Origin of the sequence: Mucilaginibacter sp. 22184, assembly GCF_052045695.1 — a bacterium.
Taxonomy (GTDB): domain Bacteria; phylum Bacteroidota; class Bacteroidia; order Sphingobacteriales; family Sphingobacteriaceae; genus Mucilaginibacter.
This window is the reverse complement of record NZ_JBQEPI010000002.1, coordinates 461371-519041: the sequence shown is the minus strand read 5'-3', so window position 1 is coordinate 519041 and position 57671 is coordinate 461371. Positions and strand designations below refer to the sequence as shown.

The window sequence follows — 57671 nt, the reverse complement described above, 5'->3', positions numbered from 1 at the left end:
GAGCAATCTGGATGTATTGCCAACGCTGGCACAATGGGTAAATGCGCCTTTGCCAAAAGGGAGGGTGCTCGATGGTCAATCTATTTCGGATGTATTGTTGGGCAAAGGCGGTCGCCATCCTAAACACCGGGAGATCTATTATGTAAACAACGGTATTTGCGAAGCGGTACGCCAGGGCGATTGGAAATACCGGGAGGTAAAATCGGCCAATACCAATACGGGAATATCAAGTCAGGCACAGGAATCCAAGATAGAATTGTTTAACTTGTCATATGATCCGAGCGAACGAACCAATGTTATCCAGGAATATCCCGAAAAAGCAAAGGAACTGAAAGCTTTGTTCGATAAGTTCCCCGGTAAAACTGAAAATTAATTGCCTGTAAATGCGTAAACTCTTCTGTTTAATATTATTCTTGCCTTTATCAGGCACGGTAATGGCGCAATCGCCAGCCAATAATGATGTTGGTCAAAAGGAACGGGAATACCTGATTAAATCACTGGTGAAAATAGCCGATCCGGTATTGATCACCCTGAGTAAAAATGAGCTTAAACAGAAAATGCCGGTGGAAGCCAAAACCGGTGATCGTAAAAATTATACCTATCTGGAAGCATTCGGGCGTTTACTGGCAGGTATGGCACCCTGGTTAGAATTAGGTCCTGCTCAAACCCCGGAAGGCATACTACGCAAAAAGTATATCACCCTGGCGCGTTTGGCTCTTCATAACGCTACCGACCCCAACAGTGCCGATTTTATGAACTTTAACAAAGGCGCTCAACCCGTGGTTGATGCCGCCTTTTTGGCCCAGGCTTTACTGCGTGCGCCGCATCAATTGTGGGATCCGCTGGATGCCGCAACCAAAGCCAATATTATTACCGCGTTTAAATCGTCGCGGGTTATTACGCCGGGTTATAATAATTGGCTGCTGTTTAGCGCTACCATTGAAGCCGCTTTACTGAAATTTGATAATTATGGAGACAGGATGCGGATGGATTACGCTATCAAACAGCATCAATTGTGGTACAAGGGTGATGGCCTGTATGGCGATGGTGCCGATTTTCATTGGGATTATTACAACAGTTTTGTAATACAGCCCATGCTGCTGGAGGTTCTGCAAACACTTCAGGACGCCGGCGTTGACCAAAAAACAACTTACGATACCGCGTTGAAACGTGCCCGAAGGTATGCGGCAATTCAGGAACGATTGATATCTCCCGAAGGTACCTATCCACCCATTGGCCGCTCGTTGGCTTATCGTTTTGGCGCTTTTCAATTGTTGTCAAAAATGGCTTTAATGCACGCTTTACCTGATGCTGTGAAACCGCAGCAGGTAAGGGCGGCTTTGTATACGCTGATCAAACGGCAACTGGAGGCCCCCGGGACTTTTGATGATAAGGGCTGGCTGCGGGTTGGTTTGTACGGACATCAGCCCGATATTGGCGAAGGGTACATATCGACGGGAAGCCTTTACCTTTGTTCCGAAGCTTTTCTGGTACTGGGTTTACCGCCATCTGATGAGTTTTGGCAAAAAGCCGATGAGGATTGGACCGCCAAAAAAGTGTGGAAAGGGGAGGATATCGAAACCGATCATGCTATTGATTGATTCCATGGCTAATTTACCATTCTGGACTATTTTGTCTGTCATGTCTGGACTAGCTGAATAGTCCAATAATGTCTGAAATTAGATCATAATTAATCTAAGCAGACATGAAACGCAGAATGAATATTAACGAGGCTGAGCCCCGTATTTACAAGGCCATGGCTGTGGCCGATAACTATCTGCCACAGTTTGACCTCGAGCGCCGCTTACAGGAACTGATCAGGATACGGGTATCCCAGATCAACGGCTGTGGTTATTGTATCGACTATCATACCAAGGATGCCCTCGCCCTTGGCGAAACTACCCAACGACTTTTTGCACTGGCCGCCTGGTGGGAAACTCCATTTTTTACCGAAGAAGAGCAAGCCATTCTACAATTGGCTACCGAAGTAACCCGTATTGCCGATCACGGTGTATCCGATCAAACTTATCAAAATGCATTGCGATTGTTGGGTGAGAAAAAACTGGCTCAAGTGATTTTTGTAACCACAACCATCAACAGCTGGAACCGGATAGCTATTGCTATGCACCTGGTTGCAGGAGAGGACTAAATAATATAAAAGCATTAAAACTTATGGAACCAATAAAAAACACTTGCTGCACCTGTGGTACACAATATAAAGCAGAACTATCATCGCCCGAATTTTGCCCGATATGTAATGATGACCGGCAATACCTGACCGAAGATGGCCAAACCTGGACTAATTCAAACGAAATAGCAGCTAATCACCGGGTATTGATCAGTGAGCTTAGTCCCTCGCTTTTCTCTTTACAGGTAACGCCATTATTTGCGCTGGGGAACAGGGCTTTGTTAACACTTTCGCCAGGTGGCAATATTCTGTGGGACTGCATTCCGTTGCTTAACCAGGAGATCATTGATTTTATCAGGTCAAAAGGTGGTATAAAGGCCATAGCTTTTTCGCACCCTCACTTTTACAGCAATGTGAACGAATGGGCAGAGGTATTCGACTGCCCGGTTTATATCCATGCTGCTGATGACCAATGGATGTTTAACAAAGGTCCACACATCAGGTTTTGGCAGGGAACCGAACGGCAGCTATGGGATGGCATTTCTATCATCAATACCGGTGGGCATTTCCCTGGTAGCAGCGTGTTACGGGTACCCGGCCTATCAGCAGAAGGGACATTACTCACCGGCGATAGCATTTATGTAGCCAAAAGCAAAAAACATCTGGCTTTTATGTACAGCTATCCCAATGTTATTCCTTTACCAGAGAATGAGTTGGCAAGGGTGATCAGGCGGGTTGAACAAATATCATTTGATAGTATTTATGGTGGTTTTGAATGGCAGAATCTAACGCAGGTAGCTAAAGAGATCTTCAGGTCGTCTGTAAAGCGATATGGTATAAGTATAGGAGAACCTGTATATTGATAAAAATGATAAGTGATTGTATCGAAATGTTTTAGTGTGCCGTAATGGCTATAAAACCTGTATTTTATGAAATCACTTAAACCAAATTTTATCGGCGCGTTCCATGGCGTTTTGATTTGCACTATACTAATTATCGGAGCATGCAAAAAGGATAAGAAGTCGCCGGTGCCGGAGCCTGCTAAAACGCTTTTTGGAAGCTGGTCTGTCACGATACCCGATGCTAATTTTTCACGCAGTTTAAATTTTGGTAGTGATGGCACATTTAGCACAACATTGTCCTATTATGATAAAGGACAAATTTCTTATACGGTTTATACTGGGACTTATCTTACTAAAGGTGATAGTTTAAAGGTTACGATCAAAGAAATGACTCAACAAGATCCAAATAAGCCATCGGTTAAAACGGCAAGTAATATTAAACTTTATGATAATAGCACATTTAAGCTTGACGGAAACCTATTAACATTAAAATATATTACCTATCCTGCCGACTCACCGGTAGTAACCGAAACTAAGTTCTACCGGCAATTGCCAGATTGATAATATACCATGTAGTACACAAAAAAGGCCGATTCTATTGAATCGGCCTTTTTTGTGGTTTTAATTAAGCCAGATAAGCGGGTGCCTTACCGGTAAATTTCTGATGATCTCTTCGTCCATGGGAGCATGATCCAGTTTTTTCCAGGTATTGAGCCAATTGGCATTACCATAGGCTGCGGCGCCGAATATCAGGGACGGTTGGGCTACCGGCCAACTTTCCCAGTGCATTACATCATGCGCGTAGGGCCAGGTATTTTTATCCTTTAAAAAGGGATATAAAAACTCGATCCCTTTTTTGATAGTGCGACCATCGGGTGTTTGATAGGTCCATAAGTTATCGTTTTTGTCGCTGAGTATCTGGCATAAGGTGGTCATGGCATCCAGGTTAAATATAGAATAACCATAGGGTTTAGTTCGCTTTAACTCTAAGGGGAAACTACCATCAGCTGCTATCTGGCTCGGTAACAATACTTCTTTAAACCGGTTACGGCAAAAATCCAGCACCTCCTTATTGCCCGTAAATTTGGCAAAACAGGCTGTTTGCATGGCCCAACAGGTACCATGATTGTTTTTGGCGTTCATTTCGTCTTTACCATAAGGATGGGTGGTAAGCCAGGTAATATATTGGGTAAACCAACCTTTGATACCCGCCAACGTTTGCTGATCAATCAAGGCTGAGTTTTGCAGCGCTTCCAGACCCTGAACCACCTCCATTAATTGTATGGTATCAATAATACCTATACCGCGACCTGTGGCTACTCCTTTGATAGCTTGCGCATATTGCAGATCGGGGTTCATCATGGTTTCGGAGTTAATGAACCAGGCTTTTAGGTGCCAGAGCGCTTGTTTTACATACTTTTTATCACCGGTGATCTGATAAGCCGATGCCAGGGCGCCAATGATACGGCCGAAGCGGATCATGGCCAGGCGATGTGCCACAAAATTCTGCGGATTGGTCAATCCGTCCTTTTGTATGTAAGGGCCATTAGGATCCTGCGGGTTTGGCCACCAGTAATCCCCTTCGGAATAAAAATCATGCTTGCCGCCTGAGCTGCGTGGACAAGTTTCGGCGGTAACGGTTACCGGATTTTGTTTAAGCGCCCAGGCGGCTTCTTTTAGTATATCGGCCTTTAATGTGGCTGTTACCTGTTGTTTAACAGGCAACCCTGTGTCTGTTTGCCAGCTTAACAAAAGCAGGGGCAAACAAAGAAGTAATAGATACCGTATTTTAAACATAGCTTATAAATTAATGAATGCTGTCGGTAAGCCCGGCGATTGTACACCCACCACGCTTTTACCGTTATTTGTTTTTATACTGATCAAAGCGCGCCCATTATAGGCTTGTACTTTACGCGAACCTCTTGAAGTGCCCAGATCATCTATCAAGGTACCATCGCCGGTTAACGAAAACACGATCCAGTTTACGGAGTCAAGGCATTGTACGCCTTTACTGTCCTGTAGTTTTACCTGTATGGTGGTCTCGCCATTTTCATCTTTCACTTTTTCGATCACTATTTTGGCTGGTTTGCCCCATTTTTCGGTTTGGTATTGCTGACTGATCTGGTCGGTAACGGTTTGTTTGCCTTTGTGAGCCACTACTTTGATATCGTTATTGCCTGTTTGTAAAGGCACCATCCAACGTAAACCTGCCGCCGGGAAATCCTGGCTGTTGCGTTTTTTTACACCATAGCTTTTACCGTTTACAAAAAGCTCGGCATTATCGCAATTGGAGTATACTTTTATCATCTTTTCTTCACCTGCATCACCCCAGCGTACCGGCCAGCTGTGCCCGTAAATATGTGCCATAGGTTTTTCCGTCCAATAGGATTGGAATACGTAGTAAGATTCTTTTGGTGTGAGATCACGTTCAACCACACCCTTTTGGTTCATATAGGGGATGGGGTTATCCGGGCGGATAGGAGTAGAGAAATCTTTAAAGATCCAGAACGCCGAACCCGTAAGCCATGACATAGTTTCCTGTTCTTTTAAGTGCCAGTCGAACAGGTTGCAGATATAGCTTTCGCTCCAGTCACCGTCTTTTGATGCACGGGCTGCACCACCGTATAAAGAAGCGTCGCCCAGGCGTTCGTCTGTTCCTGTTCCGGCCTTGATATTGCTTAATGCTTTATCCGGATTTTCAGAATGGCGCAGGGCATGACTGTCGCCACCCCATTCGGCATGAAAAAAGTGTTTTACTTTTTTAAATTCTTCTTCGGAGGTTGCTTTGTATTCGGTAAATAACCCGCGATACCAGCCCGCCCAGATAGAAGGAGAGTACACATCGGGGATATCCTTACAAAAATCGCAGCGCCTGATGGTTGTTTTGCGCGAAGGATCAAGGCGATGTGCCAGGTCATTCTGCGCTTTCATAAACTCACGGATCTTTTCTTTGTCGAACACCGGGAAATCACCTTCCCAATCATTCTCATTACCCAAGCCCCACAAAATAATGGCCGGGTGATTAAAATGCTGTTCGATCATGTTGGTCATCATTTGTTTGGCCTGGTTCTGATAGCCCTCGCCGCCAAGACCACCACGGCACCAGGGCTCTTCTTCCCAAACGAGGATGCCCAGGCTATCGCATAAATTCAATATGGTACGGGATTGCTGATAGTGGCCAAGCCTGATGAAATTGACACCCATATCTTTCATCATCTGCATTTCGTGTCGCATCATGTCGTCGGTCATGGCCCCGGCAACACCAGCCTGATCTTCATGGCGATGCGTACCGCGGAGCAGCAGTCGTTTTCCATTCAGGTAAAACGGCCCGTTATCGGCAAATTCAAAATTGCGGAAACCTATTTTTTCGGTTTGTACATCAACATGCTCGCCCGTTTTTACAGATACTTCAACCGTATACAGAGCAGGATCAGCAGGCGACCATAACTTTGGTTTTTTTATCTGAAATGAACCAATCGAAACATCACCGGTTAAACTGTTAAGCTGAAAAGTTTTGCTGGTAACAACTTTGCCCTGCGGATCCATCAATTTGATCAAACAATCAGCAGCAGAGCTATTGCCTGGGTTATAAAACCGTGCTTTAATCTGTAGCTCACCCATTTTACCTTCTTTATTGGTTTGTGCCGAAGCGAATATCTTATCCAATGAAACAGCAGGAGCGTAAACCAGGTTCAGGTAACGGTACAATCCTCCATAAACATTAAAGTCGGACAATTGTGAAGGAATAGTTTCCAGGTTACGAGAGTTGTCACACCTGATCTCCACCGGGATACGGCCTTTAAATCTTTTTTGATAGACATCTGTTTTCTTAAAATCTTCTATGGCCTGGGTTATATCTACGGTCCACTCATCGTAGCCGCCTAAGTGAGCGCCTACTTTGGTGGTGTATACATATACCTCGGTTTTTTGCCCGGCACCTTCAAAATGGAGTAGAGTGCGGCCGTTGGTATATGGATTTTTGATATCCAACTGGGTGCGGTACCAACCCGGGCCCTGGTAATAATTTACATCCGGATCAACTGCGTCGCGGGCATTGAAGCAATGAGGCAGAGTCACCTTTTGCCAAACCGGGACACTTTCGGGGTTACTGGGAGTAACTGGTCGCACAGCTTCCCATACGCCGCCGATGTCCTGCTTTAAAAATTCCCAATTGCCGGTAAGCCTTGTTTTTTGCTGGGCATAACTCAACTGGCTAAACGCTGAAAGAAGGGTTAGGAAGAATAATACGGATCTTTTCATAAGTATATAAAACCTGCTAATTGATATCGTTTAAGCGACTTTTTAGCGGATGCTCTTTTAAGTATTGTTTGAGGTTATCGTCTGGATAAACAGCGGCTGCGGCATGAACAATGCGTGTAAACATACCGTAGGTAAAAGGTTCAATTTGCTCATGAGTCCATGCTTTTTGCTTCAACGCGTACGGCATGAGCCAATTGATAGCCGTTTTAATGCCTTTGCCATCGATGGTTTGCTCATGCCAGAGATCAACATTCACTAATGTTGCCATTTTAGCCAGGCGGCACCAGCCCCAAAGGTTCATATTGGCATAACCCCATGATTTGGTGCGGATAAGTTCCAGCGGCATAGCGCCATCAGGTGTAAATTGCTGATCGATCCTGGCGATGGTGGTTTGTTGCAGGGTTTGTTTGGCTAAAGCCGGGTTACCGGTAAATAAAGCAAAATCAACCACCTGTAGGTCGTAATAGGTACCATGGTTATTGATCTGGCTATGTTCCGATTTACCGTTTTTGCTGGTTACCAGCCAGTTCAGGTATTGCTTATACCATTGTTTGATACCACTGATCAAACTGTTGTCGATATTTTTACTTGATTGCAGCAAAGTGAGCATATCAGGTATAACGGTTAAACCCGTAGTTTCAATAATGCCAATACCCCGGCCGTCATTAAGCCCTGGAATATATTGCGCGTAGTTTAAATTAGGGTTCACCCGGGTAGCCGGATCGATGAACCAAACCTGCAGTAAAGTTTTAACTTTCTGTGTATATTTTTCGTTGCCTGTAAAGTACCAGGCCAGCGTGAGTTGTTCTACGCTATTGCATAAGTTGCCCATCTGACTTCCATCATGCAATAAATAAATTTCGGGATTTCGCCGGCCATCTCTGCGGATGTAGGGCTTGCTATCTTTTTTAGTAGAGTCGGGCCACCAGTAGGGCGCCTGACTTACATAGTCGTGCTTATCGTTACTTGGAGCGAGTTTTGTTTTGTGAAATGTTACTGAATAGGGGGCTGCACTCAGCAGGGTATCGGCACGGGCGATCAGGTTGTTTACCTGTGCCGCCATGGCTGTGTCTTTATTTTGGTACTGTTGTTTACATTGCTCAATGGCTTGTTCATCAAGCAGTATAAAAACAGTTTTACCGGCCTTGCGTTGTGCAAAGCCGGTAAAATATAGGGGTATTAACAGAAATAGGGTAATATATCTGTATGTCATGATGGGTTAATAACCAGGATTTTGTTTCAGGTTTTTGTTTACGTCGAGTTCAGGTTGAGGTAAGGGTAACAGTAATTGGAAGTCCTGGGCCGTAAATCCGTTTACTTGTTGCTCTATTTGTTTAAACCTGCCTAAGCGAATCAAATCCCAGCGACGATGGCCTTCAATACATAATTCACGGGCACGGTCTTTAACCAATGTATCTATAAAAGCAGATGGCGTTGGGGTGTTGGTGAGATCTAAATGAGAGGCGGTTAAGCCGGCTCTGTCACGTACGGTATTCATACCATTAAACTTGGCAGGATCACTTGGATTAAGGTTATTCATCGCTTCAGATTGCATCAACAATACATCAGCATAGCGTAATACAAGCCAGTTTACGCGCGAGTTATTGGAGTTTAATACCCATTGCGGATCACGGAACTTGCTGATATAGAAAGGTACAGAGGAAACTACACCTTTGGCATCAACAACGGAATTGGATATATTCCATGCTTTTCTTTTATCGGCGCCAAAATAAATCTGGTTGGCCATATATGGATTGGCAAGGAATGATCCTGATCCATTTTTAGGTGTAAACATACGTACTATGATGTTTTGAGTGGTCGTATTATTATTGCCAAACTGCACATCAAAAATATGTTCGGTTTGCTGCGGGAAATATTTAAGATCGCAATTAAATACATCGCTGTAATTAGGCATCAGTTTATAGATACCGGAGTTAATCACTTTATTGCAGGCATTAAGGGCGTTTTGGTTATCGGCCGGATCTGCAAATGCGGTGCTGGCCCTTTGTAAATAAGCTCTGGCTAACATAGCCGAGGCGGCACCTGATGATACCATACCTTTATTGGCCGCTGCTATCTTATCCTCTGTTAAACAATTAGTCTCTGCAAATTGTAAATCGGATATTACCTGCGCGTATATTTTATTGGCAGCGGTTCTTGATGGAGAAAAATCAGGGTCATCTTTACTGGTAATAGGATGAGTGATCAATGGAACGTCGCCAAAGCTCCGCACCAGGTCAAAATAGGCAAGGCCACGTAAAAAATAAGCGTTTCCTAATAAATTGTTCTTGGCTGCGGCATCCATGCTGATCTTGGGTACGTTTGCAATAATATCGTTAGCCCTGCTAATCAGTTTATAACTATTTACCCACCAGTTATTGATCTCAATATTTTGAGCCGTATAGGTTAGTTTATACATATCAATACGTTCCTGGTTTTGAGTAAGCAGGGGCACAAGGCCATCGCCTGATAGCTCGCCCATGATATAAACCGTACGCTGATAATATGCCTGAGGTTGTAGTTGGCTCAGGGCCCCAACAACTGCTGATTGTGCATCGGCGGCATTAAGGTAAAAGTTTTGATCAGTTAAAATGCCAACAGGTTTTTCTTCCAGGAGCTTTTTGCAGGAAGATAATCCTAAACCTGCCAAAGCACATAGTATATATATCTTTTTCATCGTTATCGTTATTTAGAGTTATGGTTTATAAACCTAATTTTAATCCCATAGTGTATGTTTTAACATTTGGATACGGATTATAATCGGTACCCAAAGAAGTATAGTTGCCACTTGCAGTATCATAAGTATTTACCTCAGGATCATACCCGGTATACTTGGTAATGGTGAACAAGTTTTGACCGGTTACATATATAGATGCCGATTTAAATACTTTGCTCCATTTTGGTAATGGCAGATTATAAGTAAGGGTAATGGTTTTAAACCGCAGGTAGCTGCCGCTTTCCAATATATCGCTGGTAGGGCCAAGGCTGCGGCGTAAGGTACTGCCCACGCTTGGTAACGTATTGTCAGAACCTGGCATGCCAAAGCTGCGGGTTAATACATGTGCCAGCTTATTATCGTTAAGCGTACCGTTTTCGCCCTCGATCAGGTTTTCATTCATGATCAGGTTACCATAAACGCCTTGTATCAATACAAACAGGTTAAATGGACCTACCGTTAAATTACTGTTAAAGCCATAGGTGAATTTTGGCAGGGCCTGGCCGATAATGGTACGGTCAGACGCGTTGATCACGTGATCGCCATTGAGGTCTTTATAACGTGGATCGCCCGGATTAACTGCATTGGTGATGCCGCTTGCTGCAATTTGTTGTTGCGATTGCCATATACCATCATACACATAGCCATAAAATGATCCGATAGGTTTGCCAACCTGTAATATGGCTGAGTTTTGACCACCAGGGTATAAGCTTGAACTTACGTTACCGGTTAACACATTTTGAGATCCGCCCAGGTCTAGTATTTTGTTAATATTTCTGGAAAAATTTAACCCTGTTGACCATTTTACAAGTGGACTGCTGATGTTGATGGTATTTACAGCCAGCTCAATACCGCGGTTGCTTATACCGCCAAGATTGTCTTGTATTGTTGAAAATCCGGTTGTTGAAGGGGCAGGACGGGCAAATAACAATTTGGTTGTTTTTTTATCATAAACATCGGCGTTAAAGGTGATACGGTTGTTGAATAAACCGAGATCAAGCCCCAGGTTGTATGAGCGGGTTTGTTCCCATTGTAAGTTAGCATTAGGTATATTACCCGGTGAAAAGCCTACAATACGAGCCCCATTAAGCATATATGTATTTAATGAGTACTGCTTATTGGGCGAATAAACAGGTATATTGGCATTACCCACTATACCGTACCCTAAACGAAGTTTCAGATCGCTGATTTCCTTTATATTTTTTATAAAGTCTTCACTTCCAGCTCTCCATGCCAGTGCAGCTGACGGGAATGTACCCCACTGATTATTTGCACCCAATGCCGAAGAACCGTCTCTGCGAACAGAAACTGTTAATAAATATTTATCCATCAGGCTATAGTTAATACGGCCGATAAAGGAGGCTAATTTGCGCCCGTTACCGCTTGATGAAACAGTTGCACTTGAACCGGCACCCAGGCCATCAGTTCCCAGGTTATTGGTGGTTAATCCGGTTGCTGTAGCCGAATTTGTTCTGAAATAAAACTTTTGATAGGTGAAGCCTGCTAAAGCGGTAATACTATGTATTTTATTTATGGTGGTATTGTAAGTAACGGTGTTTTCATTTAACCAGTTAAGGTTAGTTGGCGTGATGATCTGCGCATAGCCACCGCCAAGGTTTGTGCCAAGGTAAGTAGTGCTCGGCCGGAATATCTTTTCCTTCTCAAAGCGGTCGTCAGTACCAAAGCTTGTCCTGAACTTTAAGTTTTTTAATATATCATACTCCGCATAAGTATTAACAAATAAGCGTAGCGCATTATCAATATCTGTGTTTAAAGTAGCCGCGGCTATGGGGTTACCTACCGGATTGGTATAGCCGAGAGGCCCGTTTTGGAAGGTAAACTGTCCTTGAGCATCATAAACCGGAATGGTAGGGCTTATACGCAAGGCATCAAGCAGCGTACCGCCATTGGAGCCACCGCTGGTGTTTACGTTGGCCAGGTTTTGCTGATCAAAGGAGGTTTGGGAGTTTATACCAAACCGTACTTTTTTACTGATATCATGTGTGAAGTTAAAACGTAGTGTACCGCGTTTATAGCCCGAATTTATAATGATACCCTGTTGGTTGAAATAGCTAAAACTAACCAGGTATTTGGTTAAATCAGTACCGCCATTGATAGATACGTTGGCGTTGGTGATTGGGGCTGTTCTGAATAATTCCTTCTGCCAGTTAGTACCTTCACCTAAAGCATTTATTTGGCCGGTAGTAAAGGGTAGCGGTGTTGGTGTTTTTGAACTTCTGTTCAGGAAAGAGGTTACAGAATCAAGATAGGTGGCAAACTGAGTGGCGTTCATCATATCCAGCATTTTTCCTACTCTTTGTACCCCTGAGTACACATCGGCCGAAACATTGCTTTGGCCGGCTTTACCTGTTTTTGTAGTAATGATAACAACACCATTTGAACCACGGTTACCGTAAATTGCAGCGGCCGATGCATCTTTTAATACATCCATGGTGGCAATGTCATTGGGGTTAAGAGCTGTTATATCGGCACCAGCGTAACCATCAACTACATATAGTGGTTCGCTGCTGTTACTAATGGAGTTTGTACCCCTGATACGTATACTGAAGCTTGCACCTGGTTGTGAATTAGTTTGTGTAACCTGAACCCCGCTAACCTGGCCTTGCAATAACTGAGCTGTACCAAATACGGGTGTTTTGTCGACATTACCTAAGTTTGCCGATGATACAGAACCTGTAACATCGCGTTTCTTTTGGCTTCCATAGCCCACTACAACCACCTCATTGAGATCTTTGGAGCCGTTTACCAATTTTACATCTATGGTAGTACGGTCGCTAACCGCAATCTCCTGGGTAGCATAACCAATCGTTGTAAATATCAAAACAGCATTATTATCTGGTACTGTTATAGCGTATTTACCATTAATATCTGTAGTAGTACCTGCTTTGGTGCCTTTTACGCGTATGCTTGCACCTGGAAGCGGCTGTCCTTTCTCGTCTACAACACGACCGGTTATTTTTATGTCAGCCGTGTTTTTTAAGCTACCGGCTGATTTATTAGTTTTTATTGGCGCAGCACCAGGTTTAGCGCCAACGCTTGCAAAAGCACTGGTTAGCAAAAAACAAGTAAATGCTAATTGCAGTAATGTGCTTCTGAATACGCTAAAAAATAAAGCTTTTCTCTTCATATTCTTTGTTTATTGTATTAACTAGGTTTAAAAAATTGGCAATAGGATCCCTGTACAACTTTCGTTGCTTAATTTTTTTAAGGAAACCTTGATGAGGGGGATAGGGTGTCTGTTTCCAGACGGGTTTTGTCTGTTATTCTTCCATATTCACTTTTATTTTAGTAAGCACTGGTTTTATTGGTTTTTAGGTGGTTTTTAATACGTTTTATTACACTGTCAATAAATTTCATGACCGTACGCAGCTGTTCTGTCATTAACGCAAATGAGCATTGGTTACACTTACTATGTTTGATGATTGATCAATAGCATTTACAAAATATGAAGGTACAACCAAATACATACAGCAAACTTTAATAATTAATACAGGGGTTTATAAATGGGTGACAGCCTTATTCAGGCAGATGGCACATATCAAAAGTACCTACATTTGATACGGTGTTTTACACTTTGCCTCAATTTTATTTACGCAATCGTTTTCGAAAAAACAGGTAATGTAAAATTATCCTTACACTAAGGTGTATTTCAGCAAGGTGAATTGCTGTTTAAAATAGCCTGGCCGCTTTTGGAAATTACAAAACAGGTTATTTGTGTTTGCTTGCAGATGAGCTTCTTATGAATAGCTCGGTAGGCAATATCACATTTTCAAATTCGGTAACAGGGCGTTTGCTGTTGATGATACTCAGTAACATTTCGGTTGCCTTTCGGCCAATTTCAAAAGCTGGCTGATGCACCGATGTAAGTGAAGGGTTTAATACATCGGCCAGCACGGTATTAGAAAAACCAACTAACGCCACATCTTGTGGTATCCTGATGTTTTTTCTGTGCAACAAGGTCATGGTAGATGTAGTGATGCGATCGGAGGCCGTCAGGATGGCGTCGGGACGCGGTTCTGACGCTAATAATTCATCAACAGCTTGTTCTAACTCATCCAGGTTAAGGCCGCCATGAAGACAGTATTTAATGTATCGTTCCTTTACTTCGATACCTCTTTCTACAAGGGCGTTTACATAGCCTTCCAATCGCTGTTTGGTAACGGACGAAGTAACAGAACTGGTGATATGCGCAATATTTTTATAACCCGAATCGAGCAGATGTGTAGTAGCCTGATAGGCGCCGCCCAAATTATCAACTATTACTTTGTGTGTTTCTATTTCGGTGCTAACCCGGTCAAAAAAAACAATCGGCAAGCCTTGCTGCTGTAGCCTCCGGAGATGTTCAACATCGGCAGTTTCGGTAGCAATGGAAATTAGCAGGCCGTCAATTGCCCTATGGATAAGGTGCCCAACATTTTGTACTTCCAGGTCATAGGATTCATGACTTTGGGTAATGATCACATTATAACCCTGGCTGTAAGCTTCGGATTCCATGCCATTAATAACCTGTGAAAAAAACTGGTTGTCGATACTGGAAACTACGATACCGATGGATTTGCTATGCCCTTTTTTAAGACTCTGGGCCATAGGATTGGGACGGTAATTGTGTTTTTGAGCAAACTCCATGACGAGTTTTTTGGTTTTCTCGCTGATCTCGTAGCTGTCTCTCAGTGCTTTAGAAACCGTAGACACAGATAGGTGTAATTCCCTAGCAATATCCCTTATAGTAATAGCGTCAAAATTCATAATTGGCTCTCTCCCGGCGACTCAACAAGTATATGAGTATTTTCTTAAAATTAGATAAAAACATCGACTAAACAGCATTTTTACACTCGCTTTCTCTAAAAAAATGTGATCAAAAATGAGTTGAAGCTCTGCTTGCATAGCGTCAACTCAAACGTTTGCGTAAAAATTAACCAGCCATGCTTTTATTTTGGCGGGAATACGTCGTAATATTGGCCTCATCATCAGTGTCTTTTACCCCCTGAATTGAGGACGAACCAAGCTGATCATAAACTTTTATAAAACCCATGAGAACCAAAAACTTGATCGTATTTTTTGTGCTTTCCCTTTTAACCACAAAGGCATTTTCACAAACCGATGTAGCCAAAGCTTTATCATTCGCGCAAAACCAAACCGTTTTACTGCTGAAGGAAGTTGACACCGTAAAATCAGATGCTACAAACTCTGCTCTGGTATCACCACGTAGTTTAAGTACCGATGGGAAATTGGTTATGGTGGCTTCAAAAGATTGGTGTAGCGGCTTTTTTCCTGGCGAATTGTGGTTTTTGTATGAGTATACCCATAACGAGAAGTGGGCAGATCTGGCCAGAAAATTTACTGCCAATATTGAGGTCGAGAAAACAAACGGCATTACGCATGACATGGGTTTCAAGGTATATAACAGCGTGGGTAATGGCTATCGTTTAACCAAAGACGCGCACTATAAAGAAGTACTTATTGAAGCTGCCAAAACACTATCCACCCGGTTTAACCCGGTTGTGGGTTCTATTAAATCATGGGATAACCGCAAGCAATGGAAATTTCCGGTTATTATTGATAATATGCTTAACCTGGAGCTGCTGTTTGAAGCCACCCGCTTAACCGGTGATTCGTCTTTTTATAAAATCGCGGTAACACATGCCAATACTGCTATGAAAAATCATTTCCGGTCCGATTATAGCTCATATCACGTTATTGATTACGATCCTGAAACCGGCAAAGTACTGCACAAACAAACTCACCAGGGCTATGCCGACGAATCGGCCTGGGCACGCGGGCAGGCATGGGGTTTATACGGTTACACCATGTGTTACCGCGAGACGAACAACCCAGCCTATCTGAAACAAGCTGAGAATATTGCCAAATTCATCTTCAGTAACCCCAATTTACCAGGCGATCTGGTACCTTACTGGGATTATAACGATCCGGCCATACCCAATGTTCCGCGAGATGTATCGGCTGCGGCAGTAGCTGCTTCGGCATTGTATGAGTTAAGTACTTATAGCAGAAATGCAAAGGAATACCGCTCAATTGCCGATAAGATCGTTAAAACCCTAAGCGGAAAATACCAGGCAAAAGCAGGTGGCAGCAAGGGGTTTTTATTGATCCACAGTACAGGTCATAAACCCGCCGGTACCGAGATTGATGTGCCTATAATTTACGCGGATTACTATTATCTGGAAGCTTTACTGCGCAAACAACATTTATACAAGGGGCTACCTGTAATTAACCGTAACTGATCCATGAAAAAAGTAGTTTTATTAATAAGCTTTCTTGTTGCCGGGGTATATGCCAGGGCGCAGTATGTGAGTTTAAATGATGCTGAAATCAAGGCATTGAAAAGGGATATAGAAAGTAAGGGTGACGTTAAAAAAGCATTTACGCCTTACAAACAAACTGCCGAACAAGCCCTGAATGAGCAGCCAAACCCTATAGAAACAATCGTGTCTCAAGGGGTGCTGGCAGGTAACCCTGCGAAAACGGCCAGCCTTAAATCATTGCAAGATGGTAATAAAATTTATGCCCTGGCTTTGTGTTACAGATTGTATCAGCAAAAAAACTATTTACAAAAAGCGCAGGATTTTCTGTTGGCCTGGGCAAATACTAATAAACCCAACGGCGACCCGATCAATGAAACCAAGCTGGAAGATATAATAACCGGCTATGACCTGATCAGGAACGATATTTCGGCAGAATCAAAACAGCAGATTGATGCCTGGGTAGTCAAAGTTGGCGAAGCGGAACTCAACAGCGCATCTGCCAAACCAGGCAGAACAACCAGCTTTAATAACTGGAACTCGCATCGTATCAAAACCCTTACCCTGGTTGCATTTACACTGCATAATACAGGCTATGAATCGCGCATTTACCAGGAACTTGAAAAGCAGATCAATGTTAATCTGAACGCCGATGGCAGCGGCTTTGATTTTTTGGAAAGAGATGCCCTGCATTATCATACGTATACATTGGAACCATTACTGCGGGCCAGCATGGTTATTTACCGTGCCACAGGTAAAAACTATTTTACCTATCAGTCAGAAAAAGGAGCATCTATCCAAAAGTCGGTTGATTTTTTGGTGCCATTTGTAACAGGCGCTAAAACCCATGGCGAGTTTGTAAACAGCAAAGTTTCATTTGATAAAAAACGTGCCGAAAATCACGAAAAAGGATATGAAGCCGGCACTTTGTTTGAACCTGTAAATGGTATTTATACCCTTTCGCTGGCTGCTTATTTTAACCCGGCTTATATCAAAGATATACAGCAAGTTAATAGCGTTAAACAAAAATTTAACTGGCAGCTTGCCCTTGATCAGGTCATAAAGCCCGTCAGCAATAACTAATCAATCCATCCCGATGTCTGCGAATCTCCATAAGTTATTCTGTTTTTTTATTCTGTTTATCACTGCTGCTTCAGCGGCTTTTTCGCAGGGGCGTAATGTGATTGGCCTAAATGGTTACTGGCAATTTAGTAAAGGGACTTATACGCCAGGTTCTGCGGATACAGCATCGGCAAAATGGCAAACCGTATCACTACCGCATAGTTGGAATAAGGATGATGTAGATGATGACACCCCAGGTTATTATCGAGGACTATGTTGGTATAAAAAAGCGATAACAGTAAACAGCGATTGGCAAAATAAAAAGGTGTTTATATTTTTTGAAGGGGCCAACCAACAAACGGCAGTTTATGTGAACGGGCACAAAGCAGGTGAACACACTGGCGGGTACACCCGTTTTTGTATAGAGATCGGTCAATTTCTTGATTTTAAACCAGGTGCAAAAAACGAGATAGCGGTAAGCGTTGATAATAGTTTCAATGAAAATATACCACCACTCACAGCCGATTTTACCTTCTTTGGAGGAATTTACAGAGATGTAAATCTGGTGATCTGTAATAAAACACATTTTGATCTGAGCCATGCTTCAACCGGGGTTTATATCACCACACCCACTGTGTCGGCCACGAACGCTTTGGTGAAGATAAACGGACAAATAACCACAAAGTCGGATATCAAGCAAAAATTACAAATAGTTACCACCATTCTTGACCTGTCATCAAAAATGGTTGCCGACAAGAAGATTTTTTTAAGTGGAAATAATACGGAGCTAAACTTTGCTCAAGATTTGCCTATAATTAGCAACCCGCATTTATGGTCAACGGATGATCCTTATCTGTATACTGTTATTACCAAGATTGTCGATGCCAAAAGTGGGGACGTGATAGATGAGGTAGCCAATCCATTAGGTTTAAGATGGTTTAAGTTTGATGGAGAAAAAGGGTTTTTCCTGAATGGTAAGCCACTCAAATTGATGGGTGCCAGCCGGCATCAGGATTTTAAAGGATTGGCGAATGCATTGCCCGATAGTTATCACATCCACGATATGGAGCTGTTGAAGGCCATGGGCGCTAATTTTTTACGTGTATCCCATTATCCGCAGGATCCCATGATTTTAGAAATGTGCGATAAGCTGGGTATACTGGCGTCGGTAGAGATACCGGTAGTCAACGCGATAACCGAGTCGGCAGCGTTTACGGCGAATTGCAAAAATATGCAGGTGGAGATGATCCGCCAAAATTATAATCATCCTAGTGTGGTTATCTGGGCCTATATGAACGAGGTATTGTTACGGCCCAAGTTTAACAATGATAAGCCACGTCAACAGATTTATTTTGCCAATATCGCTAAACTGGCCGGGCAACTTGACAGCGTCACCCGTAAAGAGGATCCTAATCGTTATACCATGATCGCTAATCACGGCGATTTTAACAGATACAAACAGGTAGGCCTGATCCAGATCCCGATGTTGGTGGGATGGAACCTTTACCAGGGCTGGTACGGTGGTACAACAGCCGGCTTTGCCGAGTTTTTAGACAAGCATCATAAAGAGTTTCCGGATAAACCATTGCTGGTAACCGAATTTGGCGCCGATGCAGATCCCCGCATCCGCTCATTACAACCCGAACGCTTTGACAAAAGTTTAGAGTATGCGGTTGGCTTTCACCAGGTATATCTCAATGCGATCAAAGCACGTCCGTTTGTAGCTGCTGCAGCGGTTTGGAATCTTGTCGACTTTAATTCAGAAACCCGTGAAGAAACCATGCCGCACATCAACAACAAAGGCTTGCTTACCCAGGATCGTAAACCAAAAGATGTGTACAGCCTTTATCAGGCCTATTTACTAAATAAACCTTTTATAAAAATATCCAACTGGAACATTCGCGCTGGTATTACCGATAGTTTAAACAGCTCGGTTTGTACACAACCCATAAGCGTTTTTACCAATGAGCACACTATACAGTTAACGGTTAACGGAACCCGCTTGCCTGATCAGCAGGTAAAAGATGGCGAAGCTACCTGGCAGGTACCATTTATCAAAGGTTTAAACAGGGTAGAAGCTTTAATTACTGTTGATGGCAAAACCTACGCCGATATACAGGATGTGAATTTTAACCTTTTATCCCGCGATCTTAAAAATGATCGGGATTCTTTATTAAACATCAATGTATTGCTAGGCGCCAAACGTTTTTATGTTGACGAGGCACAACACCAGGTATGGATGCCTGATCAGCCTTATCGTACGGGTAATTTTGGCTATGTAGGAGGCCATCCCTTTAGCATGCCTGGTAACGGGCAGCAAAGCTATGGTACCAACAAAAATATCCTGAATACAGATAACGACCCCATCTACCAAACCCAACAAGTAGGTATACAACAATATCGTTTCGATGTACCCGATGGAGAGTACGAATTGGTTTTGCATTTCGCGGAGCTCACCACCAATAAAACCAAAGAAGCATTGGCTTATAATCTCACTAACAATATACAAAAAGAAAAAGCCGAAGAACGCGTTTTTAATGTGACGGTAAACAATCAAAGTATACTGAAAAACTTTAGTCCGGCAAATACTTATGGTACACTTACCGCGGGCCAGGAAAAAATACAAATGATTGTTACCGGTGGCAAAGGAATAATGATTGCGTTTGAACCACTTAAAGGCGAAGCTATCTTGAACGCTATCCAACTCCGGAAAATGTAAGTATTTTTTGCGCAAATGCGTAAAAACCGCATACTGATAGCGTGTTTGTACTGTTGCTAGTAACAGGCTATACTCAGACTTTTACGTCCAGTGTTTAAGTCGGGAATGAAAGATAATGACTAATTGAGCGAATGGTTCACATTCACTCCGACTATTTACAAATCAGAAGCAAGTAATAACAATAAGTTTCAGGGACATATCATGTCATCTGACGCTATAAGCTGGTTTTTCTGCAGGTCAGACTAAATTGGCGCCAAAGATTTTATACCTACCTTATCCCGAGAAAAGACAGGCCGACATGCACCATGGAGGCCTTCTTTTTTTTACTGATTTTTCCCTCATCATCAGTAAATTGAAATATTTCTTAAATTTCCTGTAACCATTTTTTTTACCGGGAGTCTCCAATGTAAATAAAATACTAAACCTGTTTGAATACGCTAAGTGACAATGCCATCATGCTCCAGGTTAAAACCGGGGAACTGGAAAAAATGGGACTGCTTTTTGAACGGTACCACAGGGCTTTATATGGCTTTTTATTTCACATGACTTATAACCGGGAAGGCAGTGAAGACATGGTTCAGACGGTGTTTTACAAGATGCTCAAATACCGCAACAGCTTTACCGGCGATGGCGAGTTTATGGCTTGGATGTACCAGGTAGCCCGTAACGTATTAAAAGACAGTTATAAAAAGAAATCTCAGCAGATTACTCACTATGATGTTGCCGACTTTGCCGATCAGATAGATGGAGGTACAGCTGCTGACGAGCAATTCGAACTCAGGCAAACGCGAACGCAGCTTCATGGAGCCATGAAGAATTTGAGTGATGATCACCGTGAGGTTTTGATCATGAGTCGGTTGCAGGAATTAAAATACCAGGAAATAGCGCAGATTCTTCAAATTACCGAAGGTGCTGTTAAAGTAAGGGCACATCGGGCCATGCAGGAGTTAAAACAGGTTTATTTAAAAAGAAAACGTTAAACAGAAATAAGATGAAGTGTGAGCAATACCAGGAGCTGTTTACAGATTATATGAATAAACAGTTAACCTTAACCCAACAAACAGAACTGGAACAGCATATTGCCGGTTGTGATGCTTGTGCGCAGGAGTTGACAGCTATGAAAGAGCTATGGGATGAATTGGGCGATCTGGAAACACCGGAGCCATCGGTAAATGTAAAGGTGAAGTTTTATGCTATGCTGGATACTTTCACAGCATCGGCCGAAGAGAAAAGGGGCTTTTGGGATAAGATAGCGGATAACTGGAACCGGTTATGGCAATTACAGCCCCGTTTGCCAATGGCTTATAGTATGATCGTAGTGCTGATCAGTTTTGCTTGTGGATATTGGATTTTTTCTTCCGGCCGGAGTAGTAAACAAGATGAACAGCTGCAGGCACTTTCATCGCAGGTACATGAACTAAGACAAACGATGATGTTAGCCCTATTGGAAAATCCGTCAGCATCGGAAAGGATGAGAGGAGTAAGTTATACCAGCGAGATAAAACATGCCGATAAACAGGTAATCAACGCGCTGCTGGCCACATTAAATAACGATCCTAATGTAAATGTGCGCCTGAGTACCTTAGATGCGCTGACTCATTTGTCTGATCATCCAGAAGTTAGGGAAGGGCTTATCCGTTCTATTTTAGACCAGGACTCGCCTTTAATGCAGTCGGCTATAGCCGATGTGATGCTTAAGCTGCAGGAGAAACGATCGATAGGTTCATTTAAAGAATTATTAAAACAAAAAGACCTGGATCGCGGTGTGCGTGAAAAGATCAAGGAAACAATAACACAACTTATTTAAAACCAATTTATGAAAAAATTATGGATCCCCGTTTTGGCGGGAGCAGGGCTCTGTTTTGCCCAATTTTCGGCCTCGGCCCAGGAATTTAAGCAGCATGTGAGCAAGCAGTTTACACAGCAAAAAGGGGTAGTGGCTATTTACAATATCTTCGGCTCCATTAATGTAGAGGGCTACTCGGGCGATAAGGTGATCATGGAGATTGATGAAACTATTTCGGCCGATGACCAGACGACATTGGAGCAGGGAAAAAAAGAGTTTAAGCTCGGGTTCGATCAGAAACAGGATACGGTAATGGCCTACATAGCCGAACCCCATGATTCAAGGCCACATCGCTGGTATAACAGGGATGAATACCGACATATTGAGTATAAATATACTCTTGAGTTTACCGTAAAAGTACCATATAACTCCGATTTGCGCATATCCACCGTAAATGACGGGCATATTACTGTTAAGGATGTGTACGGGGTACTAAAAGTAAGTAATGTAAACGGACCGATTGATATTGCAAACGCAAAAGGTCCAACGGATGCGCATACAGTTAACGGTGCGGTAACGGCCAGTTATTTGAAAATTCCTGTAGATGCATCATCCTATAAAACGATAAATGGGGAGGTGAAGATCACGTACCCTGCAAATCTGGCTGCTGATTTGGAATTTAAAAGCATGAACGGGCAGTTTTATACCGACTTTCCTAATGCGGAAGTAATGCCCAGTAAGGTAATCACAACCCAGTCAAAAAATAGTAAGGGTACCACTTACAAGCTCAGCAAAAACTCCCATGTGAGGATAGGGGCAGGCGGTAAATTATTCAAGTTTGAAACCCTCAACGGGGATATCTATATTAAAAAACAATAATAAATTGAACGACATGAAAATGATAAAAGCTATAAAAATTACAGGAGTACTCTTAACCGTTTTACTATTAAACACGCGTGGTTGGGCGCAAAGCGGTTCCACGCAATTGGTTGTTCCGTTGAGCGACCCGGGTAAACCCTATAAACTAAGCGCGGGCCTGGTACGGGGATCAATTACAGTGACTGGTTATGAAGGTAAAGACATTGTAATAGATGCCCAGGGAGAGGACAGGCGTGGTCATGTTAAAGAAGAAGGTAACGGCATGAAACGCCTGATAGGCACCAATAACCTGGATATCACAGCCGAAGAAAAAAATAATGAAGTGAATGTAGGTGGAAGTGCCGGCAAGTTGGTTAATTTAACTATTAAAGTGCCCCGCAATGGCGCTAAACTAAAGTTATCTACCGTGAATGACGGTAATATAAATCTCTCCAATGTAAGCGGTGAACTGGAGGTCATTAATGTGAATGGTTATATTAAACTAACGCGTGTTTCTGGTTCTGTAGTGGCCAATACCATTAATGGTGATGTGACGGTTGCGTTCAGATCTATTGATCCTAAAGCAGCCATGGCTTTCACTACATTGAATGGCAATGTAGATGTAACATTCCCGATCACACTAAAGGCGAATGTTAAGCTCAAATCAGATCGCGGGGATATTTATACCGACTTTGATGTAGTGAATACCGTGCAGAAACCGGCGGTTACAAAAACCAATAAAAACGGTATGTACAGCCTCAAAATTGACGATTGGGTTTATGGTAAAATTGATGGTGGCGGTCCGGAAATGCTGATGAAAAATATGAACGGTAATATCTACATACGCAAAGCCAAATAAGGAGGCTGGTTGCCATAATAAAAATATAAAGTTTATCTTGGTGTTTAACTTTAGAAGTTGAACATTGGAAGATATACTGGAAAAATTTTGGCAAAGGATAAACAACTATACCAGGCTATCAGATGAAAGCCGGATAGCCTGGGAGAAGGGTTTAAAAAGAAAGGTATACAGCAAAAATGAACTTTTTTTAGCGGAGGGACAGATCCCCCGGGCTGTTGCCTTTGTTGGCGAAGGGCTGTTTGCACAAAGCTACACTTCTGAAGATGGCGATACTATCATCAAGCGATTTTTCCCCGAAGGATATTTTGTGGCCTCAACCAGCGCCTTGTTATTAAAGGGGCCAAGCATGTTTACCATTAAGGCGCTGGAACCAAGCGTGGTGCTGGAGTATAACTTTAACGAGTTTAAAGAACTAACAGAAAAATACAGCGACATAGCGGCTATGTATATCCGGTACATGGAATTGCATTGGATCATTGAAAAAGAGCCATTGGAAATAGCTTTCCGGTCTGATACGGCCAAAACCAGGTATATTCAATTTTTAAAAGATTACCCCACATTGGAGCCCAGGTTAAAGCAGCATGAAGTAGCAGCATACCTGGGTATAACTCCCACACAGTTAAGCCGTATCCGGGCCGAATTATAAATTTTTATGATGTCTCAACATTTGTAAATGTTTTTACTCAGGTGGTTATGGAAATTTGTTTTAAACAAAAGCAAATTATCATGACACAGATCAATGCCTATCTAAAATTTAATGGAAACTGTCGCGAAGCGATGGCTTTCTATAAAAATTGTTTTGACGGGGAACTAACCCTGCAAACCGTTGGCAACTCGCCAATGGCCGAGTTTATGCCCCCCGAAGCATCAGAATCCATTATGCATGCCAGCCTAATTAGCGGCGGTATCATCTTGTTGGCCTCTGAATTGACTGAACCCGAAGGTATCACCCAGGGCAATACTGTTTATTTATGTATTAACAGCGAAAACAAAGAAGAGGTTAAAACCTTTTTTGAAAGGCTTTCTGCCGAAGCTCGGTTTATTTCGCCATTACAAGATACTCCCTGGGGGGCCTTTGGCGTAATCACCGATCGCTTTGGTTTCGGTTGGTATTTGAATTATGCAGTTAAAACTCAGGCTTAATACTCCATACTATGCATGCTGAAATAACCAATCATTACACCGACGTATTAAAGAACGAAGCCGTGGTTTTTAACCCTGGCGAGGGGGAGGTGTTAGCTATTGAAAATAGCAGGATCACGCTTAAAGTAACCAGCGAATTATCGAATAACCAAATGGGGGTATATGAAATTGTGCTGGGCCCCAGTACCGTCGGTGCACAGCTGCATTATCATCGGTTTATGGACGAAACCTTTATTGTAAACAAAGGCACCCTAACCATTCAGCTATCAGACAAGATGATAGATGCCGTTGAGGGTTCGGTAGTTTACATTCCCCGATTTACGCCTCATGGTTTTCGCAATACAACCGATCTGGATGTTACAGCGACATTGATATTTAACCCGGGCCAAAGCCGGGAAGGTTTCTTTTTGGGTTTAAAAGAAATACTCACCGAACAACCTATCGACCCACATAAATTTTTAAAGCTTTATGACAAGTATGATAGTATCCCGGTAAATACCGAAAATATATTACCTGGTTAAAAACTTAAAGTCCCGAACAGGCCATTCTTATAGTCGGCAATGGCCTGTTCGTTTTCTTCGGGTGTGTTCATGACAAAGTTGTCTTTAGCGGCAACAGGTTCTTCAATTGGTTCTGCCGACAGGTATAATACCTGCGCATCGGTAGCAGCTGTTACGGCGATATCCTCATTTTCTTTACTGAATACGATAAGGTTATGAGCAGACACCGCTGTATCGTTTATCTCCACATCTCCATGGATAAGATATAGCAAGGTCCAGTAACCTGGCGTCGCGGTAAAATGGGCTGTTTTGCCCGCAGCTATTTCGCCAACTATGGAGATCACTGGTGTGAAATTTTTAATAGGTCCGGTTTTACCTTCATAGTCGCCGCTTAGCAGGCGGAAACTCAGGTCATCGTCCTCTAATACTTTTGGTTGCTGTTCTTTAGTAGCGGCCTGGTAAAAAGGTTCGTCCCATTTATTGGCTTTGGGGGCATTTATCCAGAGTTGTATAAGCTCCTGTGTGCCGCCGGTCTTTAAAAGCTCCGGGGTAGGGCCCTCACTGTGTAAAATGCCTTTACCGGCGAACATTTGCTGTACATCGCCTGCTTTGATCATTTTATCATTGCCTGCATTATCCCGGTGGTAACCTTCGCCCTGCAGCATAATGGTGTATGGGCTAAAACCGCGATGCGGGTGGGGATGTATCCTTGAAGCCTGTCCTGGTTTAATAACAAGCGGCCTCATATGGTGCAAAACAATAAAAGGGTTGGCAAAGCGGAATTGCTGATGAGGCAGGGGCTGTAACACAACATCTTCCTCGGTTATTTTTTTCTCGCGGGCTTCCAGTATATGGTCGATGGTTTTTTTCATGGCGTAAGACAAAAACTTTTTAAAGATAGAAAAACGGAATAAGCCTAAGGTTTCCCGACTGTCAAAATCTTCGTTCCGGTTCCGGATCAATTTATCATTCCATCTTTTAGTCGCTTCGAAACCAAACTTATGAAATTCAAACAGTCCCAAACTTTTTAAACCTTTATTTTAACACTTTTCTGATCAAAATTGGGCCAAAATGGTACCAAAAAGGCCTAAAAACGTTACTGAGCTACCCATTTTAACACTTTTTAACAAATTTTTGACGGGTTTTGAAAAGTTTAAAAAGTTTTAATGTATTGATTTTTAGTTTTTTATGTGAAAATAACTGCTTTTTAAAGCCTTTTTTGCCATTAATTAAACAGCCCTGCTTATGTTTTTCAAACAAGCAGGGCTGACGGTTGGATATTCCTAAATATACCGAAAACTTTCAAAAGCCGCAATAGGGCACGGTGCTAATATTTATTTTAAAGTAAGTCTTACCAGATATTGTTTAAACTCGTCTTCGAGCAGTACTTCCATGTTATAGCCCATTTCCTGGGCGATGGTAGTGAGGGTTTGTTCGTCGATGTACAGCCAGGGGAACCAGTCGGTTTTTTGCTGGTTGTATTGATACTGGTATTGAATTTCGCCATAGTATGGTCCGTTTTCGGGAAGCTTACCCTCGTACAAATAGGCAATGTCAGAAGAATCGAACAAAAGCTGCCCGCCTGGTTTAAGCAATTGCTTTACATGCTGTAAAAAGGTTTTCAGCTTTAGCAGGGTACCCGTGAGGCCAATACCGTTCATCAGCAACAGCAAGGTATCGTATTGCTGCTCCTGATATTCAAAAATATCGGCGGTAAGTACTTTGTTAACTCCGCGCGCTTTCATGATGTCTGATGCCAGTTTGGATATATCCAGGGCGGTAACTTCGAAACCGCGATCCTGCAATATCAATACGTGCGCGCCCGCACCTGCACCGATATCCAGTACGTCGCCCCGGCACTCGTTTAAGGCCAGCCATTCCAGATCGGGCATATCGTCTTCCTCACGGAAATAGGCCTCTACCGGCATCTCCTCGCGCGGGCCATACTGGTTATTGATCCAGAGCTGATGCTCCTGTTGCTGATGATAATGATCATGTATGGCCTGTCCTAATATATCTTTCATTCGGCGCAAAAATAGTAAGAAAGAGTCAAGAGACAAGAGAGACAAGAATCAAGAGACAAGAATCAAGAGACAAGAATCATAAAAAACGCGGAGAAATTGATATTAACCTGAACACTAATAAAAAACTGGTGTGTCTTGGCTCGTGCATCCTGGTTCTTGTCTCTTCTGATTCCTGACTTTTAATTTCTTGGTTCTTGTCTCCTGATTCTCGACTTTTGCCTCTTGATTCCTGACTCTTAATTTCTTGATTCTATCATGGCTCATTACGGTTTACTGGTACTTATCCTTATCGCGGGCGTTGTTTACAGCATATCGGCCCGTAAGCTAACACCGGTAGCAGCCATCACGGGCGCGGGTGTGGCCTGCCTGGTTTTTGCCGGGGCGGGATATACGGGTGTAGCCATGATGACCATCTTTTTTATTTTAGGTTCGGCGGCTACTTCCTGGCAGAAACACAAAAAGCAAAGTTTTGGCGATATTAAAGAACATCAGGGCGGCCGAAGCGCAGCGCAGGTATTGGCCAACGCGGGTGTGGGGGCCATTACCGGGATCCTGGTTTTATCGTTCCCTGCTTATAACTCCTTATGGGTGTTGATGATGGCCGCAAGCTTTGCATCGGCAACGGCCGATACACTGTCATCCGAACTGGGCACGGTTTATGGCCGTCGTTTTTTCAATATTATTACCCTGAAACCCGATCAGCGTGGATTGGATGGCGTGATTAGTTTAGAAGGTACTTTAATGGGTATTGGCGGCAGTTTGGTGATAGCCGTAGTTTATGCCGTTGGCTTTGGGTGGAACAACAGCCTGATCTGGCTTATTGTTGCCGGAACTATAGGTAATTTAACCGATTCGGTACTGGGCGCCTTATTGGAACGCCGGGGATACATAGGCAATAACGCGGTGAATTTTTTAAATACGCTGGTAGCGGCCCTTATAATGGTATTGTTTTACCTGATTTAATGCTGATATTTGACCATTGATGTGAATGATTACATTGATTCCGTTGATTCCGTTGATTTTTTACCCTTATGATACCAACCATTATATTCCTGCTTGTTGTTGTTGCCATTATCGGATACTACTTTTCGACTAAAAAGAGTAAGCTGAAAAAGACACCCGCCAATACGGTTTATAAGGCCATCCTGGAAAGATATATACCGTTTTATCAGGCCCTGAACAATACTGATAAACTTTTATTTGAGCAAAAGGTAATTGGCTTTCAGGAAGGTATTACCATAGAAGGGGTAGGCACAGCTATTGAAGATATTGACCGCGTAATGATCGCGTCGAGCGCGGTGATCCCCATTTTCAGGCTGGATAACTGGCGGTACAGTAATCTCACCAATGTAATACTCTATCCTGATACTTTTGATACTGAGTTTCAGTTTGAGGGCGAAGGCCGGAATATCATGGGCATGGTGGGTTCGGGCTACATGAACGGACAAATGATCTTGTCGCGGGCGGCCCTTACCAAGGGTTTTTCGCGTTCGGCTGGTAAAGAGAATACCGCTATACATGAGTTTGTACACCTGCTGGATAAATCTGACGGTGCTACTGATGGCATCCCCGAAAACCTGCTGGCGCATGATTATGTGCTGCCCTGGTTAAAAATGATCCACCACGAGATCCATAAAATAGAGGAAGGCCGGTCAGACATCAACCCCTATGCTGCCACCAGCGAAGCCGAGTTTTTTGCCGTAGCCGCTGAATATTTTTTTCAGAAACCCGAAGAACTCAAACACAAACATCCGGAGCTGTATGAAATGCTGTTTATGATGTTTATGCGGGTGAGGCGATAGGGTTCTTTAGTATCAAGTAGTTAGTATCAAGTATCAAGACTTTGTCTGAACCGTGATTGAAGGGATTAAAAGATTACCACGATTTTGCATATATCTGTAACCTAAAAAGTTTGTCATCCTGAGGAACGAAGGATCTATTCGTAAATAGGCATATAGCATAATAGATGCTTCACTGCATTCAGCATGACAAAAGGTAGTTCTCAGCTTTTAAATCGTGATACTTGATACACCGCTGCCGCGAGCTTGCGGCTAGAGGTACACATGTTTTCAGCTTTCAGCTGAAGCAAGCTGGAAGCTTGCCACATGCCACCCACGAGATACGCTGCGCTAATCTCGCGGGAGCGAGGTAACCTGAAAAGTTTGTCATCCTGAGGAACGAAGGATCTATTCGTAAATAGGCATATAGCATAATAGATGCTTCACTCCGTTCAGCATGACAAAAGGGTATTTCCAATGTCTTGATACTAACTACTTAAACTAATTATTAAATCCAAGATCAAGCTGTCCGGCAAATGATGTTATTTTGTCCATCTCGCCAATATGATAAACCGGGGTTTCTTCAAACCGGGAGGCTACAACCACATGGATGCCTTCGGCACAGGCCATAAACAAATCTTCAACCAGTTTGGGGTTGTTGTTATTGTGCGATAAGTGGGAGAGCAGTAAGTGGGTCATGTGTGCGGGCCGGTGCGTAGTAAATAAGGCCAGTGCCTGTTTATTTGACAGGTGACCCTTGCCGCCGCGGATGCGCCGTTTAAGATGGTAGGGATAGCCGCCGTTATCCAGCATATCGTCATCGTAATTGGCTTCCAGGAAAGCGGCATGGCACTGGCTAAAGTAGCGGATGAGCCTGTCGCACACTACGCCAATATCGGTAAATATACCTACGTTGATATCGCGGCAGCTCACAAAAAAGCTATGCGGTTCGGTGGCATCATGTTCTTTGGGAAACGAGGTAACCTGCAATTCACCGATATTCACGGTTTCAAACTCCCGCAGGTGATGTACCTGTTGTGCATCTACACTGTTGCCTAAATGCAAAAGGGTACCAGGGGTAATGTATACCGGCAAATTGAACTTTTTGGCCAGCACGGGTATGCCGCGGATATGATCTGAGTGCTCATGCGATACAAATATGGCTTTTACCTTTTGCATGGATAAGCCCAGGCGGGCCATGCGTTTTTCAGTTTCGCGGCATGATATGCCGGCATCAACCAATATAGCCTCCCGCTCGTTCCCTACGTAATAGCAATTGCCGTTACTGCCCGAATTTAGTGATGTGATGAATAATGACATGTAAATACAAAGTAACGGATTTAAGCCAAATTTTATGTTTGCTTAACGCAACGTGTTTAAAAATAATCGTTAAAATTTTGCGGCTATAAAAAGCTGCTTATATTTAGCCATGGATTCACCCCAAACTTTACCGGTACTTAATGCTACAGAGCTGCGCGTGTTGGGCTCGCTGATGGAAAAAAGCAAAACCACGCCCGATTATTATCCCATGACGCTGAATGGCTTAACCGCGGCCTGTAACCAGAAAACATCGCGTAAGCCCGTTGTGAATTACGATGAAGGCACGGTTACCGAAACATTAAATACGCTTAAAAGACGCGGACTGATCTCGACCGTTACCGGCGGCTCTATCCGTAACATCAAATACAAACATAATTTTGCTATTGTTTTCCCGGTGATACCTGCCGAGGTGGCTTTGCTTTGCCTGCTGATATTACGAGGGCCACAAACGCCTGGTGAATTGAATACCAACTCGGGCAGGCTATATGAATTTGAAACGATAGAAGAAGTGCAGGAAATGCTGGAGAAACTGGCCGACCCGACTTTACCTTACGTAGTGCAATTGCCCAAACGCCCCGGGCAAAAAGAAGCCCGTTATGCTCATTTATTAGGCGGTACACCTGAAATAAGCGATGATGATGACATCGAAGAAGTAGGCAGCCGCTCAACCAGCGGTCTGGAAGCCCGAGTAAGCCAGCTGGAAAATGAATTGGCCGAAGTGAAGGAGAAGTTAGTGAAATTAATGCAGGAACTAGGAGTGGGGGAATAAAATTATCGCCCTCACGTCATTGCGAGCGCAGCGTGGCAATCCCCTATAGGCAGAGCCTCTCTGTAAGTAGGGGATTGCCACGTCGTTCCTCCTCGCAATGACGCGTGGGGAGATTTCTTTTTTAGTTACTGTAACCGCAACTACATCCCTATCTTATCTATACCTCTCTTTATCCTTACTCTTTTTTTTCACAGCTTCATAGGCCTTTTTTAATATTGCTACCAAATCTTCGGTTTTCATGGGTTTGGCTATGTAATCGTCCATGCCTTCTGCTAAACAAAGCTCGCGGTCTTCGGGGCCGGCGTTGGCGGTCATAGCTATGATATAAGGTTGTTTAAAGGCGTATTTGCGGATGTGCCGTGTAGCTTCAAATCCATCCATTTCGGGCATTTGCACATCCATAAATATAACATCAACTGGGTTTAACTTTAACTTGTTTAAAGCCTCAAGCCCGTTTGGCGCCATGATGAATTTGTAGCCCAGCTTGGTGAGCATCTTATCAACCAGTTTTTGATTGATCAGATTGTCTTCAGCCACCAAAATGCGCATCGGAAACTCAGTTGCGAAGTCTTCATCAAATAATTTAGGAGATCTGGGCTCTGTGGCAGCTGTGGCTGGCTGATTTTGAAACTCTGCCTGTATACTTTTCCCCAACTGGTTTTGTTTAACAGGTTTGGTGAGTATAGCGGAAAATAAGCCCGGGTATTTTTTCTTTGAACCATCGCCAATGGAACTCAGCATAATCACGGGCAGGTTTTTATAATTTCTTTTAATGGCCCGCGCCAGGTCGACACCGTCCATATCCGGCATTTGCATATCGGTTATCACCAGGTTAAATTTTTCGCCTTCTGATAAAAGGTCAAGCGCTTCCACGGGCGATGCGGCAGATAGGGTAAGTATTCCCCATTGTTCTAACTGGGTTTTCAGGATAAACCGATTGGTCTGATTATCATCAACCACCAAAATCCTTTTGCCTTCCATTTCGGCCGGATTTAAGATTACCGGGATATGTTTGGATTGCTTTTTACTGATAGGCACCCTGATGGTAAATACAAAAACAGACCCTTCGTTGTGAACACTTTCTACCCATATTTCGCCGCCCATGAGTTTTACCAGGCGCTGGCTGATCACCAGGCCCAAACCAGTGCCGCCATATTTACGGGTAGTTGATGAATCAACCTGCGAGAAGGCATTGAACAAACCCGGGAGCTTTTCGTCGGGAATGCCTATCCCGGTGTCCATCACACTAAAACCTATTTCGATATCGCCATTTTTAAAGGTTTTGGATAGGAATACTTTGATAAATACCTCACCTTTTTGTGTGAATTTTAAAGCGTTGCCGGTTAGGTTGGTAATTACTTGTTTAAGCCTGAGGCTGTCGCCAACAATTTGTGTGGGCAGGGCAGGGTCTATCTGGTAAACCAATTCCAGGTTTTGTTGCGAGGCCTGTTGCGAAAAAAGATCCATTACCTCCTCAATACAGTGACGCAGGTCAAAGTCGTCCTGTTCAATATCCATTTTACCCGATTCTATTTTTGAAAAATCAAGGATGTCATTGATCACATTCACCAGGTTGTCGCCGCTGGCTATAATGGTGTTGGTATATTCCCGTTGTTCGGGGTTTAATTCTGTTTCGCTCAAAAGTGAAGCCATCCCGATCACACCATTCATGGGCGTCCGTATCTCGTGGCTCATGGTTGCCAGGAATATGCTTTTGGCTTTGTTGGCCTTATCGGCTTCTTTACGGGCCTGCCGCTCCTGCTGGCGCTGCAGCTCTAATTCTTCAGATTGTACCTGTAGTTCTTCGTTCAGCGCCTGCAGCTCTTCTGATTGCGACTGTAATTCGGCATTGAGCCCCTGCAGATCGACTGATTGTTTTTTTAATTCCTCAGACTGCTGCAAAACCTCGTCAGTACGTTCGGTTACCTGTTGCTCCAATAAAGCTTTTTGTTTAACAATAGTATTTACTTTTAAGCGGTATAAACTATATATAACAGCAAAAACAAAAAATGTTACCAGGATAATAAACCACCAGGTTAGCCAAAATGGTGGCAGAACGGTTAACTCCAAATTCAGCTCCCTGGTTGACCATACACCATCGCCGTTATTGCTTTTTACTTTAAAAAGGTAATGGCCGGCGGGTAAATTAGTGTAGGTTGCCGAGGTTTTACGCCCTACATAATTCCAACTCTTATCAAAACCCACTAATTGATAGGCATAAACGGTACGGTTTAAGAAGGCATAATCCAGCGATACAAATTCAAATGAAATTACGGATTGGTCGTAATGTAAAGTGATGGCATTGGTGACTGTGATATCTTGCTTGAGCGGCGAGGGGTCTTGAGCATTTTTAGCTACCGGTATGGAGTTATTAAAGATCTGGAAGTCGGTTAAAACCAAAGGCGGATTGTAGTGATAGGAGGCGATCTTTTCGGGGTTAAATACATTAAAGCCGTTAACACCGCCAAAGTACAGCAGGCCATCCCTGGTTTTTAAAGCCGATTTCGCTTTAAATTCATCAGCCTGTAAGCCATCGTCAACGGTGAAGTTTTTGAATTTTTTGGTTATGGGGTTGTATTTGGATATGCCCTTATTGGTGCTTATCCAAAGATTGCCACGATTGTCCTCCTTAATAGCATAAGTGTAATTATTGGGCAGGCCATCTTTTGTTTTAAAAACGGTGAAGCGGCCGGTTTTGGGATCAAAACGATTTAGTCCGTCGAAAGTGCATACCCATATATTACCGTTAAGGTCTTCCAACAGATCGACCGCTTTGTTGTTGCTGATGCTGTTTGCTGATTCATCATGCTTGTAAGAGGTAAAAGTACCCGTTTGCTGATCAAAACGGTTAAGACCTCCTTCGCCGGTGCCTATCCACAGATTGCCTTTGGAGTCGACCAACAATGAATTGATAATGTTATCACTAATGCTTTTAGGATCATTGGGGTTATGTTTATAGTGGATGAACTTATTGGTTTTAGGATTATACAGGTCGAGCCCCTGACCAAATGTACCTATCCATATTTTATGATCGGGTGTGGCAGTAATGGCGTATATGTTATTGCCGGCTAAACTGCTGCTATCATCAGGGTTATGGGTGTATGATTTAAATCGGTGGGTTTGCATGTTCATGACACTAACGCCGTTGCCCCAGGTGGCTATCCACAGGTTGTTGTTATCATCGTCCTGCATGTCCAGAATATAATTCCCGGATATGCCACTTTTGTCGTTTTCGCGGTGTTTGTAGGTTGTGAAAATCCCATTATCAGGGTTAAATAAATTTAATCCCCCGCCGTCGGTGCCAATCCATATACCGCCTTTTTTATCCTGGTAAAAGCTTAATACATAGTTGTTTGATAAGCTTTCGGGCAGAGAGCTGTGTTTGTAGTATGAAAAGTTCTCGGTGGTTTTTCTGTATAGGTTAATGCCCGAAGAAAAAGTGCCAACCCACATATTACCGATATTATCCTTTAATATGGCATCAACAGAGTTACTGGCTATAGTGGTGTTGTCGATATCATCATGATAGTGGTTTGTAAATTTATTTTCGGCGTAATTGTATATACTTATCCCGCCATTATTAATGCCCACCCAGATGTTTTGATCGCTATCTTCGGCAATGGCTTGTATGTAATTGCCCGAAAGCGAGTTGCTGTTACCCGGACTGTTTTTAAAGTTTTTAAAACTGCCTGTATGGTCGTCATACAAATTTAAACCGCCGTTATCCCAGGTACCTATCCATAAACGTTGGTGGCTGTCTTCAAAAATAGCGGTGATGTAATTGGATGATACCGATCCGGCAACCTTATCATTGTGTTTAAAACAGGTAAAGTTTTTGGTTTGGATATTAAAGCGGCTTAACCCACCGGATGTTGTCCCGATCCATAAATTGTTCCGGCTATCGAGATAAATGGTTCTGGTGTTATTATCACTCAGGGTATTAGGATCAGCATCACTGTGTTTGTAGTGGGTGAACTTATTTTTGCCGATCTCGAATTTATCAAAGCCCGCATCCTGGTAGCTGATCCATAAATTGCCTTTTTTATCAAAAACAAGCCCTGTTAAGTTATTGCTTGCTACGGTATTTGCAGTTTTTCTACTATGCAGATAATGATAAAACCGGTTTTTTTTACGATCATATTTATTAAGGCCCCCACCCATAGTGGCTATCCAAAGGTCTCTGTTCTTATCTTCGGCAATATGAGTTACATAGTTATTACTAAGACTTGTGCTATCCGCGATATTGTTCTGAAAAACTTTAAATTTATTACCGTCAAAACGGTTTAAACCATCAAGGGTGCCCACCCATATAAAACCATAGCTACCCTGGAAAATAGTATTAACGTTGAGTTCTGATAAATTAGAGCGACTACCTATGCGCTGAAAATGCAAAGGCGGCTTTTGCGCGAACACATATAATGAGATAGCCTGGAAAAGTAAAATAAAATAAAGCTTACAACCCCTCATTATATCAAATGAATTATGACTTATTGGTAGTGAATAATTACATGAAATGTTTATCTAATTTACTAAAATACGCTTAAATAAACAGTATTTACATATGACTATTTAAACGCAAGAAAATGATAACTGGTTGTATTGTAGAGTAAAGGTGCAGTTAGTTGTTTAGCCAAAGTATATAATAAATAGGCCATGTATGTATAATGGCTCAATAACCATATTTTTGCCTTATGCAACAACAAAGCAAGGATCCGCTGCACGGTAAAACATTACAGGTAATATTGGAAGAGCTTTTGGCCCGGTTTGGGTGGGAAGAGTTAGACAAGCGTATCCGTATTAATTGCTTTCATGATAGCCCCAGCATATCGTCAAGCCTTAAATTTTTGCGTAAAACCCCCTGGGCACGTAAAAAGGTCGAGGATTTGTATATAGCCAGCTGCGTAAAGGCTTAGTGCTTACGTTTGTTGTTCATCTTTGCTTTCTGGCCCGAACTGTAGTTGTAAGTTTTTGCATTAGCGGCCTTTTTTTCATGAAAAGCGGCGCCAACAACAGGGGCATCGGCGTTTGATTTGGCCGGTTTTTTATCCGCTTCCTCTTTTTTTGCTTTTATCTCCTTTTCGATAACCAGTTCCTCGGGCAGCTCTGCTGTGGGGGTCTTTTTGCCGATGGCTTGCTCTATCTTTTTAACCTGGCTTAGTTCCAGATCGGTAGCAAAGGTAATAGCCAGGGTTTCCTGTTCACTGTCGGGTTCGTGATTGATGATGCGCTCCGTGAAAGTTTCTTTTTCCTGGGGCAGATCAAAATGAATGAGGAATGGGATACCGCTTAAATCGATAGTCTCATTATTTTCATTGGTTACGATCAAAACCCTTGAATTTTCGGCCGTCTTAAAATCTTCGATGTTTTTAAAACCATTGGTATCAAAAAACTGCGGGTTCAAAAAAGCTACCGCATCACGTAAACGGGAGTGAAGGCTTTTATATAGTTTATCTGCAGTGACTTTTGTGTTTACAAACACAACTGTCTTGGTGAACAATTCCTCGTCGTACAGGAATAAATTAAGCAAATTGAGCTTGGTGCCAAAGTTAGGCACGTTATAAAGCAATTGGGGATGTGTTTGAAGCGGCTGTTCTTCCAGTTCGTCCACCTCAATGATGGCCGGCTGATTCATGAAAGGTTCCAGCATTTTTTCCAGGCGGCTATGCATTACCTCGGTAAATACCAGGTGTTGACCACGCCCTATACTATTAGCCAGCTCCACAACCGGCAGCTGCAAACCTTTTTTAACTATCAGATCGGCATCGTCAATTACCAAAAGATCAACCTTGTTCAGGTTAAGCGCCAGTTTTAGGTAAATGGCTCTTGCCCTGTCGGGGGTAGCTACCACAATGTCGGCTCCATCGGCTAAAGCATCCATCTGGGCTTCAATACCGGGGGCAACGTATAAGCCCACAATCGAAATGGATTTATTTTTGTTGAGCAATTCAAATTGTTCAATCACGGCCATTACCTGTTCTTTTTCTGGTACCAGGATCAACACACGCGGAACACCTTCCGGGGCGTAATTGAACCGGTTTAAAACACCCAGAACATAAGTAGTGGTTTTGCCGCTTCCCTCTGGACCTATGGCAATAATATCCTGACCGCCAACTATACGGGTAAGCGTTTTTAATTGCAATTCTTTAGGGTTTGTAAAACCTGCTTCATTTACCGATCTAACCAGCTGCTTATTCAGCTTTAATTTTTCAAACCACACCATCAAAAATTGTATTAAATATTTAAGAGGGCAAAATTACCAATTTAACCGCTCATATTTTTTATAAAGATGAATTCAGGTGGTGTTTAGAAATAAATGCTACTGAAAAGGATGGTTGTGAGCATCAAACGCGGTATCGACTCACCTGGTCTACGCTTCGCTGGACCACACTCTCTTCGCCTGCGGCGGAAAGATGGGAGCATAGATTTTTGTAATAAGGAACAAAGATATTTGCAGTCGCTCGGCTCCGGCCCACAGGTGTTGGGAAGACGGAAAAAGAGTGGAAGACAGTGCGATTCCCCTCTTGAGAGGGGTGGAGGGGTGTGTCCTTCCGCTTCATGAGCACACCCCTGCCACTGCACAAGTCTACACACCCCCTCTCAAGAGGGGAGCTTGATCGATAACATTATCTCTTCCCAACACCTGTGGGCCGGAGCCGAGCGACTGCTGGGATTCTTTATTTCTTTATCCTTGCTCTTTGATCAAAAATCATTGATCCATTCATCCCCTCTATGCGCGAAGCGGAGAGAGGGGTGACGAGCGTAGCGATGTCGGGGTGAGTCGTATAAAATAAAAGTCCCCGTTGTATACAAACGGAGACTTTTACGGGTATACAGATCAATGTAACCTGTGTTTTAAACTTTTTTAGGCGGCAGATCAAATGCTATTGCGTTATGTTCAAAATGACCTTTGTGGGCACCATCGCAAAATGGTTTATTGGCCGACAGGCCGCAGCGGCAGATAGATAGTACGGTGCGGCCTTGTAAACCGTATACATTTCCTTGCGCGTCAACAATTTCAAAATCGCCGTCAACTTTTACAGAGCCGTTATTATTAATGGTAAGTCTGGTTTTCTCCATGTGTTAATTTTTTGCGCAAAGTTAACCAATAGCGGTACCTGTAAATGGCCTATTTGCTATTTAGAGTTGTTCCGGATTACGGTAAAAATAGCTACAAATGACAAATGAATGATGTACGAAACTTAATGTTGAAACACATAAGTTTTAGCTTTGTTATATATGGGGAAGAGAGTCAAGAATAAAAGAGTCAGGAATCAAGAGCAAAAGTGAAGGCGGCCAGTATCATCGCTGAATTTTTATTTTATTTTGATTCCTGACTCTTTTATTCTTGATTCTTAACCTTTTCCCTCATATGCATCAAAAACACACACTATGGAATACAGACAATTAGGAGCATCGGGATTAAAAGTACCCGTATTAAGTTTTGGAACGGCCACTTTTGGCGGCGGCAACGAGTTTTTTAAAGCCTGGGGAAATACACAGGTTGATGAGGCTAAAAAGCTGATCAACTTATGTTTGGATGCGGGTGTTAACTTTTTTGATACGGCCAATGTTTATTCGCGTGGCTTATCAGAAGAAATATTGGGCCAGGCGCTGGAAGGTTTGCGTAACCGCGTACTTATCTCGTCAAAAGCTACTTTTACTATGGGCGATGGAGCCAACGATTATGGCTCATCTCGTTTCCATCTGATTCAGCAATGCGAAGCCAGCCTGCGCCGCCTGAATACCGATTATATTGATGTTTATCATATGCATGGTTTTGATGGTACCACACCTGTTGAAGAAACCCTGCGTGCCCTTGACGACCTGGTAACCAGCGGTAAGATCCGTTATATCGCGGCCTCTAATTTTTCGGGCTGGCACCTGATGAAATCGCTTTCGGTATCTGAGCGTTATGGTTGGAGCAGGTATGTTGGCCATCAGGCTTATTATTCATTGCTTGATCGTGAGTTTGAGTGGGAACTGATGCCGCTGGGTATCGACCAAAAAGTGGGTACCATAGTTTGGAGTCCGCTGGCATCTGGCCAGTTAAGCGGTAAATATCGCAGGGGGCAGCCTATTCCGCAAGATAACAGGAGGGCGCAAGGCGGCAGCCATGGTCCGGAAACAAACCTGGAACGTTTATACAATATTGTTGAAGCGTTGGACGAGGTGGCCGAAGAAACCGGTAAATCGGTAGCGCAGGTATCGCTTAACTGGTTGTTACAAAGACCAACCGTAGCCAATCTGGTTATAGGAGCCCGCAATGAAGAGCAGTTGAAACAAAACCTGGCAGCTGTTGGCTGGAACCTGACTATCGAGCAGGTTAAAAAACTGGATGCTGCCAGTGATGTGGATCCTATTTATCCGTACTGGCATCAGCGCCAGAATACCACTTTAAATCCGCTGCCGATACAGTATTAATGGAGAATCAAGGGGTAAGAGTCAAGAATCAAGAAAAACGTCAGGATAAAATGTTTTCTTTTAACAGGAAACCCTTATCTTGATTCTTGACTCTTACCTCTTGACTCTATCAACTATGGCTACAGACATGTTTACTTTTATGCAGTTTATGCGTGCTACCCTGCTGTCGCTGCCGGGGGTAACCGAAAAAATGCACTTTGAACATCCCGCATTTTATGTAAATAATAAAATAATGGCCAATGTAAAGCTAAAAGACGATTTGGTAGCCGTGCATACCCTGGAACGTGAAAAGTGGATGGCTATTGATCCTGATACCTTTTTTATTACCGATCATTATCGCAACTACAAATATATGGCGGTACGGCTGGAAACTGTAAAGCCAGATGATCTGAAAAAGCTGCTGATCACTGCATGGCGAAACCGGGCTACTCAAAAACTGATCAGGGAATATGAGGCGCGGTTGCTGCAGTGATTTGCCGAATTGCATCTTCGGAAGTAAAACAAAAGCCCGCCACCTGGGCGGGCTTTTTGCTAAATGCGTATACCAGTTACGCTTCAGCCAATAGCTTTTATTTATAATTTTTTAATAACTACAGTATTACCAGTACTGGAAATGATCACCCAGCCGACAGGTGTACCCTGGCCGCTGATTATGGTTAATTGTGTGCCCGAAGGATAACCCTGTATCATGGTGATTTCCTTTACACTTCCCAATGCATCGGTGTTGGTAACAATCCACCCGGCAGGGGTTACCTGACCACCTATGATGTTGATTTTTGTTCCCGTAGGATAGCCTTGTATCATGGTGATCTCCTTTATGCTTCCCAGCGCATTGGTGTTGGTAACAATCCACCCGGCAGGTGTGCCCTGACCGCCTATGATGTTGATTTTTGTTCCTGTAGGGTAGCCTTGTATCATGGTAATTACTTTAACATCGCCCAGGGCTGTTGTGTTGGTAACAATCCACCCGGTAGGGGTAACCTGTCCGCCTAAAATGGTAAGCTGATAACCTGTTGGCAGTCCGTCAAATTTGGTGATGGTTACATTACTTCCTGATTTGCCCGTAATTATCCACCCTTGCGGAATTGGCTGTCCGCTTTGGATAGTTTGGGTTTCGGGGATGGTGTTTAAGATTATATCCCTTGGTTTCGGAGATTCGGTTCCATCGTTTTGTACTACAGATTTATCCTTTTCAGGCGGGGTGATTTGCGAACCTTTTTTACAACTACTAATTACAACAGTAATTAAGCAAACAGCCGCAAGCAGCGATGATAAGTATTTTTTTGACATGGTTTAGGTGTTTATTTGATGTTTAAATACTGTTATCAATATCTGCCTAATATTTTACGGCAGCAATAGGTGAAAACACGGTATTTGAAAACAAGGGGGATTAAGTATGCCATTAGATATTCTTATCAGCATTGATGTTCAGGCAACTTTATGCGTAAAATTACGTACGTAAAAGGGTATAATTACCTGCGAAAAATGATAAATTATGATTTACCTTTATATAGTAAATGATCGCGGCTAATAGCTGCTCAACGGGCTTAAAAATAGCAGCGGTCAAACCTAAATCTTATCACTTTAAACCTTACCTGTCATGGTTAAAAAACAATACCTGAAAGAACTTACCATATCCGCCACTCAGCAACGGGGCGGAAGCACCAACACCTCAAAGGATGTAACCAAAGTACAAAGCTGGCTTAATTTGTACGCCATGGTTAAACCGGCTGCGGGTACCGCTACAGGTATCGATGGCGACTTTGGTCCGGCTACCGAAGCCGCGGTAAAAGCCTTTCAAAAGGCAAAAAGCCTGCCGCAAACCGGCATTGTTGATGGCGCCCTGTTTACCGAGTTATCCAGGCCGCTCTCCAATGCGTTTACCACCCCGGTAAAAGGCAACGATTTACGCACGCTTGTTGTTAATACCGCGCTTCAGCATCTAAGCAATGCTCCCTTTGAACTTACTGTTAAAGGGCAGAGTAACTGTGGCCCGTGGGTACGCAGCTATATGGATGGCTCAGAAGGTACCTCCTGGTTTTGGTGCATGGGCTTTGTGCAAGCTATTGTTGACCAGGCTGCCAGCCAATTAGGAAAAGATTTTCGTTCGCTGATGCCTTTATCCTATAGTTGCGATACCATTGGTACAACAGGTGTCAATAAAGGCATCCTCACCCGTTACGCGGCGGTGCGCAATAATCCGTCGGTTGTACAGCCAGGCGATATTTTCCTATTGCAGAAAACCAGTTTTGATTGGGTTCATACCGGGTTTATCACTGCTGTTCATGGCGATTTGTTCGAAACTGTTGAGGGTAATACCAATACTGATGGCAGTAGCAACGGTAATGGTGTGTATAAGCGGGTGCGTAATTTTCAGACATCCAAACTTGATGTATTTTCGATACAAGGCTTAGTTTAAAAAAATATATTTAACCGTGAATTTAAAGGGGCTCCATAACCAGGCCCCTTTATTTTTGTATTTTCTTTAAATGATTGTTTTACAGGCAGATTTAAGTCACAGTTAAGTTACAGTTCATTTTTAAAAAAAGTTGTTCATTTTCTTTAAAGCTTTCTAAAACTTAGGTAATTTGCCATCTTTGCTTATACAAGTAGTAGGTAATAAACCAATTAACCGTTTTAGATATGATTACCCGTAGAAAGTTCATCCAGACAAGTTCATTAGCAGGCACCTGCTTCCTGCTTACACCAGAGCTATCAAAAGCCGGGGTTTTTGATGGATCGCCAAATGATAAGGTGGTTTTAGGGATGATGGGAACCAACAGCCGGGGTTTATACCTGGCTCAAAGCTTTGCGCGTATACCCAATGTTGAAATAGGATATATATGTGATGTTGACTCCAAAGTGGTTGATAAAACCATCAACGAAATATTTAAAATTACCGGTAAAAAGCCGCAGGGTATCACCGATATCCGTAAAATGCTCGAGATCAAGGAAATTGACGCGGTAGTTATTGCCGCTCCCGATCACTGGCACGCCCCGGCCACCATTATGGCCTGCCAGGCGGGTAAACACGTATATGTAGAAAAGCCTTGCAGCCATAACCCGCATGAGGGCGAGATGGCAGTTGCTGCTGCCAAAAAATATAACCGTTTGGTGCAAATGGGTAGTCAGCGCAGGTCATTTAATAATGTGCAGGCGATGGTAAAGGAATTACATAATGGCGTTATCGGCAGGGCTTATTATGCCAAAGGCTGGTACACCAATCACCGGGCAACCATGGGCCGCGGTAAAGAAACCGCTGTTCCCGAAAACCTGAACTATGATCTTTGGCAGGGCCCCGCGCCACGGGTAGCCTATAAGGACAACCTGATCCATTATAACTGGCACTGGCTTTGGAACTGGGGAACCGGCGAAGCCCTCAACAACGGTACCCATGAGCTGGATGTGATCCGCTGGGGCCTGGGCGTCGATTTTCCGAACAAGGTAGTATCAACCGGCGGTCGTTTTCATTTTAATGATGACTGGCAAACACCTGATACACAGAATATCCTGTTTAATTTCCCCAACAATACCGCTGCCGAGTGGGAAAGCCGCAGCTGCAATGGCTTTGGCATCGAAAAATTAAGCCGCGGTGTTATTTTCTATGGCGATAAAGGAACCGTGTTTTATGGCGGCGGCAATGGCTACCAGGTTTATGATGAAAATAATAAACTGGTAAAGGATGTGAAGGACGATACTAAAGTTGATGCTACCAATAAAGTAAGTCCTACCGAAGCGCTTGATGGCCTCCATATGCAAAACTTTATAGACGCAATACGTGGCAAGGCAGCCTTAAACTGCCCGATCGAGATCGGATTTAAGTCGACATTGCTGCCACAACTGGGTAATATATCCTATCGTGTTGACAGGGTATTGCATGTTGATCCGGCCAACGGGCATATCCTGAATGATCCGGAGGCTACCAAATTATGGAGCAGGGAGTATGAAAAAGGCTGGGAGGTAAACGTATAAACGTTTTTCACTTTCCGGCAGGTTTGCGTAAACTTGAAAAATCCTAAATAAAAACCATTATAAAACTACACATGAAGAAAATCATCTACCCGGCCATAGCCTTATTTGCTGTGGCGGCCTTAATGCCTGTTAAAAGTAACGCTCAAACCTTATTTGATGGTAAAACCCTTAAAGGCTGGAAACGCCTGGCCGGTACAGCCGATTATAAGGTAGAAGACGGACAAATAGTAGGTACTACCGTTTTAAATTCGGGCAACTCATTTTTAGTTACCGAAAAGGAGTATGGTGATTTTATATTGGAACTGGATGCCAAAATAGAAAGCAAGCTGAGTAATTCTGGTGTGCAAACTCGTAGCCATTATGATCCTGCCGGTCATGAAGGTAAGGGAAAGGTTTATGGCCGTCAGTTTGAAATTGATCCGTCTGATCGTAAATGGACAGGTGGTATTTATGACGAAGGCCGCCGCGACTGGCTTTACCCGCTTGATCTGAACGCCAAAGCAAAAGATGCTTTCAAGGTAGGTGAGTTCAACCACATCAAAATTGAATGTATCGGCAACGAAATGAAAACCTGGATTAATGGCGTCCCTACTGCCGATGTAGTGGATACTATTGACCGTAAAGGATTTATTGGTTTGCAGGTTCACGCGGTGAGTAAAGAGGAGCAGGCTGGTAAAAAAGTATATTTTAAAAACCTTAAACTGCAAACTACCAACTTAAAATCAACACCTTTTCCAAAAGATGTTTATGTGGTAAACCTGCAGCCCAACAGCATTACCCCGGCCGAAAAAGCTGCCGGCTGGAAACTGCTGTATGATGGCAAAACCAATACCGGCTGGCGTGGTGCTACCCTGAAAACTTTCCCAACTTTTGGCTGGGAGTACAAAGATGGAACCATGCATGTGCTGCCATCAGCCGGAAAAGAAGAATCTGGTGGCGGTGATATCGTGACCAACGATCAGTATAGCGCCTTTGACCTTTCATTTGAATTTAAGCTAACGCCCGGTGCCAACAGCGGGGTTAAATATTTTGTAACCCTGAGCGAAGTGACCAAGGGCTCAGCCATAGGATTGGAATACCAGGTATTGGACGACAAGCTGCACCCGGATGCCAAACTGGGCCGTGATGGCGATCGTACGCTGGCCTCTTTATACGATCTGATTAAAGCCAACAAGCAGGAACGTTTTGTGCACCCGATTGGCAGCTGGAACATCGGTCGTATAGTGGTTTATCCAAATAACCACGTTGAACATTACCTGAATGGTGTTAAAGTGCTGGAATACGAGCGCGGCTCAAAAGAATTCCGCGACTTGGTAGCTATCAGCAAATACACCATCTGGAAAAACTTCGGCGAAGCAAAAGAAGGTCACCTGTTATTGCAGGATCATGGCAATGAAGCGTTTTTTAGGAATATCAAGATCAAAGTATTGAAGTAATCACTTCAACCTATATAATTTGTCATCCTAAACAAAAGGGGAGAATCTGCTAAGTAGATTCTTCCCTTTTGTTCAGGATGATTTTTTTTAAAGCTTTCCTTCTAAGAAAACTCTCATTCAACATATCTGGAAATTATTTTCCCTTCGATTAGAAGCACTTAACTAATGTGTATAAATTTTGATTAGATTTTAATTGATCCATTCATCAATCAGCGCTTTTATTTGCTATTTTTAATTGTTAGACCTGTCTAACATCACGCTATTTAAAAGAGCATGTTTCCTGCATTTTATTAATCACCATAATCATAATTAACAGAAATGAGTAAGATCACAGTAAAAGACGGAACCGAGATTTATTACAAGGATTGGGGAACAGGGCAACCACTTTTTTTTCATCATGGCTGGCCTTTATCCGGAGATGATTGGGATGCACAAATGATGTTTTTCCTGAAAAAGGGATACCGGGTGATTGCCCATGATCGCCGCGGGCACGGAAGATCAAGCCAGGTTTCAGAAGGGCACAATATGGATACCTATGCCGCTGATGTGGCTGCGGTAACCGAAGCGCTTGACCTGAGAGATGCCGTACATATTGGTCACTCAACCGGCGGTGGCGAAGCCATTCATTATGCTGCTAATTTGGGTAAAGGTCGCGTAGCTAAAGTGGTGCTCATAAGCGCGGTTACGCCGATCATGGTGCAATCTGACACCAATCCGGATGGCGTGCCCATGGCTATATTTGATGAAATACGTGAGGGCACGGCATTTAACCGGGCCCAATATTTTGAAGATTTTACCATCCCGTTTTACGGTTATAACCGTGAAGGCGCAAAAATATCCCAGGGGATCAGGGATAATTGGTGGCGCCAGGGAATGATGGGCGGGGTAAAAGCGCATCATGATGGTATTAAGGCTTTTTCCGAAACAGATTTTACAGAAGACCTTAAAAGTGTAGATATTCCGGTGCTTGTTTTGCATGGTGAGGATGATCAGATCGTTCCATTCCCTATATCAGGTGCAAAAGCAATAAAACTTTTAAAAAACGGAAAGTTGATTTCATATCCAGGCTTCCCTCATGGAATGCCGGCTACCGAAGCTGCCACTATAAACAAAGATCTTTTAGCGTTTATCCAATCGTAAATAAAAAAGTCATTCTTGTTAAATATAAAAAAGCTGTCAATCGTAAATGATTGACAGCTTTTTTTAATTCTTTCACATCACAATTCACAACGAGCTTCTCACCATTACATGAAACGGTACCGCGAAGTGTTCGTGGCAGTTACTCAGGGCAAATTCTGCGGCTTTGCTGCCCATCAGCTTAAAGTCAGTTGATATGGTGGTGATACCATCCAGGATGATCTCCTTAAGGGCGGTTTCATTATAAGATATAACGCCCACGTCCTGAACTACTTTCAAATCAGACGCGATGATCTTTTTGATCAGTTCAACCAGGTCGTCCTCGGTCAGGCTGATATAGACCGTTTGCGGCTGGATGGTTTCTGCCGATAAGGAATCGACCACAGCATATTCAAAAGCATATTGGCGGCAAAAATTTAAAAAGCCCTTCATAATCTCTTTGGAGTGATAGGTTTTGCCCGGGAATATCAGCTTGATGGTATGGTAATTAGTTAGCTTATCCATGAGCTTTTTCAGGGCTTCGTACACGTCAGTAGCAAAGTTTTCATATATCGCTGCAAACTTTCCGCTTACGCCGGGTACCAGGTTATCCAGCAGAATCAGTTTATCCTTGGGGATGGTATTGATAATCTCGTGTGCTTTGGCTTCATTATCCAGGAAATGCGGGATAATAATATACTTGGCATAATCATTTTGGGCGCTTTCGGTAATGATCTTCTTGAAAAAATGGAAGTCGTTATTGTAGATGTAGAAATCGACGGTAGCTTTTTCGCCAATGGTATCCACAAAAGCATCGTAAATGATCTTTTTATGCGCGCTCAGTTTGTTGAACAGGAGGAATATCTTAATCGGTTTCTGAAAATCGGTATTCGAAATAAAAAATCCCTTGCCAGGTACCGAACTTACAATGCCCTTATCTTTCAATTCCTTGTAAACCCGCTCAATAGTATTGCGTGAAGTATCCAGCGCGAAACTCAGATCATTAATAGAGGGAAGCATATCATCCTTAACAATATCTCCGCTTTCGATACCCCGGATAATGGCGTTGGATAGCTGCAGATATTTGGGCGTAATAGAGTACTCGTCTATCGATAATATTTTCAGATAATTCTTCACAGTTTATTATTGGATCAGCACAAATGTACTATTACACAGCCGCATTTTATTCATGAAAAAGATGGTAGGGGATAGTTTGAAAAATGTATATATTTATGTTGTTATAACCAATTAACAACCTCCGGTACAACCAATTACCGGAACCCTGAAAACTTAATTAAACTATTCCCCTATGGTATTAAATTTACTTAACCCAAAGTTTCTTCTTTTATCGTTTTTTTTAATTGTGGTGTTTGCCGGTGACGTAAAGGCCCAGGATCCATACCAGACATATCGGCAGGATTGGCTCAAAAAAGCGGAAGACAACAAGCCTAAACTTATCGAGACAGAAAAGCAACCTATTGGCCTGGTACGTATGGAGAAAGACCCAGCAGCTTTCCAGGGTTGGAAAGCTGTGCCTGCGGATAGTGTAGGCAAGTTGTATAACACTTCGTTCAAAACGCAAAACGGCGTTGTGGTTGATTTTGGCGAACATGTAACCGGGTACCTGACCTTCTTCATAAAATCGCTCAAAGGAACGCCCGATGGCCCTGTGAGGCTAAAATTTACCTTTGGTGAAGTACCCGCAGAACTATCTGTACCTTTTGATCCTTACAAAGGAACCCTGAGCCGGGCCTGGCTGCAAGACGAAACCGTTACTGTTACCGAAATGCCCGCAGAGGTTACCATACCACGCCGCCTTTCAGGGCGATATGTAAAGGTTGAATTGTTGGGTGCTTCGCCCAATTTTGATTTTCATATCAGCAATATGGTGTTTAAGGCAAACTCGTCAGTGGCCTTTAAACCACCACTTCTGGCCGCCACTACACCACAAATCATTGCCGATATTGACCGTGTGGGATTGGCAACCTTAAAAGAATGCATGCAAACTGTGTATGAAGATGGCCCCAAACGCGATAGGCGACTTTGGATAGGCGATCTGTATTTGGAATCATTAGCCGGTCAGTTTTCGTACCAAAATAACCAACTCACCAAGCGTTGTCTTTATCTGCTGGCTGGTTTATCTGCCGAAGATGGCATTCTGCTCGCCAATGTATTTGAAAACCCCGAACCCCATGCCCAGGCAGGGAGCCGCTTACTGGATTACTGCCTGTTGTACAATGTGGCGCTAAAAGAATATGTTACAGCCACGGATGATAGGCAAACCGGACTTGACCTATGGCCTGTTGCCAAAAAGCAGCTGGACATCATCCGTAAATACGCCGGTGCTGATGGTATGATGAATTATCAAAAGGCCGGTAAGGAGTGGTGGGTGTTTTTTGACTGGCAGGACGGCCTGGACAAACAAGACTGTTTGCAGGGACTATCTATTTATACCCTGAACCAAACCTACGCGCTGGCGAAGTTATTGGGCAAGGAAAACGAAGTGGATGACATACAATCTTTAGCCAAAAAGTTAAAGGCCGCTGCCTATAAAAACCTATATGATCCAAAATCGGGCTTGTTTGTGAGCGGTACAAATAAACAGATCTCCTATGGTTCACAAGCCTGGATGATATTGAGCGGGGTGGCTTCCAAACAGGAAGCACAAGCGGCTTTAAAAGCGCTAACCACTGTTAAGGATGCGGTACATCCCGGGACACCTTATATGTTTCATTACTATATAGCCGCTCTTATTGAAAGTGGTTTAAAGTCTGAGGCAAAGGATGAGCTGCAAAATTATTGGGGCGGGATGGTTAAAAAAGGAGCTGACACTTTTTGGGAAGTGTATGATCCGAAGGATGAACTGAAATCGCCGTATAATTTTTACCCGGTAAACAGTTATTGTCATGCCTGGAGCTGCACCCCGGTTTACTTTATCCGAAAGTATCCGGAGATATTTCAGCGCTAGACTGCTGATTTTTCTTTTTGTCATTCTGAGCGCAGCGAAGAATCTATTCTTAGACGTGCATGACGACTATTAGATTCTTCGCTGCGCTCAGAATGACAGGTTTAAGAGAAATTAATGTTCTTCAACAGTTTCATTGCCTTTCTTCTTAAAACTATAATACAAATATCCCAACGCCGGGAGTATGAATAGGCTGCCTATAAGCAAACCTACGCCCAGGTCGTCGATAGATTTGCCTGTGGCGTGATCGGTAAGCAGCGACATGGAACTGCCATCCTTAAAGATCACAAAACGGGGGAAACGGGTATGGCCAACCGAAATGAGGATCATGCTTACCTGGAACGCGGCCAGCACCCTGATCCATTGTTTGTTCTTTTTGTCGGAGATAATAAACCATAATAATACCAGCGATAGCGTAGCGGCGATAACAGCCGTCAGACTCAGTAGGTTACCAAATATCCAGTCGGCCAGGTGCACATGTTCTACATACGACGCCAGGAATACCAATGCGCCCAGTATCACGGCAGCTATGTTCATGGCTTTGGCTTTTTTGATAAAGCGTTTCACGTCATATACTTCGGGGCATTCGCCAATGAGGTAAATGGCAGCCAGGAAGCCGCAGAGGGCTACGGTGAAAAATCCGACCGAAACCGAGAACCAGTTCAACCAGCTGAAAATATAGACACCTGCAAATGTTTTTGCTGTGGGGGCTATCTGGCCGGATAGGGCACTACCCGCGATGATACCCAGGAACATAGGCGTAACAAAGCTGGAGTAAACAAATATATGATTGTAAAAGCCCTGCGTTTTCTCGTCCTTAATGGCATCATAATTCCGGAAAGCGAATGCCGTTCCGCGGGCTGTGATACCCAATAGCATAATGAGCAGGGGGATGTGTAGGTAAACGCACATTTCGCTGTAAATAGTGGGGAAACCCACAAACAGGATCACTACGGTAATGATGAGCCACATGTGGTTAGCCTCCCATATGGGGCCGATAGCCTGGTAGCTTGTTTTGCGGGTGCGGTGCTTATTATCATTGGAGGTAAAAAGCTCGATGATACCCGCGCCAAAATCGGCCCCGCCTAACAGAAAGTACAGCGTAATGGAGGCAAATAAAAACAAAATAACTACGTACAACATATCTTTATGGGCTTAACGGTCATACAATTCGGGCACCATTTGTATTTGTCTTTTCAGCAGGAAAATAACAAATACACTCAGCGTAAAATAAATAAAGGTAAACAGGTAAAAGGAGTACTGGATACCCGGCATCGGCGTAACCGCCTCGCTGGTACGCATAACCCCTTGTATTATCCAGGGTTGGCGGCCCACTTCTGTCACCGTCCATCCGGCTTCCAGGGCGATAAAACCGGCAGGCGTAGCCCAGATAAACATTTTCAGGAACCAGCCTTTAGTAAACCAGTCCTTCTTTTTCCATAAGGCAATAAAATACAATACCCCGATCAGCATCATCAGCATACCAAAACCAACCATGATCTGGAATGCATAGTGCGTAACGGCTACAGGAGGCTGGTTTTTAACAGGGATCTTATCCAGGCCATTAACCGGTTCCTTGAAATTATCATGCACCAGGAAGCTCAGTAAACCAGGTATCTCTATCCCATAATTTACTTTTTTAGCCGCTGTATCCGGTATGCCGCCGATAACCAAAGGTGCATAGCTTTGTGTATGGAAATAAGCCTCCATGGCGGCCAGTTTGGCGGGTTGCCTTTTGGCGGCGCCCTTGGCAGATATATCACCGCTTAAAGGCTGTAAAATGGCCGCCGCGGCACCAAATACAATGGCTATTTTAAAGGCCTTACTATGAAAATGCACATTACGCTTGCGATGGATCATGAGGGCATGGATACCCGCAACCGCGAAACCCGTGGCCGAGAACGCGGCGATGGTCATGTGAAGCGACTCAGAGAACCAGGCCTCATTAAACATGGCTTTCAATGGGTCGATATTAAGGTATTTGCCATTTACGAAATCGAAACCAGAGGGACTGTTCATCCAGGAATTGGCCGATACTACGAGTATGCCCGATGCGATACCGCTGATGCCTACTACAATGCCCGTAACCCAATGGAACCAGGTATTGAGCCGGTTCCAGCCGTAAAGGAAAAAGCCCAGGGCTATCGCCTCGATAAAAAAGGCTACCCCTTCGAGCGAAAAGGGCATACCGAATATGGGGCCTGCATGTTTCATAAAACCCGGCCAAAGGAGGCCCAGCTCAAAGGATAACATAGTGCCAGAAACAGCGCCTGTAGCAAAAAATATAGCTACTCCTTTACTCCAGGCTACGGTAATGTTTTTGTAAACCGGATCGTGGGTTTTGATCCATTTGTAGTGTGATATGGCCATAAAAACGGGCATCACCATACCGATGCAGGAGTATATGATATGAAAACCTAACGATAAGGCCATCTGCGACCTTGCTGCAATAAAATCATCCATATGCGTAATACTAAATAATGGCTGAATTTAAAGCTATAATGTAACAAAATCGTGAAGATTTACTAATTGATATTAAATATAAAATATACTTTTTAAGTGTAATTGGTTGGATTAGTGCGTAAAATTTAGTAAACCTCACCTAGCCCTCTCCTTTGGAGAGGGCTTTTGATTAGCATAGTGCCCCATAAAAGCACCTAACTGAATTAGTAGGATTTTAAAAGTCGACCCTTTGGGGAGATTTAGAAGGGTGTTTACCCGTTCCGTTTCGTCGATCCCCTGATGATCAATTCCGGTTTGATGCTGATGATCTTTGGTTTGGTGGTGGTATCGTTATTGCCTATTTCCTGAAAAAACAAATTGGCCACGGTATTGCCCATATAAATACTAAACTGATCGATAGTGGTTATGGACGGACTGGTAATCTCCGAAAAGCTTTCATTAGCGTAACCGCATATACCCAGCTCCGATGGTACTTTGATACCCATGGCGTTGGCCACGTCCAATACACCTAATGCCGAGAAATCGGATGTGGAGGCAAATATGGCATCCGGTGGCTGGGGCAGGCTCAGCAGTTTGCGGGTTCCCAGGGCGCCCAGTTCTTTTGTCCATGCATTTTCCACAATCAATTCCTCTATTACGGGTACATTGTATGCCTTGAATGCTTTCAGGTAGCCTTCCTTACGTTGTTTAAAAATGCTCAGATTTTGAGGTCCTTCCAGCAGGGCTATTCTTTTATAACCACCTTCAATGAGGTGGGATACCGCTTCGTATGAAGCCTGAACATTATCATTGATCACCTTGAGGGTTTCCAGCTCTTCGGCCACACGGTCAAACTGGATAAGCTGAATGCCATGATCCAACACATTTTGCAGGTGCTGGTAATCATTACCATCGGCCGATACTGATATCACGATACAATCTACATGCTGATTGATGAGCGTATTGACACACTGCACCTCCTTGTCGTGATCTTCGTCCGATTGACAAATAATCAGGTTATAGCCTTTCTGATAGGTGATTTCTTCGATACCAGCAATCACGTTCGAGAAAAAATTCTGGTTAATGCGGGGTATCACTACGCCAATGGTTTTTGACTGACCCTTACGCAGGTTAGAGGCCAGCGTGTTCCGCTTATAATTGAGCTCGTCGGCTGTTTTAATGATCAGCTCCTTGGTTTTTTCGTTCACCTGGCTGCTGTTATTTAGTGCCCGTGAAACGGAAGAAGCGGTAATGCCCAGTTTTTCGGCAATATCATAAATGGTGGTACGTTTTACTTTCTTCATTACAAAGTGCAAGTTGGAAAAAATATTTTACGCAATCGATTGTAATTTTAAATATTTATTTAATTTCGTCTCGTTAAGTTACCAAAAAATAAACACACCCTAATTATTCACGTCATAACCATCTAAAAGTATGTTGCTATTAGGCATCGATATAGGTACGTCTTCGGTTAAGGTGAGCGTTGTTGACGCGGCCACCCAAAAAATATTGGCCTCGGCGCAATACCCGGATGAAGAATCGCCCATTAAAGCTTTATACCCAGGCTGGGCCGAACAATCGCCGCAAATGTGGTGGGAGCAGGCGCAGCAGTCCCTGGAACGCTGCCATGCAAAAAATGCCTACAACCCGGCAGATATTGCCGCCATTGGTATTGCCTACCAAATGCACGGCCTGGTGCTGGTTGATAAAGATCAAAATGTATTGCGCGATAGCATTATCTGGTGCGATAGCCGTGCCGTTGAAATTGGCGATAAAGCTTTTGCCGCCATAGGAGAGGAGTATTCTTTATCGCACCTGCTCAATTCGCCCGGTAACTTTACGGCATCTAAACTGGCCTGGGTAAAGGAAAATGAGCCCGAGATCTACAGTAAGATAGATAAGATCATGCTTCCCGGCGATTATATCGCTATGAAACTTACTGGCGAGATCACCACTTCGGTATCGGCATTATCGGAGGGTGTATTTTTTGATTTCAAAGCTAATGGTATTTCTAAAGAGATCATCAATTATTTTGGTTTTGATGAAAGTCTTTTCCCGGTGATCAATCCTGTATTTTCTTCGCATGGCACCTTATCGGCCGCTGTGGCAGAAAAACTGAAATTGAAAGCTGGTATTCCGGTAGCTTATAAATCGGGTGATCAACCTAATAATGCCCTGTCCTTAAATGTGCTTAATCCGGGTGAGGTGGCAGCTACGGCAGGTACTTCGGGCGTGATATATGGTGTGAGCGACGAACTAACCTATGATCAGCAATCGCGTATCAACACTTTTGCCCATGTTAATTATGCCGAAGAGCAAAAACGCTTGGGTGTGTTGTTGTGTATCAATGGCACAGGCAGCCTATATCGCTGGGCCAAATACAATTTTGGGACAGGACTAAACTATACCCAAATGAACAACGAGGCTAAAAAAGCACCATTGGGAAGCGATGGTCTGCAGATATTACCCTTTGGAAATGGCGCCGAGCGCATGCTGAACAACAAACAGGTAGGCGCCCACATTCAAAATATCGACCTGAACCTGCATACACAAGCACATATTTTCCGTGCAGTGCAGGAAGGCATTGCCAGCGCGTTTCGTTATGGCCTGGATATCATGCGCAGCAACGGCATGAATCCAACGGTTATCCGCGCGGGCAAAAGCAACTTGTTCCTGAGCGAACTGTTTACCGAAACGTTCGTAAATGCCACCGGCGTACCCGTAGAACTGTATAATAACGATGGTAGCGTGGGGGCAGCCTTAGGCGCTGGTATCGGTGCAGGCATATACAAATCGCCAGCTGAAGCTTTCAGCAATGCCAAAGCTATACAATTGATTGAACCCTCAACCCAACAATTTGAACCCATTTACCAGGAATGGAAAGAACTTTTAAGCTTAAAGCTGAAGGCATAAAGCCAAAGGCTAAAAAAGAAAAATTCAAAAATCAATAATTAAAACAAATCACTAATTCACTAAATCAGTAATTCAATAATTAAAAAAATATGAGCATCGTAACCGGAGAAAAACAGTTTTTTAAAGAGATAGGACAGATCAAATATGAAGGAACGCAATCGGATAATCCGCTGGCATTCCGTTGGTATGATGCGGATAGGGTAGTGGCCGGTAAAACCATGAAAGATCATCTGCGTTTTGCCTGCGCGTACTGGCATTCGTTCTGCGGTACCGGTGCCGATCCGTTTGGCGGCCCCACCCACGTATTTCCATGGGATGAAAAAGCCGATGCGGTTGAGCGTGCCAAGGATAAAATGGACGCGGCTTTTGAGTTCATCACCAAAATGAACCTGCCGTACTACTGCTTCCATGATGTGGATGTGGTTGATTATGGTAACGACGTAAATGAAAACGACAGGCGTTTACAGGCTTTGGTGGACTACGCCAAACAAAAACAAGCCGCTAGCGGTGTAAAACTGCTTTGGGGTACCTCAAACCTGTTCAGCCACAAAAGGTATATGAACGGCGCTTCCACCAATCCCGATTTTCATGTGCTGGCTCATGCAGGCGCGCAGGTTAAGGCCGCCATCGATGCCACCATTGCTTTAGGCGGCGAGAACTATGTTTTCTGGGGTGGTCGTGAAGGTTATATGAGTCTGCTGAACACGGATATGAAACGCGAGCAGGAGCACTTTGCCCGTTTTTTACATACGGCTAAAGATTATGCTCGCAAACAAGGCTTTAAAGGAACTTTCTTTATTGAACCAAAACCTTGTGAGCCAACCAAGCACCAGTATGATTTTGATGCGGCTACCGTTTTGGGCTTTTTGCAGAAATATGACCTGCTCAACGATTTTAAACTGAACCTGGAGGTTAACCACGCCACACTGGCTGGTCATACTTTCCAGCATGAATTGCAGGTAGCTGCCGATTCAGGTTTATTAGGTTCGATAGATGCCAACCGGGGCGATAACCAGAACGGCTGGGATACCGACCAGTTCCCGAACGATATCAACGAAGTAACCGAATGTATGCTGATCATCCTGGAAGCAGGCGGTTTCCAGGGCGGTGGTATCAACTTCGACGCAAAGATCCGTCGCAACTCAACCGATCCGGCCGATCTGTTCTACGCGCACATTGGTGGTATGGACATTTTTGCCCGCGCTTTAGTTACTGCTGATAACATTCTGCAAAAATCAGACTATAAAAAGATCCGCAAAGAAAGATATGCTTCATTCGATACCGGTTCTGGTAACGATTTTGAAACAGGAAAGCTATCTTTAGAGGATTTGCGTAACTATGCCATCGCTAATGGTGAGCCTAAAACCATCAGCGGCAAACAAGAATATTTAGAAAATTTGATAAATCGCTATATATAGTTTATAATTGTCAATCTAACATATTAAAACCAACTTAACCAAAACAATGAACCTGAAAACCCTCTCGATCGGCGATTATGCTGTATTCTTGATCTACTTTGTATTAGTCGCCGGCTATGGCTGGTGGGTATATAAGCGTAAACACAACGCCGATGCCACTTCAAAAGATTACTTTTTGGCCGAAGGGTCACTGACCTGGTGGGCTATCGGTGCATCGCTGATCGCTTCCAATATATCTGCCGAGCAGTTTATCGGAACCAGCGGATCGGCATTCAAGATGGGTTTGGCCATATCAACTTACGAGTGGATGGCAGCAATTACACTGATCATTGTAGCGGTATTTTTTATCCCGGTATATCTTAAAAACAAGATATTCACCATGCCGCAGTTTCTGCACCAGCGGTATAACGGTACGGTGGCTATGGTAATGGCCATATTCTGGCTGTTGCTGTACATCGTAGTTAACCTGATGTCGATATTGTACCTGGGCGCTTTGGCTATCAGCGGTATATCTGGTCTGGATATCCATTTGTGTATCTGGTTGCTGGCTATATTCGCGGTGATCATTACCCTGGGCGGTATGAAGGTAATTGGTTACACCGATGTTATACAGGTTGCTGTATTGATACTGGGAGGGTTGGTTGCAACTTACCTTGCGCTTAATAAACTAAGCACTTTTACCAATACACCTGGAATTATAAGCGGCTTTAAATCGATGTATAGCGAGGCGAATGATCACTTCCACATGATCTTCAAAAAGGATAACGCTAACTATATGGATTTGCCGGGTTTAACCGTGTTAATTGGCGGTATGTGGATCACCAACCTTAACTATTGGGGCTGTAACCAGTACATTACGCAAAGGGCATTGGGCGCAAATCTTAAAACAGCCCGTGGCGGTATCTTATTCGCCGCATTCCTGAAATTACTGATGCCTGTTATCGTAGTATTGCCCGGTATCGCGGCTTATGTACTTTATCAAAAAGGTATGTTTCACCAGGAAATGCTGAGTGCATCTGGTGTAACCGACCCTAATAAGGCTTACCCTTCTTTACTAAACCTGTTACCAGGTGGCTTAAAGGGACTTTCTTTTGCCGCTTTAACGGCAGCAATCGTGGCTTCCCTGGCTGGTAAAGCAAATAGTATTGCCACCATATTTACATTGGATATCTACAAAAAAGCCATTAATCCGGCAGCTGATGATAAAAAATTAGTGAACTTGGGTAAATGGTCGGTAGTGGTAGCTATGTTTTTGGGTATACTTTTATCAGAGGTGATCGGTAACGCCTTAATGGGCGAAGGCAAACAAGGCTTCCAGTACATTCAGGAATATACCGGTTTCGTATCTCCGGGTATATTTGCCATGTTTATTCTGGGTTTCTTCTGGAAAAAAGCGACATCAAACGCGGCTATGTTCGCTACTATTGGCGGCTTTATCATGTCGTGCTTCTTTAAACTGTTACCGCGTTTTGCCGATCTGAGCTTCCTGTCGCCTTATGGCTTCTCGAAACTGGCCCTGCAGGACGATAAGGTTACCAAGCTTTATGAGATACCGTTCCTTGACCGTATGGGTTTTGTATTTGTTATTTGCGTTGTAGGTATGTATATCATCTCAAAAATTGACGGCGCCCGCGGTGTTAAAACCAATGGCCTGGAAATTGATGGATCGATGTTTAAAACATCCCGTGCGTTTACTGCTGGCGCTTTGATAGTTACAGGTATTGTAATAGCGCTTTACTCTATCTTCTGGTAGAAATTATTTTTCAACATATGGTAAAAGGCGGTGGATCAGATGATCTGCCGCCTTTTGTGCTTAAATAGTTTTATTAATAGCTAAAACGTTATATAATTTAGTTAAGGGTTAAATGTATCTTGCCAATAAGCCGCATCCGAAAACGTTTGCGTGGATTTGTTTTGATTAACCGTTCCAACTTGTACAAAAT

Annotated in this window: 46 protein-coding genes (1 of these 46 running past the window's edge); 29 read left to right on the top strand and 17 right to left on the bottom strand. The window is 43.4% G+C overall.

Annotation, left to right across the window (positions count from 1 at the left end; translation table 11 throughout):
• From ACTJKG_RS07185 to ACTJKG_RS07165, 5 genes are all read left to right on the top strand, one after another.
• Positions 1 to 373: the final stretch of a sulfatase family protein gene (locus tag ACTJKG_RS07185; RefSeq protein WP_440738777.1), read on the top strand. Its footprint begins 995 nt before the window's first position; 373 of the gene's 1368 nt are visible here — the last part of the coding sequence; its start codon lies off the left edge, out of view; it ends in the stop codon at positions 371 to 373.
• A gap of 10 nt (positions 374 to 383) precedes the next feature.
• Positions 384 to 1601, top strand: a complete 1218-nt coding sequence (locus ACTJKG_RS07180) for a DUF2264 domain-containing protein (RefSeq protein WP_172333021.1) — start codon at positions 384 to 386, stop codon at positions 1599 to 1601.
• 104 nt (positions 1602 to 1705) lie between these two features.
• Positions 1706 to 2149: a carboxymuconolactone decarboxylase family protein gene (locus ACTJKG_RS07175; RefSeq protein ID WP_172333022.1), complete on the top strand. Its 444-nt coding sequence runs from the start codon at positions 1706 to 1708 to the stop codon at positions 2147 to 2149.
• Between the two features lie 23 nt (positions 2150 to 2172).
• Positions 2173 to 2991 (top strand): hypothetical protein, encoded by an 819-nt coding sequence (locus tag ACTJKG_RS07170; protein ID WP_440738776.1) that lies wholly within the window; start codon positions 2173 to 2175, stop codon positions 2989 to 2991.
• A gap of 66 nt (positions 2992 to 3057) precedes the next feature.
• A complete protein-coding gene (locus tag ACTJKG_RS07165) occupies positions 3058 to 3531 on the top strand; it encodes a hypothetical protein (protein WP_172333024.1) in 474 nt (157 codons plus the stop codon).
• 60 nt (positions 3532 to 3591) lie between these two features.
• Here ACTJKG_RS07165 and ACTJKG_RS07160 read toward each other — a convergent pair whose 3' ends face one another.
• The 6 genes from ACTJKG_RS07160 to ACTJKG_RS07135 all read right to left on the bottom strand — a co-directional run bounded on the left by ACTJKG_RS07160 (position 3592) and on the right by ACTJKG_RS07135 (position 14713).
• Positions 3592 to 4767 carry an alginate lyase family protein gene (locus ACTJKG_RS07160; protein ID WP_440738775.1) on the bottom strand — a complete coding sequence of 392 codons (1176 nt, stop codon included), beginning with the start codon at positions 4765 to 4767 and terminating at the stop codon, positions 3592 to 3594.
• A gap of 3 nt (positions 4768 to 4770) precedes the next feature.
• A complete protein-coding gene (locus ACTJKG_RS07155; RefSeq protein WP_440738774.1) occupies positions 4771 to 7230 on the bottom strand; it encodes a glycoside hydrolase family 2 TIM barrel-domain containing protein in 2460 nt (819 codons plus the stop codon).
• A gap of 16 nt (positions 7231 to 7246) precedes the next feature.
• Positions 7247 to 8443, bottom strand: a complete 1197-nt coding sequence (locus ACTJKG_RS07150) for an alginate lyase family protein (protein WP_440738773.1) — start codon at positions 8441 to 8443, stop codon at positions 7247 to 7249.
• 6 nt (positions 8444 to 8449) lie between these two features.
• The gene (locus tag ACTJKG_RS07145; protein WP_440738772.1) at positions 8450 to 9907 is read right to left on the bottom strand and encodes a RagB/SusD family nutrient uptake outer membrane protein; all 1458 of its coding nucleotides are present in this window, start codon (positions 9905 to 9907) and stop codon (positions 8450 to 8452) included.
• 25 nt (positions 9908 to 9932) lie between these two features.
• The gene (locus ACTJKG_RS07140) at positions 9933 to 13094 is read right to left on the bottom strand and encodes a SusC/RagA family TonB-linked outer membrane protein (RefSeq protein WP_440738771.1); all 3162 of its coding nucleotides are present in this window, start codon (positions 13092 to 13094) and stop codon (positions 9933 to 9935) included.
• A gap of 581 nt (positions 13095 to 13675) precedes the next feature.
• Positions 13676 to 14713, bottom strand: a complete 1038-nt coding sequence (locus ACTJKG_RS07135) for a LacI family DNA-binding transcriptional regulator (protein ID WP_172333030.1) — start codon at positions 14711 to 14713, stop codon at positions 13676 to 13678.
• 284 nt (positions 14714 to 14997) lie between these two features.
• Here ACTJKG_RS07135 and ACTJKG_RS07130 point away from each other — a divergent pair, with 284 nt between their 5' ends.
• The 10 genes from ACTJKG_RS07130 (at position 14998) to ACTJKG_RS07085 (ending at position 25175) form a co-directional block, all read left to right on the top strand.
• On the top strand, positions 14998 to 16209 hold the full coding sequence (locus ACTJKG_RS07130) for a glycoside hydrolase family 88 protein (protein ID WP_440738770.1): 1212 nt from the start codon (positions 14998 to 15000) through the stop codon (positions 16207 to 16209).
• Positions 16210 to 16212: 3 nt separating this feature from the next.
• Positions 16213 to 17310, top strand: coding sequence for an alginate lyase family protein (locus ACTJKG_RS07125; protein WP_172333032.1), 1098 nt, complete (start codon positions 16213 to 16215; stop codon positions 17308 to 17310).
• 13 nt (positions 17311 to 17323) lie between these two features.
• Positions 17324 to 20008 carry a glycoside hydrolase family 2 TIM barrel-domain containing protein gene (locus ACTJKG_RS07120; RefSeq protein ID WP_440738769.1) on the top strand — a complete coding sequence of 895 codons (2685 nt, stop codon included), beginning with the start codon at positions 17324 to 17326 and terminating at the stop codon, positions 20006 to 20008.
• A 428-nt stretch (positions 20009 to 20436) separates the two neighbouring features.
• A complete protein-coding gene (locus ACTJKG_RS07115; protein ID WP_440738768.1) occupies positions 20437 to 20988 on the top strand; it encodes an RNA polymerase sigma factor in 552 nt (183 codons plus the stop codon).
• Between the two features lie 11 nt (positions 20989 to 20999).
• Positions 21000 to 21815, top strand: a complete 816-nt coding sequence (locus ACTJKG_RS07110) for a zf-HC2 domain-containing protein (RefSeq protein ID WP_172333034.1) — start codon at positions 21000 to 21002, stop codon at positions 21813 to 21815.
• 9 nt (positions 21816 to 21824) lie between these two features.
• Positions 21825 to 22673 (top strand): DUF4097 family beta strand repeat-containing protein, encoded by an 849-nt coding sequence (locus ACTJKG_RS07105; protein ID WP_440738767.1) that lies wholly within the window; start codon positions 21825 to 21827, stop codon positions 22671 to 22673.
• A 13-nt stretch (positions 22674 to 22686) separates the two neighbouring features.
• Positions 22687 to 23511, top strand: coding sequence for a DUF4097 family beta strand repeat-containing protein (locus ACTJKG_RS07100; protein ID WP_440738766.1), 825 nt, complete (start codon positions 22687 to 22689; stop codon positions 23509 to 23511).
• 64 nt (positions 23512 to 23575) lie between these two features.
• Positions 23576 to 24157, top strand: a complete 582-nt coding sequence (locus tag ACTJKG_RS07095; protein ID WP_440738765.1) for a Crp/Fnr family transcriptional regulator — start codon at positions 23576 to 23578, stop codon at positions 24155 to 24157.
• An 80-nt stretch (positions 24158 to 24237) separates the two neighbouring features.
• Positions 24238 to 24654 (top strand): VOC family protein, encoded by a 417-nt coding sequence (locus ACTJKG_RS07090; protein ID WP_440738764.1) that lies wholly within the window; start codon positions 24238 to 24240, stop codon positions 24652 to 24654.
• Positions 24655 to 24665: 11 nt separating this feature from the next.
• Positions 24666 to 25175 carry a cupin domain-containing protein gene (locus tag ACTJKG_RS07085; protein WP_440738763.1) on the top strand — a complete coding sequence of 170 codons (510 nt, stop codon included), beginning with the start codon at positions 24666 to 24668 and terminating at the stop codon, positions 25173 to 25175.
• On the opposite strand, the gene ACTJKG_RS07080 is transcribed toward ACTJKG_RS07085, so the two are convergent.
• Both ACTJKG_RS07080 and ACTJKG_RS07075 read right to left on the bottom strand, forming a co-directional pair.
• Positions 25172 to 26176, bottom strand: coding sequence for a pirin family protein (locus ACTJKG_RS07080; protein ID WP_440738762.1), 1005 nt, complete (start codon positions 26174 to 26176; stop codon positions 25172 to 25174). The genes ACTJKG_RS07085 and ACTJKG_RS07080 overlap by 4 nt on opposite strands.
• Positions 26177 to 26488: 312 nt before the next feature.
• Entirely contained in the window at positions 26489 to 27178 is a 690-nt protein-coding gene (locus tag ACTJKG_RS07075) for a class I SAM-dependent methyltransferase (protein WP_172333038.1), read from the bottom strand.
• A 255-nt stretch (positions 27179 to 27433) separates the two neighbouring features.
• On the opposite strand from ACTJKG_RS07075, the gene ACTJKG_RS07070 reads away from it, so the two are divergent.
• On the top strand, positions 27434 to 28141 hold the full coding sequence (locus tag ACTJKG_RS07070; RefSeq protein WP_172333039.1) for a DUF92 domain-containing protein: 708 nt from the start codon (positions 27434 to 27436) through the stop codon (positions 28139 to 28141).
• A gap of 68 nt (positions 28142 to 28209) precedes the next feature.
• Positions 28210 to 28980 carry a zinc-dependent peptidase gene (locus tag ACTJKG_RS07065; protein ID WP_172333040.1) on the top strand — a complete coding sequence of 257 codons (771 nt, stop codon included), beginning with the start codon at positions 28210 to 28212 and terminating at the stop codon, positions 28978 to 28980.
• A 477-nt stretch (positions 28981 to 29457) separates the two neighbouring features.
• Here the strand turns inward: ACTJKG_RS07065 and ACTJKG_RS07060 are convergent, their stop codons facing one another.
• Positions 29458 to 30276: an MBL fold metallo-hydrolase gene (locus ACTJKG_RS07060; protein ID WP_172333041.1), complete on the bottom strand. Its 819-nt coding sequence runs from the start codon at positions 30274 to 30276 to the stop codon at positions 29458 to 29460.
• A gap of 109 nt (positions 30277 to 30385) precedes the next feature.
• Between ACTJKG_RS07060 and ACTJKG_RS07055 the strand changes: the two genes are divergently transcribed.
• Positions 30386 to 31045, top strand: coding sequence for a YceH family protein (locus tag ACTJKG_RS07055; RefSeq protein ID WP_440738761.1), 660 nt, complete (start codon positions 30386 to 30388; stop codon positions 31043 to 31045).
• Between the two features lie 153 nt (positions 31046 to 31198).
• Here the strand turns inward: ACTJKG_RS07055 and ACTJKG_RS07050 are convergent, their stop codons facing one another.
• Complete coding sequence (locus ACTJKG_RS07050) at positions 31199 to 35512, bottom strand: two-component regulator propeller domain-containing protein (protein ID WP_440738760.1); 4314 nt, start codon at positions 35510 to 35512, stop codon at positions 31199 to 31201.
• Positions 35513 to 35736: 224 nt separating this feature from the next.
• Between ACTJKG_RS07050 and ACTJKG_RS07045 the strand changes: the two genes are divergently transcribed.
• Entirely contained in the window at positions 35737 to 35958 is a 222-nt protein-coding gene (locus tag ACTJKG_RS07045; protein WP_172333044.1) for a VF530 family DNA-binding protein, read from the top strand.
• Here the strand turns inward: ACTJKG_RS07045 and ACTJKG_RS07040 are convergent.
• Together ACTJKG_RS07040 and ACTJKG_RS07035 are read right to left on the bottom strand one after the other, a co-directional pair.
• Positions 35955 to 37265 (bottom strand): DEAD/DEAH box helicase, encoded by a 1311-nt coding sequence (locus tag ACTJKG_RS07040; protein WP_216650432.1) that lies wholly within the window; start codon positions 37263 to 37265, stop codon positions 35955 to 35957. The genes ACTJKG_RS07045 and ACTJKG_RS07040 overlap by 4 nt on opposite strands.
• A 632-nt stretch (positions 37266 to 37897) precedes the next feature.
• Positions 37898 to 38122, bottom strand: coding sequence for a CDGSH iron-sulfur domain-containing protein (locus ACTJKG_RS07035; RefSeq protein ID WP_172333045.1), 225 nt, complete (start codon positions 38120 to 38122; stop codon positions 37898 to 37900).
• 312 nt (positions 38123 to 38434) lie between these two features.
• Between ACTJKG_RS07035 and ACTJKG_RS07030 the strand changes: the two genes are divergently transcribed.
• Together ACTJKG_RS07030 and ACTJKG_RS07025 are read left to right on the top strand one after the other, a co-directional pair.
• Positions 38435 to 39466 (top strand): aldo/keto reductase, encoded by a 1032-nt coding sequence (locus tag ACTJKG_RS07030; RefSeq protein WP_172333046.1) that lies wholly within the window; start codon positions 38435 to 38437, stop codon positions 39464 to 39466.
• A gap of 115 nt (positions 39467 to 39581) precedes the next feature.
• Complete coding sequence (locus ACTJKG_RS07025; RefSeq protein WP_172333047.1) at positions 39582 to 39938, top strand: MmcQ/YjbR family DNA-binding protein; 357 nt, start codon at positions 39582 to 39584, stop codon at positions 39936 to 39938.
• Between the two features lie 101 nt (positions 39939 to 40039).
• Here the strand turns inward: ACTJKG_RS07025 and ACTJKG_RS07020 are convergent, their stop codons facing one another.
• Positions 40040 to 40756, bottom strand: coding sequence for a hypothetical protein (locus tag ACTJKG_RS07020; RefSeq protein ID WP_172333048.1), 717 nt, complete (start codon positions 40754 to 40756; stop codon positions 40040 to 40042).
• A 310-nt stretch (positions 40757 to 41066) separates the two neighbouring features.
• On the opposite strand from ACTJKG_RS07020, the gene ACTJKG_RS07015 reads away from it, so the two are divergent.
• The 4 genes from ACTJKG_RS07015 (at position 41067) to ACTJKG_RS07000 (ending at position 46014) form a co-directional block, all read left to right on the top strand.
• Positions 41067 to 41885 carry a peptidoglycan-binding domain-containing protein gene (locus ACTJKG_RS07015; RefSeq protein WP_172333049.1) on the top strand — a complete coding sequence of 273 codons (819 nt, stop codon included), beginning with the start codon at positions 41067 to 41069 and terminating at the stop codon, positions 41883 to 41885.
• A 224-nt stretch (positions 41886 to 42109) separates the two neighbouring features.
• The gene (locus tag ACTJKG_RS07010) at positions 42110 to 43438 is read left to right on the top strand and encodes a Gfo/Idh/MocA family protein (RefSeq protein ID WP_172333050.1); all 1329 of its coding nucleotides are present in this window, start codon (positions 42110 to 42112) and stop codon (positions 43436 to 43438) included.
• A gap of 71 nt (positions 43439 to 43509) precedes the next feature.
• Positions 43510 to 44874, top strand: coding sequence for a 3-keto-disaccharide hydrolase (locus ACTJKG_RS07005; protein ID WP_172333051.1), 1365 nt, complete (start codon positions 43510 to 43512; stop codon positions 44872 to 44874).
• Positions 44875 to 45192: 318 nt separating this feature from the next.
• The gene (locus ACTJKG_RS07000) at positions 45193 to 46014 is read left to right on the top strand and encodes an alpha/beta fold hydrolase (RefSeq protein ID WP_172333052.1); all 822 of its coding nucleotides are present in this window, start codon (positions 45193 to 45195) and stop codon (positions 46012 to 46014) included.
• An 84-nt stretch (positions 46015 to 46098) separates the two neighbouring features.
• On the opposite strand, the gene ACTJKG_RS06995 is transcribed toward ACTJKG_RS07000, so the two are convergent.
• Complete coding sequence (locus ACTJKG_RS06995) at positions 46099 to 47127, bottom strand: GntR family transcriptional regulator (RefSeq protein WP_440738759.1); 1029 nt, start codon at positions 47125 to 47127, stop codon at positions 46099 to 46101.
• A 172-nt stretch (positions 47128 to 47299) separates the two neighbouring features.
• Between ACTJKG_RS06995 and ACTJKG_RS06990 the strand changes: the two genes are divergently transcribed.
• Entirely contained in the window at positions 47300 to 48958 is a 1659-nt protein-coding gene (locus ACTJKG_RS06990) for an alpha-L-rhamnosidase-related protein (RefSeq protein ID WP_440738758.1), read from the top strand.
• A 111-nt stretch (positions 48959 to 49069) separates the two neighbouring features.
• Here ACTJKG_RS06990 and ACTJKG_RS06985 read toward each other — a convergent pair whose 3' ends face one another.
• The 3 genes from ACTJKG_RS06985 to ACTJKG_RS06975 all read right to left on the bottom strand — a co-directional run bounded on the left by ACTJKG_RS06985 (position 49070) and on the right by ACTJKG_RS06975 (position 52701).
• Positions 49070 to 50098, bottom strand: a complete 1029-nt coding sequence (locus tag ACTJKG_RS06985; RefSeq protein WP_440738757.1) for a cytochrome d ubiquinol oxidase subunit II — start codon at positions 50096 to 50098, stop codon at positions 49070 to 49072.
• Positions 50099 to 50110: 12 nt separating this feature from the next.
• On the bottom strand, positions 50111 to 51418 hold the full coding sequence (locus ACTJKG_RS06980; RefSeq protein WP_440738756.1) for a cytochrome ubiquinol oxidase subunit I: 1308 nt from the start codon (positions 51416 to 51418) through the stop codon (positions 50111 to 50113).
• Between the two features lie 251 nt (positions 51419 to 51669).
• On the bottom strand, positions 51670 to 52701 hold the full coding sequence (locus ACTJKG_RS06975; protein ID WP_172333057.1) for a LacI family DNA-binding transcriptional regulator: 1032 nt from the start codon (positions 52699 to 52701) through the stop codon (positions 51670 to 51672).
• A gap of 130 nt (positions 52702 to 52831) precedes the next feature.
• On the opposite strand from ACTJKG_RS06975, the gene ACTJKG_RS06970 reads away from it, so the two are divergent.
• The 3 genes from ACTJKG_RS06970 to ACTJKG_RS06960 all read left to right on the top strand — a co-directional run bounded on the left by ACTJKG_RS06970 (position 52832) and on the right by ACTJKG_RS06960 (position 57481).
• Positions 52832 to 54310, top strand: coding sequence for a xylulokinase (locus tag ACTJKG_RS06970; protein WP_440738755.1), 1479 nt, complete (start codon positions 52832 to 52834; stop codon positions 54308 to 54310).
• Between the two features lie 89 nt (positions 54311 to 54399).
• Entirely contained in the window at positions 54400 to 55728 is a 1329-nt protein-coding gene (gene xylA / locus ACTJKG_RS06965) for a xylose isomerase (protein ID WP_440738754.1), read from the top strand.
• A 52-nt stretch (positions 55729 to 55780) separates the two neighbouring features.
• Positions 55781 to 57481 (top strand): sodium/sugar symporter, encoded by a 1701-nt coding sequence (locus tag ACTJKG_RS06960; RefSeq protein ID WP_440738815.1) that lies wholly within the window; start codon positions 55781 to 55783, stop codon positions 57479 to 57481.
• The last annotated feature ends 190 nt before the right edge of the window (positions 57482 to 57671 follow it).

Bases quoted from the DNA above. Each gene is read 5' to 3' on its own strand.
- ACTJKG_RS07015 (WP_172333049.1), top strand. From the start codon at position 41,067: ATGGTTAAAAAACAATACCTGAAAGAACTTACCATATCCGCCACTCAG.
- ACTJKG_RS07010 (WP_172333050.1), top strand. From the start codon at position 42,110: ATGATTACCCGTAGAAAGTTCATCCAGACAAGTTCATTAGCAGGCACC.
- ACTJKG_RS07070 (WP_172333039.1), top strand. From the start codon at position 27,434: ATGGCTCATTACGGTTTACTGGTACTTATCCTTATCGCGGGCGTTGTT.
- ACTJKG_RS07150 (WP_440738773.1), bottom strand. From the start codon at position 8,443: ATGACATACAGATATATTACCCTATTTCTGTTAATACCCCTATATTTT.
- ACTJKG_RS07165 (WP_172333024.1), top strand. From the start codon at position 3,058: ATGAAATCACTTAAACCAAATTTTATCGGCGCGTTCCATGGCGTTTTG.
- ACTJKG_RS07140 (WP_440738771.1), bottom strand. From the start codon at position 13,094: ATGAAGAGAAAAGCTTTATTTTTTAGCGTATTCAGAAGCACATTACTG.
- ACTJKG_RS07050 (WP_440738760.1), bottom strand. From the start codon at position 35,512: ATGAGGGGTTGTAAGCTTTATTTTATTTTACTTTTCCAGGCTATCTCA.
- ACTJKG_RS07125 (WP_172333032.1), top strand. From the start codon at position 16,213: ATGAAAAAAGTAGTTTTATTAATAAGCTTTCTTGTTGCCGGGGTATAT.
- xylA (WP_440738754.1), top strand. From the start codon at position 54,400: ATGAGCATCGTAACCGGAGAAAAACAGTTTTTTAAAGAGATAGGACAG.
- ACTJKG_RS07085 (WP_440738763.1), top strand. From the start codon at position 24,666: ATGCATGCTGAAATAACCAATCATTACACCGACGTATTAAAGAACGAA.
- ACTJKG_RS07075 (WP_172333038.1), bottom strand. From the start codon at position 27,178: ATGAAAGATATATTAGGACAGGCCATACATGATCATTATCATCAGCAA.
- ACTJKG_RS07040 (WP_216650432.1), bottom strand. From the start codon at position 37,265: ATGGTGTGGTTTGAAAAATTAAAGCTGAATAAGCAGCTGGTTAGATCG.
- ACTJKG_RS07160 (WP_440738775.1), bottom strand. From the start codon at position 4,767: ATGTTTAAAATACGGTATCTATTACTTCTTTGTTTGCCCCTGCTTTTG.
- ACTJKG_RS06985 (WP_440738757.1), bottom strand. From the start codon at position 50,098: ATGTTGTACGTAGTTATTTTGTTTTTATTTGCCTCCATTACGCTGTAC.
- ACTJKG_RS07155 (WP_440738774.1), bottom strand. From the start codon at position 7,230: ATGAAAAGATCCGTATTATTCTTCCTAACCCTTCTTTCAGCGTTTAGC.
- ACTJKG_RS07175 (WP_172333022.1), top strand. From the start codon at position 1,706: ATGAAACGCAGAATGAATATTAACGAGGCTGAGCCCCGTATTTACAAG.
- ACTJKG_RS06970 (WP_440738755.1), top strand. From the start codon at position 52,832: ATGTTGCTATTAGGCATCGATATAGGTACGTCTTCGGTTAAGGTGAGC.
- ACTJKG_RS07135 (WP_172333030.1), bottom strand. From the start codon at position 14,713: ATGAATTTTGACGCTATTACTATAAGGGATATTGCTAGGGAATTACAC.
- ACTJKG_RS07145 (WP_440738772.1), bottom strand. From the start codon at position 9,907: ATGAAAAAGATATATATACTATGTGCTTTGGCAGGTTTAGGATTATCT.
- ACTJKG_RS07120 (WP_440738769.1), top strand. From the start codon at position 17,324: ATGTCTGCGAATCTCCATAAGTTATTCTGTTTTTTTATTCTGTTTATC.
- ACTJKG_RS07045 (WP_172333044.1), top strand. From the start codon at position 35,737: ATGCAACAACAAAGCAAGGATCCGCTGCACGGTAAAACATTACAGGTA.
- ACTJKG_RS07035 (WP_172333045.1), bottom strand. From the start codon at position 38,122: ATGGAGAAAACCAGACTTACCATTAATAATAACGGCTCTGTAAAAGTT.
- ACTJKG_RS07000 (WP_172333052.1), top strand. From the start codon at position 45,193: ATGAGTAAGATCACAGTAAAAGACGGAACCGAGATTTATTACAAGGAT.
- ACTJKG_RS07100 (WP_440738766.1), top strand. From the start codon at position 22,687: ATGAAAATGATAAAAGCTATAAAAATTACAGGAGTACTCTTAACCGTT.
- ACTJKG_RS07030 (WP_172333046.1), top strand. From the start codon at position 38,435: ATGGAATACAGACAATTAGGAGCATCGGGATTAAAAGTACCCGTATTA.
- ACTJKG_RS07060 (WP_172333041.1), bottom strand. From the start codon at position 30,276: ATGTCATTATTCATCACATCACTAAATTCGGGCAGTAACGGCAATTGC.
- ACTJKG_RS07180 (WP_172333021.1), top strand. From the start codon at position 384: ATGCGTAAACTCTTCTGTTTAATATTATTCTTGCCTTTATCAGGCACG.
- ACTJKG_RS06990 (WP_440738758.1), top strand. From the start codon at position 47,300: ATGGTATTAAATTTACTTAACCCAAAGTTTCTTCTTTTATCGTTTTTT.
- ACTJKG_RS06975 (WP_172333057.1), bottom strand. From the start codon at position 52,701: ATGAAGAAAGTAAAACGTACCACCATTTATGATATTGCCGAAAAACTG.
- ACTJKG_RS07055 (WP_440738761.1), top strand. From the start codon at position 30,386: ATGGATTCACCCCAAACTTTACCGGTACTTAATGCTACAGAGCTGCGC.
- ACTJKG_RS07065 (WP_172333040.1), top strand. From the start codon at position 28,210: ATGATACCAACCATTATATTCCTGCTTGTTGTTGTTGCCATTATCGGA.
- ACTJKG_RS07025 (WP_172333047.1), top strand. From the start codon at position 39,582: ATGGCTACAGACATGTTTACTTTTATGCAGTTTATGCGTGCTACCCTG.
- ACTJKG_RS07005 (WP_172333051.1), top strand. From the start codon at position 43,510: ATGAAGAAAATCATCTACCCGGCCATAGCCTTATTTGCTGTGGCGGCC.
- ACTJKG_RS07020 (WP_172333048.1), bottom strand. From the start codon at position 40,756: ATGTCAAAAAAATACTTATCATCGCTGCTTGCGGCTGTTTGCTTAATT.
- ACTJKG_RS07170 (WP_440738776.1), top strand. From the start codon at position 2,173: ATGGAACCAATAAAAAACACTTGCTGCACCTGTGGTACACAATATAAA.
- ACTJKG_RS06980 (WP_440738756.1), bottom strand. From the start codon at position 51,418: ATGGATGATTTTATTGCAGCAAGGTCGCAGATGGCCTTATCGTTAGGT.
- ACTJKG_RS07105 (WP_440738767.1), top strand. From the start codon at position 21,825: ATGAAAAAATTATGGATCCCCGTTTTGGCGGGAGCAGGGCTCTGTTTT.
- ACTJKG_RS07130 (WP_440738770.1), top strand. From the start codon at position 14,998: ATGAGAACCAAAAACTTGATCGTATTTTTTGTGCTTTCCCTTTTAACC.
- ACTJKG_RS07110 (WP_172333034.1), top strand. From the start codon at position 21,000: ATGAAGTGTGAGCAATACCAGGAGCTGTTTACAGATTATATGAATAAA.
- ACTJKG_RS07090 (WP_440738764.1), top strand. From the start codon at position 24,238: ATGACACAGATCAATGCCTATCTAAAATTTAATGGAAACTGTCGCGAA.